The sequence below is a fragment of the Neobacillus cucumis genome (assembly GCF_016908975.1).
Classification (GTDB): domain Bacteria; phylum Bacillota; class Bacilli; order Bacillales; family Cytobacillaceae; genus Neobacillus; species Neobacillus cucumis.
Genome location: NZ_JAFBEX010000029.1, coordinates 1 through 51,809 on the forward strand (window position 1 = coordinate 1; position 51,809 = coordinate 51,809).

52 protein-coding genes and 1 rRNA gene are annotated in these 51,809 nt (G+C 39.5%); 52 read left to right on the forward strand and 1 reads right to left on the reverse strand.

Annotation, left to right across the window (positions count from 1 at the left end):
* From rrf to rsmI, 11 genes are all read left to right on the forward strand, one after another.
* Positions 1-93: ribosomal RNA gene (rrf, locus tag JOC76_RS25495) — 5S ribosomal RNA — on the forward strand; the annotation flags it as partial.
* 208 nt (positions 94-301) lie between these two features.
* The gene (locus JOC76_RS25500) at positions 302-520 is read left to right on the forward strand and encodes a sigma factor G inhibitor Gin (protein WP_205181622.1); all 219 of its coding nucleotides are present in this window, start codon (positions 302-304) and stop codon (positions 518-520) included.
* 113 nt (positions 521-633) lie between these two features.
* Entirely contained in the window at positions 634-2,076 is a 1,443-nt protein-coding gene (locus JOC76_RS25505) for an aminotransferase class I/II-fold pyridoxal phosphate-dependent enzyme (protein ID WP_205181623.1), read from the forward strand.
* A 21-nt stretch (positions 2,077-2,097) separates the two neighbouring features.
* Positions 2,098-2,724 (forward strand): dTMP kinase, encoded by a 627-nt coding sequence (tmk, locus tag JOC76_RS25510; protein WP_205181624.1) that lies wholly within the window; start codon positions 2,098-2,100, stop codon positions 2,722-2,724.
* A 118-nt stretch (positions 2,725-2,842) separates the two neighbouring features.
* Complete coding sequence (darA, locus tag JOC76_RS25515) at positions 2,843-3,172, forward strand: cyclic di-AMP receptor DarA (RefSeq protein ID WP_205181625.1); 330 nt, start codon at positions 2,843-2,845, stop codon at positions 3,170-3,172.
* Positions 3,173-3,194: 22 nt separating this feature from the next.
* Positions 3,195-4,202, forward strand: coding sequence for a DNA polymerase III subunit delta' (gene holB / locus JOC76_RS25520; protein ID WP_205181626.1), 1,008 nt, complete (start codon positions 3,195-3,197; stop codon positions 4,200-4,202).
* The gene (locus JOC76_RS25525; RefSeq protein WP_205181627.1) at positions 4,195-5,022 is read left to right on the forward strand and encodes a PSP1 domain-containing protein; all 828 of its coding nucleotides are present in this window, start codon (positions 4,195-4,197) and stop codon (positions 5,020-5,022) included. Before holB ends, JOC76_RS25525 begins: the two co-directional genes overlap by 8 nt.
* Positions 5,023-5,034: 12 nt before the next feature.
* On the forward strand, positions 5,035-5,409 hold the full coding sequence (yabA, locus tag JOC76_RS25530) for a DNA replication initiation control protein YabA (RefSeq protein WP_205181628.1): 375 nt from the start codon (positions 5,035-5,037) through the stop codon (positions 5,407-5,409).
* Between the two features lie 62 nt (positions 5,410-5,471).
* Entirely contained in the window at positions 5,472-6,212 is a 741-nt protein-coding gene (locus tag JOC76_RS25535) for a tRNA1(Val) (adenine(37)-N6)-methyltransferase (RefSeq protein ID WP_205181629.1), read from the forward strand.
* Positions 6,202-6,486: a GIY-YIG nuclease family protein gene (locus tag JOC76_RS25540; protein ID WP_205181630.1), complete on the forward strand. Its 285-nt coding sequence runs from the start codon at positions 6,202-6,204 to the stop codon at positions 6,484-6,486. The genes JOC76_RS25535 and JOC76_RS25540 overlap by 11 nt, the downstream gene beginning before the upstream one ends.
* Positions 6,464-7,348: a 16S rRNA (cytidine(1402)-2'-O)-methyltransferase gene (rsmI, locus tag JOC76_RS25545; RefSeq protein ID WP_205181631.1), complete on the forward strand. Its 885-nt coding sequence runs from the start codon at positions 6,464-6,466 to the stop codon at positions 7,346-7,348. The genes JOC76_RS25540 and rsmI overlap by 23 nt, the downstream gene beginning before the upstream one ends.
* Positions 7,349-7,386: 38 nt before the next feature.
* On the opposite strand, the gene abrB is transcribed toward rsmI, so the two are convergent.
* On the reverse strand, positions 7,387-7,677 hold the full coding sequence (abrB, locus tag JOC76_RS25550) for a transition state genes transcriptional regulator AbrB (RefSeq protein ID WP_205181672.1): 291 nt from the start codon (positions 7,675-7,677) through the stop codon (positions 7,387-7,389).
* Positions 7,678-8,145: 468 nt separating this feature from the next.
* Here abrB and metG point away from each other — a divergent pair, with 468 nt between their 5' ends.
* The 41 genes from metG to lysS all read left to right on the forward strand — a co-directional run bounded on the left by metG (position 8,146) and on the right by lysS (position 51,375).
* Positions 8,146-10,104: a methionine--tRNA ligase gene (metG, locus tag JOC76_RS25555; RefSeq protein WP_205181632.1), complete on the forward strand. Its 1,959-nt coding sequence runs from the start codon at positions 8,146-8,148 to the stop codon at positions 10,102-10,104.
* A gap of 160 nt (positions 10,105-10,264) precedes the next feature.
* Positions 10,265-11,035: a TatD family hydrolase gene (locus JOC76_RS25560; protein WP_205181633.1), complete on the forward strand. Its 771-nt coding sequence runs from the start codon at positions 10,265-10,267 to the stop codon at positions 11,033-11,035.
* A 235-nt stretch (positions 11,036-11,270) separates the two neighbouring features.
* Entirely contained in the window at positions 11,271-12,452 is a 1,182-nt protein-coding gene (locus JOC76_RS25565) for a G5 and 3D domain-containing protein (protein ID WP_205181634.1), read from the forward strand.
* 420 nt (positions 12,453-12,872) lie between these two features.
* Positions 12,873-13,433 carry a ribonuclease M5 gene (gene rnmV, locus JOC76_RS25570; protein WP_205181635.1) on the forward strand — a complete coding sequence of 187 codons (561 nt, stop codon included), beginning with the start codon at positions 12,873-12,875 and terminating at the stop codon, positions 13,431-13,433.
* Positions 13,426-14,304 carry a 16S rRNA (adenine(1518)-N(6)/adenine(1519)-N(6))-dimethyltransferase RsmA gene (gene rsmA / locus JOC76_RS25575; protein WP_205181636.1) on the forward strand — a complete coding sequence of 293 codons (879 nt, stop codon included), beginning with the start codon at positions 13,426-13,428 and terminating at the stop codon, positions 14,302-14,304. Before rnmV ends, rsmA begins: the two co-directional genes overlap by 8 nt.
* A 264-nt stretch (positions 14,305-14,568) precedes the next feature.
* Entirely contained in the window at positions 14,569-15,453 is an 885-nt protein-coding gene (gene yabG / locus JOC76_RS25580; protein ID WP_205181637.1) for a sporulation peptidase YabG, read from the forward strand.
* 244 nt (positions 15,454-15,697) lie between these two features.
* Positions 15,698-15,961, forward strand: coding sequence for a biofilm formation stimulator Veg (veg, locus tag JOC76_RS25585; protein ID WP_205181638.1), 264 nt, complete (start codon positions 15,698-15,700; stop codon positions 15,959-15,961).
* A gap of 276 nt (positions 15,962-16,237) precedes the next feature.
* Positions 16,238-16,423: a small, acid-soluble spore protein, alpha/beta type gene (locus JOC76_RS25590; protein ID WP_205181639.1), complete on the forward strand. Its 186-nt coding sequence runs from the start codon at positions 16,238-16,240 to the stop codon at positions 16,421-16,423.
* Between the two features lie 557 nt (positions 16,424-16,980).
* Positions 16,981-17,850, forward strand: a complete 870-nt coding sequence (gene ispE / locus JOC76_RS25595) for a 4-(cytidine 5'-diphospho)-2-C-methyl-D-erythritol kinase (protein ID WP_205181640.1) — start codon at positions 16,981-16,983, stop codon at positions 17,848-17,850.
* A 55-nt stretch (positions 17,851-17,905) separates the two neighbouring features.
* A complete protein-coding gene (purR, locus tag JOC76_RS25600; protein ID WP_205181641.1) occupies positions 17,906-18,733 on the forward strand; it encodes a pur operon repressor in 828 nt (275 codons plus the stop codon).
* A gap of 1 nt (position 18,734) precedes the next feature.
* Positions 18,735-19,109, forward strand: a complete 375-nt coding sequence (gene ridA, locus JOC76_RS25605) for a 2-iminobutanoate/2-iminopropanoate deaminase (protein ID WP_205181642.1) — start codon at positions 18,735-18,737, stop codon at positions 19,107-19,109.
* Positions 19,110-19,588: 479 nt separating this feature from the next.
* Positions 19,589-19,879, forward strand: a complete 291-nt coding sequence (gene spoVG / locus JOC76_RS25610) for a septation regulator SpoVG (RefSeq protein ID WP_003347151.1) — start codon at positions 19,589-19,591, stop codon at positions 19,877-19,879.
* Positions 19,880-20,088: 209 nt separating this feature from the next.
* Positions 20,089-21,462 carry a bifunctional UDP-N-acetylglucosamine diphosphorylase/glucosamine-1-phosphate N-acetyltransferase GlmU gene (gene glmU, locus JOC76_RS25615; RefSeq protein ID WP_205181643.1) on the forward strand — a complete coding sequence of 458 codons (1,374 nt, stop codon included), beginning with the start codon at positions 20,089-20,091 and terminating at the stop codon, positions 21,460-21,462.
* 25 nt (positions 21,463-21,487) lie between these two features.
* Positions 21,488-22,444 (forward strand): ribose-phosphate diphosphokinase, encoded by a 957-nt coding sequence (locus JOC76_RS25620; protein WP_205181644.1) that lies wholly within the window; start codon positions 21,488-21,490, stop codon positions 22,442-22,444.
* A 233-nt stretch (positions 22,445-22,677) separates the two neighbouring features.
* Positions 22,678-23,316 carry a 50S ribosomal protein L25/general stress protein Ctc gene (locus JOC76_RS25625; protein WP_205181645.1) on the forward strand — a complete coding sequence of 213 codons (639 nt, stop codon included), beginning with the start codon at positions 22,678-22,680 and terminating at the stop codon, positions 23,314-23,316.
* 130 nt (positions 23,317-23,446) lie between these two features.
* Positions 23,447-24,007 (forward strand): aminoacyl-tRNA hydrolase, encoded by a 561-nt coding sequence (pth, locus tag JOC76_RS25630; protein WP_205181646.1) that lies wholly within the window; start codon positions 23,447-23,449, stop codon positions 24,005-24,007.
* Positions 24,008-24,143: 136 nt separating this feature from the next.
* Positions 24,144-24,374: an anti-sigma-F factor Fin gene (fin, locus tag JOC76_RS25635; protein ID WP_205181647.1), complete on the forward strand. Its 231-nt coding sequence runs from the start codon at positions 24,144-24,146 to the stop codon at positions 24,372-24,374.
* Positions 24,375-24,553: 179 nt separating this feature from the next.
* Positions 24,554-28,090, forward strand: coding sequence for a transcription-repair coupling factor (gene mfd, locus JOC76_RS25640; RefSeq protein WP_205181648.1), 3,537 nt, complete (start codon positions 24,554-24,556; stop codon positions 28,088-28,090).
* Positions 28,091-28,285: 195 nt separating this feature from the next.
* Positions 28,286-28,822 (forward strand): stage V sporulation protein T, encoded by a 537-nt coding sequence (gene spoVT / locus JOC76_RS25645; protein ID WP_205181649.1) that lies wholly within the window; start codon positions 28,286-28,288, stop codon positions 28,820-28,822.
* A gap of 317 nt (positions 28,823-29,139) precedes the next feature.
* Complete coding sequence (locus JOC76_RS25650) at positions 29,140-30,765, forward strand: putative polysaccharide biosynthesis protein (protein ID WP_205181650.1); 1,626 nt, start codon at positions 29,140-29,142, stop codon at positions 30,763-30,765.
* A gap of 1 nt (position 30,766) precedes the next feature.
* Positions 30,767-32,236, forward strand: coding sequence for a bifunctional methyltransferase/pyrophosphohydrolase YabN (gene yabN / locus JOC76_RS25655; RefSeq protein WP_205181651.1), 1,470 nt, complete (start codon positions 30,767-30,769; stop codon positions 32,234-32,236).
* 17 nt (positions 32,237-32,253) lie between these two features.
* On the forward strand, positions 32,254-32,526 hold the full coding sequence (locus JOC76_RS25660) for an RNA-binding S4 domain-containing protein (protein ID WP_205181652.1): 273 nt from the start codon (positions 32,254-32,256) through the stop codon (positions 32,524-32,526).
* Between the two features lie 356 nt (positions 32,527-32,882).
* Positions 32,883-33,185 (forward strand): sporulation protein YabP, encoded by a 303-nt coding sequence (gene yabP, locus JOC76_RS25665; RefSeq protein ID WP_205181653.1) that lies wholly within the window; start codon positions 32,883-32,885, stop codon positions 33,183-33,185.
* The gene (gene yabQ / locus JOC76_RS25670; protein ID WP_205181654.1) at positions 33,182-33,814 is read left to right on the forward strand and encodes a spore cortex biosynthesis protein YabQ; all 633 of its coding nucleotides are present in this window, start codon (positions 33,182-33,184) and stop codon (positions 33,812-33,814) included. The genes yabP and yabQ overlap by 4 nt, the downstream gene beginning before the upstream one ends.
* A gap of 16 nt (positions 33,815-33,830) precedes the next feature.
* On the forward strand, positions 33,831-34,214 hold the full coding sequence (locus JOC76_RS25675) for an FtsB family cell division protein (protein WP_205181655.1): 384 nt from the start codon (positions 33,831-33,833) through the stop codon (positions 34,212-34,214).
* Between the two features lie 95 nt (positions 34,215-34,309).
* The gene (locus JOC76_RS25680; protein WP_205181656.1) at positions 34,310-34,738 is read left to right on the forward strand and encodes a S1 domain-containing RNA-binding protein; all 429 of its coding nucleotides are present in this window, start codon (positions 34,310-34,312) and stop codon (positions 34,736-34,738) included.
* Positions 34,739-35,026: 288 nt separating this feature from the next.
* Positions 35,027-37,501 carry a stage II sporulation protein E gene (gene spoIIE / locus JOC76_RS25685; protein WP_205181657.1) on the forward strand — a complete coding sequence of 825 codons (2,475 nt, stop codon included), beginning with the start codon at positions 35,027-35,029 and terminating at the stop codon, positions 37,499-37,501.
* Positions 37,502-37,595: 94 nt separating this feature from the next.
* Positions 37,596-38,336 carry a vWA domain-containing protein gene (locus JOC76_RS25690; RefSeq protein ID WP_205181658.1) on the forward strand — a complete coding sequence of 247 codons (741 nt, stop codon included), beginning with the start codon at positions 37,596-37,598 and terminating at the stop codon, positions 38,334-38,336.
* On the forward strand, positions 38,305-39,327 hold the full coding sequence (gene prkT, locus JOC76_RS25695; protein WP_205181659.1) for a serine/threonine protein kinase PrkT: 1,023 nt from the start codon (positions 38,305-38,307) through the stop codon (positions 39,325-39,327). The genes JOC76_RS25690 and prkT overlap by 32 nt, the downstream gene beginning before the upstream one ends.
* 285 nt (positions 39,328-39,612) lie before the next feature.
* Positions 39,613-41,001 (forward strand): tRNA lysidine(34) synthetase TilS, encoded by a 1,389-nt coding sequence (tilS, locus tag JOC76_RS25700; protein WP_205181660.1) that lies wholly within the window; start codon positions 39,613-39,615, stop codon positions 40,999-41,001.
* 24 nt (positions 41,002-41,025) lie between these two features.
* Positions 41,026-41,571 carry a hypoxanthine phosphoribosyltransferase gene (hpt, locus tag JOC76_RS25705; protein ID WP_443677862.1) on the forward strand — a complete coding sequence of 182 codons (546 nt, stop codon included), beginning with the start codon at positions 41,026-41,028 and terminating at the stop codon, positions 41,569-41,571.
* 96 nt (positions 41,572-41,667) lie between these two features.
* Complete coding sequence (ftsH, locus tag JOC76_RS25710; protein ID WP_205181662.1) at positions 41,668-43,626, forward strand: ATP-dependent zinc metalloprotease FtsH; 1,959 nt, start codon at positions 41,668-41,670, stop codon at positions 43,624-43,626.
* A 111-nt stretch (positions 43,627-43,737) separates the two neighbouring features.
* Positions 43,738-44,505, forward strand: coding sequence for a type III pantothenate kinase (locus JOC76_RS25715; protein WP_205181663.1), 768 nt, complete (start codon positions 43,738-43,740; stop codon positions 44,503-44,505).
* Positions 44,506-44,545: 40 nt separating this feature from the next.
* Positions 44,546-45,424: an Hsp33 family molecular chaperone HslO gene (gene hslO / locus JOC76_RS25720; protein WP_205181664.1), complete on the forward strand. Its 879-nt coding sequence runs from the start codon at positions 44,546-44,548 to the stop codon at positions 45,422-45,424.
* A 160-nt stretch (positions 45,425-45,584) separates the two neighbouring features.
* On the forward strand, positions 45,585-46,511 hold the full coding sequence (gene cysK / locus JOC76_RS25725; RefSeq protein ID WP_205181665.1) for a cysteine synthase A: 927 nt from the start codon (positions 45,585-45,587) through the stop codon (positions 46,509-46,511).
* A 217-nt stretch (positions 46,512-46,728) separates the two neighbouring features.
* The gene (gene folP / locus JOC76_RS25730) at positions 46,729-47,571 is read left to right on the forward strand and encodes a dihydropteroate synthase (protein ID WP_205181666.1); all 843 of its coding nucleotides are present in this window, start codon (positions 46,729-46,731) and stop codon (positions 47,569-47,571) included.
* Positions 47,564-47,923, forward strand: a complete 360-nt coding sequence (gene folB, locus JOC76_RS25735) for a dihydroneopterin aldolase (protein WP_205181667.1) — start codon at positions 47,564-47,566, stop codon at positions 47,921-47,923. The genes folP and folB overlap by 8 nt, the downstream gene beginning before the upstream one ends.
* A gap of 2 nt (positions 47,924-47,925) precedes the next feature.
* A complete protein-coding gene (gene folK / locus JOC76_RS25740) occupies positions 47,926-48,453 on the forward strand; it encodes a 2-amino-4-hydroxy-6-hydroxymethyldihydropteridine diphosphokinase (protein ID WP_205181668.1) in 528 nt (175 codons plus the stop codon).
* Positions 48,405-48,611 (forward strand): helix-turn-helix domain-containing protein, encoded by a 207-nt coding sequence (locus tag JOC76_RS25745; RefSeq protein ID WP_205181669.1) that lies wholly within the window; start codon positions 48,405-48,407, stop codon positions 48,609-48,611. The genes folK and JOC76_RS25745 overlap by 49 nt, the downstream gene beginning before the upstream one ends.
* Before the next feature lie 16 nt (positions 48,612-48,627).
* Positions 48,628-49,629, forward strand: coding sequence for a tRNA dihydrouridine synthase DusB (gene dusB / locus JOC76_RS25750; protein ID WP_205181670.1), 1,002 nt, complete (start codon positions 48,628-48,630; stop codon positions 49,627-49,629).
* A 261-nt stretch (positions 49,630-49,890) separates the two neighbouring features.
* Complete coding sequence (lysS, locus tag JOC76_RS25755; RefSeq protein WP_205181671.1) at positions 49,891-51,375, forward strand: lysine--tRNA ligase; 1,485 nt, start codon at positions 49,891-49,893, stop codon at positions 51,373-51,375.
* Positions 51,376-51,809: the final 434 nt, after the last annotated feature.

Here is a 51,809-nt window from a genome sequence, read left to right on the forward strand (position 1 = left end):
CACACCCGTTCCCATACCGAACACGGAAGTTAAGCTTCTCAGCGCCGATGGTAGTTGGGACCTTGTCCCTGTGAGAGTAGGACGTTGCCAGGCACTTTAAGGACAATCCGGAAGGATTGTCCTTTTTTGTATTTTTTGATTAAAAGTTTGGAAAAAGCAAAAAAGTACGAAGTGTTTTCAAAGAAAACGCAGATAGACATACACCCAAGAAGCGGCAATAACATAAGATAATACAGGAGCCATCTGAAAAGAGTATTCAAAAAATTGTATACAAATATCAATTTACGGACAGAATGGATGTATGGAGGTGGAGGGATTGAGTTCATTGGTAACACATCATTATTATGAAGAAACATGCGTTATTTGTGAGAGTCTAAAACCAAAAGGCATACATCTATATTCTTCTTTTATTTGCACAGATTGTGAAAATGATTTAATTCATACCGATACAAATGACCCGAGATATAAATATTTTTTAAAACAGCTAAGAAAAATCACCACTCCAGAAATATTTTCATAACAAGTCCTCTAAAGGGCTTTATTTTTTTTGAGAGAAATGGGAAATCAAACTCTTTTTTGCTAAAATAAAGAGATGTTACGTTAGTACGGATTAAAAAGCAAGGAAGATAAAGAATGAGAAATCAACTGCAAACACCCTTATACAATGCTTTAAGGGAACATAATGGTAAGAACCCTGTTTCATTTCATGTACCCGGCCATAAATATGGTTTATTGACCCCATATAATCAGGATGTGTTTTTTTCAGGGGTATTGAAAATAGATGCTACAGAATTAGAAGGATTAGATGATCTTCATTCACCAGAAGGACCTATCAAAGAAGCAGAAGAGCTATTATCCCAGTTATATCAGACTAATAAAAGTTTTTTTCTAGTGAATGGTTCTACTGTAGGCAACCTTGCTATGATTATGGCAGCCTGCAGAGAGGATGCAACCATCCTCGTTCAAAGAAACTGCCATAAATCGGTGTTAAATGCGCTTAAATTAGCAAAAGCAGTGCCAGTATTCCTTGAACCGGAAGTAAATCAGGAATGGAAAGTTGCAGCAGGTATCAGTATGGACACCATTCAACAGGCCATATACCGTTATCCGGATGCAAAAGCTATCATCTTAACTTATCCGAATTATTACGGCATGGTTTATGAATTAAAAAAAATAATTGATTTTGCCCATCATAAACAAATTCCTGTGTTAGTTGATGAGGCACATGGGGCGCATTTTACCATTGGAGACCCTTTTCCGGTATCAGCACTGCAATTAGGTGCCGATGTTGTTGTTCATTCTGCACATAAGACTTTGCCGGCTATGACAATGGGTTCCTTTATCCATATAAATAGTAACCTTGTAAACTGGGAAATGATAAAAGACTATCTAGGGATTTTTCAATCCAGTAGCCCATCTTATCCCATTATGGCCTCACTCGATGTAGCCAGACATTATTTAGCAGCCTATGAAAATAACGACTTAAAATATCTCTTATCAGAGATTAATTCCTTTAAAGAAGCATTAACACAAATTGAAACGATAAAAGTTTTAACCTTTCCGGGAAATCAGGGAGATGTACTTAAAATTACGATACAATCAAAGTGCGGTTTAAGTGGATTTGAACTACAAAAAAAATTCGAGTCGTACGGCATTTATACAGAATTAGCAGATCCACTTAATGTTTTATTGATTTTACCACTATTAAAAAAGGGCCAATTCTATCCACTGGGTGAGACGGCAGAAAAAATAAAAAGAGCCCTCAATGGATTGCCAATATGTGAAATGAAAAAAACATTTCTGACCGGGGATGAAAGAATTTCAGAATTAGCAGTCCGTTTTAGTGAAATGGACAAACTACGATTAATGGAGGTTGAGATAGAGCAGGCATCAGGATTGGTTTCTGGGGAAACGATCACTCCGTATCCACCTGGAATTCCTTTGCTCTTTAAAGGTGAAAAAATAACAGATGAAAAGCTCTACCGGCTAAAAACTTTATTACAAACAGGTGCAAGATTTCAGGGAACAAGCTCTCGTTTAAGAGGGGGCTATATAATGGTATTCTGTACAACGTAGATACATACTGGAGGTTTTATTTTGAAAGAGAATGGGATTTTTATAACATTTGAAGGTCCGGACGGGGCTGGAAAGACGACGATTATTAATTTAATAGCGAAAGAACTAAACGATGTTCTACTGACAAGGGAACCTGGGGGCATCGAAATAGCAGAGCAAATTAGAAGAGTGATTTTAGATAAAGAAAATACTGCTATGGACCCTCGAACCGAAGCACTCCTCTATGCGGCGGCAAGAAGACAGCATTTAATTGAAAAGGTAAAACCTGCACTTGAGGAGGGAAAAATTGTTTTATGTGATCGCTTTGTTGATAGTTCATTGGCGTATCAAGGATACGCGCGTGGGTTAGGAATAGATGAGGTATATGCAATTAATGAATTTGCCATCGAGAACCTTAGCCCAGAGTTGACGATTTACTTTGATATTAAACCAGAATTAGGGTTGACCCGGATTAGTAAAAGTAAAGACAGAGAAGTAAACCGCCTTGATTTAGAAAATCTCGATTTTCACCATAAAGTCAGAGAAGGTTATCATCTCTTAATGCAACGTTTTCCCAATCGAATAGTACAGATAGATGCTTCAGGTACAGTAGATCAGGTATATCAAAAAACCTTAAGTATTATTAAAGAAAGAATAGCAAAGAAATAGCCTTTACCATAAGGCTTTTTTTCATAAAAAATAGTTCTAGTTTATATCTATAAAAAGGTATGTCAGAAGATAACCTGTTATAATAAAAATAAAGGAAATAGAGGAGAGGGTGTTCCATATGAAAATGATCATAGCCGTCGTTCAAGACCAAGATAGCAATCGTTTATCTAAAGCATTAGTAGATAATAATTTTAGAGCAACCAAATTAGCTAGTACCGGAGGTTTCTTGAAGTCGGGGAACACGACCTTTATGATTGGTACCGAGGATATTCGAGTAGACCGGGCTCTCCAAATTATTAAAGACAATTGCAGGTCTAGGGATCAGCTTGTAGCCCCTGTTTCCCCTATGGGTGGAAATGCAGATTCTTATGTACCTTATCCTGTAGAGGTTGAGGTAGGGGGAGCCACCATATTTGTCCTGCCAATTGAACAATATATGCATTTTTAAAAAAGAAACGTGAGTGATTAATTTGGTAAAAACATGGGATCAACTAGTAGAGCTGCAACCAACTGTACTAAGAATGTTAAAAAACAGCTTGTTAAAAAATCGAGTGGCCCATGCGTACCTTTTTGAAGGAATGAGAGGGACAGGAAAAAAGGAAATCGGCTTATTGCTGACAAAATCGCTATTTTGTGAACAGCTAGTTGAAGGTTACAAACCTTGCGAGTCTTGTAATAACTGTCTTAGAATTAATAATGGTAACCATCCTGATGTACATATGGTGGAACCAGACGGCTTATCAATTAAAGTCGAACAAATTCGAAACCTGCAAGCGGAGTTTGCTAAAAAGGGAGTAGAATCTACCAATAAAGTTTACTTAATTTCACATGCTGATAAAATGAGCGTAAGTGCTTCCAATAGTTTATTGAAGTTTTTGGAGGAACCAAATCCAGGTACAGTAGCTTTTCTTTTAACTGAGCAGGTCCAACAGCTGTTACCGACCATTTTATCGAGGTGTCAGACTTTGGTGTTCCAGCCATTAGCACCTCAGATGATGATGAAGCAGTTGGTGGACAATGGGGTGAATCCTGCAAAGGCGAGCGTTTTAGCGCAATTAACCAATAATTTGGAAGAAGCTCTCAAATTAAATGTTGATGAATGGTTTGCACAAGCCCAAAAAATAGTGGTAAAATTGTATGAGGTGTTAAAAAAGAATCCACTCGAGGCCATGGTTACACTTCAGAGTGATTGGTTTTCACACTTTAGAGAGAAAGAACAGATTCAACGTGGTTTAGATCTTTTACTTCTTATATTTAAGGATTTACTATATATACAATTAGATAGGCAGGAGCAGCTTGTTTTTATAGAGGAGAAGGAACGTTTAAAACAATATGCCCTGCAAACATCTGGACGACGCTTATCGGATCAAATGGCAGCTATTCTTGATGCCAAAAGGAAGCTGCAGGCAAATATGAATCCTCAGCTGATGATGGAACAGCTTGTGTTAAAATTGCAGGAGGGATCTTCATTTGTATGATGTTGTAGGAGTACGCTTTAAAAAGGCGGGGAAAATCTATTATTTTGATCCGGGAGACCTCTCAATTGAAAAGGATGACTTTGTCATTGTCGAAACAGTTCGCGGCGTTGAATATGGGAGGGCAGTGATTGCCCGTAAACAGGTTGAGGAAAATGATGTTGTCCTTCCATTAAAAAAGGTGGTCAGAATTGCTGACCAAAAGGATCGAATGATTGTTGATGAAAATAAGCAAGCAGCCCAAGAAGCTTATGAGGTTTGTAATAGCAAAGTTCATGAACATCAGCTGGATATGAAACTAGTGGATGTTGAATATACGTTTGACCGAAACAAGGTCATCTTCTACTTTACAGCAGATGGAAGAGTTGATTTCCGAGAGCTAGTAAAAGATTTGGCAGCTATTTTTCGGACACGTATTGAGCTCCGCCAAATTGGTGTTCGAGATGAAGCTAAAATGCTTGGTGGAATTGGACCTTGTGGAAGAATGCTATGCTGTTCCACATTTTTAGGTGATTTTGATCCTGTCTCGATTAAGATGGCGAAGGATCAAAACCTTTCATTGAATCCAACCAAGATTTCTGGTCTGTGCGGAAGACTTATGTGCTGTTTAAAATATGAAAATGATGAATATGAATCCGCTAAAGAAGCTCTGCCTGATTTAGGGGAAATTATTGAAACACCACAGGGTAAAGGAAAAGTGGTAGGATTAAATATATTAGAGCGGGTACTTCAGGTGGAACTAAAGGAACAAGAACGGGTTCTGGAGTATACTTTGGATGAAATCATTAAAGAAGGTGCCTTTTCTATACAATCCACAGATTAAGAGGTGGAAGCCGTGGATAAAAAGGAAATATTTGAATCAGTAAGTAATATGGAAACACAAATTGGCCATCTTTACCAGCAATTAGGGGAATTAAAGCAGCATTTAGCCGAGATACTAGAAGAGAATCATTATTTGAAACTTGAAAATGAGCATCTAAGGCGTCGTCTAGATGTAACCACGGAAGAAGAAAAGAAAGCAGCGGAAACAAAACAGGGTACTGCTGTAGCTGCGGAATCCCCAAGAGGAAAGCATTTCGATGTGGGAGAAGGATATGATAACCTTGCGAGACTTTATCAAGAGGGGTTTCATATTTGTAATCTTCATTTTGGCAGCTTACGTAAGGAAGGCGATTGTTTATTTTGTCTTTCTTTTCTTAATAAGAAATAACCTAAAGAGGCTGATACATGCAGCCTCTATTTTCATATCTAAAGTAGTTAGGATGGTTTGTTGTGGTGTACTTAAAGGAAGATGAACGGCTTGATTATTTACTAGCTGAAAAGCTGCGAATTATTCAAAGCCCTTCTGTATTTGCTTTTTCCCTTGATGCCGTTTTACTGGCTCGCTTTGTTTATGTACCGATTCAAAAGGGAAATCTACTTGATCTCTGCAGTGGTAACGGGGTCATTCCATTATTTTTAAGTGTACGGACAAAGGGAAAGATTACAGGTGTCGAAATACAAGAACGCTTATACGATATGGCTGTTCGAAGTATCGAATACAATGGTCTTGAGGACCGTTTAAACATGATACATGGTGATATTAAAGAAATGCCTAAAGCATTAGGGTATGGGAATTTTGATGTGGTGACCTGTAATCCCCCTTACTTTATTACCCCATCAAAGGATGAAATCAATCCGAATGAGCATTTAGCGATTGCCCGTCATGAGATTCTTTGTACGCTAGAAGATGCTATAAAAGCTTCCAGTCAGTTAGTACGGCAGGGAGGGAAGGTTGCTTTTGTTCATCGTCCTGGAAGGCTGATTGATATTTTAACATTAATGCGCCAGTATAGGCTTGAACCCAAACGGATTCAATTTGTCTACCCAAAGCAAGGAAAGGAAGCAAATATCTTATTAGTAGAAGCAATCAAGGATGGAAGTCCGGATTTAAAAATATTGCCTCCACTCATTGTGTATAATGAAGTAGACGAATATACTCCAGAAATTAGAGGGATTTTATATGGAGAGTAGCGGTCATTACTTTTATGTCTTAACGTGCAGAGATGGAAGTTTATATGGCGGCTATACGAATGATCTTAAACGCCGAACCCGACAGCATAATGAAGGCAAAGGGGCAAAATATACACGTGGCAGAGGACCTGTTAAGCTCACCTATTATCAAGCATACGATAGTAAAAGTGAGGCCTTAAAGGCGGAATATTGGTTTAAACAATTAACAAGGAAGAAGAAATTGGAGTATTTAATGAGAGCGGGTGAGCTGGATGTGGCAACAGAAAAGCTTTGAAAATGAAGCGAATAAGGGAATTCTCTATCTTGTTCCTACTCCGATAGGAAATCTGGAAGATATGAGCTTTCGAGCCATACGAATTTTAAAAGAAGCAGATTTGATTGCGGCTGAGGATACAAGAAATACCAAAAAATTGTGTAATTATTTTGAAATTGATACACAGATTGTCAGCTATCATGAACATAATAAAGAAGCGAGCGGCGAAAAGCTGATGGAAAAAATCAAACAAGGCTTTAAGGTAGCGCTCGTAAGTGATGCAGGAATGCCAGCCATTTCGGACCCTGGCTATGAGCTTGTCCAGGCAGCGATTCATGAACAATTGACTGTAGTCCCGTTGCCAGGGGCAAATGCAGCACTCACATCCTTGATTGCATCAGGAATAGCGTGCCAGCCTTTTTACTTTTTTGGATTTTTGCATCGCAATAAGAAGGAGAAGCGGGCGGAATTAGAGAAATTGAGGAAACAACGAGCTACTTTAATCTTTTATGAATCTCCCCATCGTTTGAAAGAAACCTTAGCCCTCATGCTTGATGTCCTTGGTAATCGGAAGATTGTTATTTGCCGGGAATTAACCAAAAAGTACGAGGAATTCATTCGCGGAAATCTTGAAGAAACGATCGAGTGGGCTAATATAGATGAAATTCGAGGTGAATTCTGTCTGATTGTAGAAGAATCACCATTACAGGAAGAAGAAGAGCAAGAGGCACACTGGTGGCAGGAATTATCAATTGAAGAACATGTTAATCATTACATAACTGTGAACAGTCTTTCTTCGAAGGATGCAATTAAACAAACAGCGAAGGATCGGACTATTCATAAGCGCGAGGTTTATCAGGCTTATCATATTGATGAGCATTAAAAAACTCCAGCACGTTTATGTGCTGGAGACTTTATTTTTTACTTTACAAGTTCAAAGTTTTTTTGAATTTCTTCTAATAATTGTTCTGCACCTTCACGGCTAAGGATTAGCTTGCCGCCAGCAAGAGCTAAATTATCATCAGAAACTTCACCAGTTACTTGGCAAGTCATATTTGGCTTATATTTTTTCAAGATAATGCGCTCATCGTCCACATAAATTTCAAGAGCATCCTTTTCTGCGATACCAAGTGTACGTCTTAATTCAATCGGAATAACCACACGGCCTAACTCATCAACTTTACGAACAATACCTGTAGATTTCATTTTAATTGTCTCCTCTCGTAATCAATCATATTATTTATCTGTCTTTCTCATTATCGTAATTCGCCATAATTCGACAAAGTTCTTATATTTTCATAATACCAGTACTTCCAATATCCGTCAATTATTTATTTTATAAAGTGGCAGTGAAAATTTTTCCATTCACAGAATTGTTGATATATCAGGGTTCTGTATATACAAGCTAGTTCATAATGCTATTGAATTAAAAACATCTTTTGATGCTCCTATATATAATAACACTTCGACATACTTCTACAAAAATCCTTTTTTTTCTTAATAAATTTCGCAGTATTTGTAGTTTTTATGGGTGTAATAGGAAGAAATTTTAAAAATCTGGAAATCTAGTAATAGGCATTCTTGCACAAAAGTTAATTTTTCGGTATATTTTGATGATAGAAGCGCTAAAAAGAGGCAATAATGGTTTAATGGGTTTTGTATTGTATAGGAGGGAAAATGATGGAGGACAAATCAAAGACGTTTTACTTAACCACACCTATTTATTATCCAAGTGGAAATTTACATATAGGACATGCTTATACAACTGTAGCTGGTGATGCGATGGCGCGTTACAAACGGTTGCGTGGGTTTGATGTCATGTATTTAACAGGTACGGATGAGCATGGGCAAAAAATCCAGCGCAAGGCTGAAGAAAAAGGGATTACACCACAACAGTATGTGGATGAGATTGTCGGAGGGATTAAAGACCTTTGGAACAAGCTTGATATTTCTTATGATGATTTTATCCGGACTACTGAAGATAGACATAAACAGGTAGTTGAAAAAATCTTTGCTAAGCTCTTAGAACAAGGTGATATTTATCTTGATCAATATGAAGGCTGGTATTGTACACCCTGTGAATCCTTTTTTACCGACCGTCAGTTAGTAGAGGGGAATTGTCCTGATTGCGGACGGCCAGTAGAAAAAGTTAAGGAAGAATCATACTTTTTTAGAATGAGTAAGTATGTGGACAGACTTTTACAATATTACGAGGAAAATCCAGAGTTCATTCAACCGGAGTCCCGTAAAAATGAAATGATTAATAATTTTATTAAGCCTGGTCTAGAGGATTTAGCAGTGTCAAGGACAACCTTTGATTGGGGAGTTAAGGTCCCCGGCAATCCGAAACATGTAATCTATGTATGGATTGATGCACTTTCCAATTATATTACAGCGTTAGGGTATGGTACGGAAGACGAAGCTAAATATAAAAAGTATTGGCCGGCAGATGTTCACCTTGTTGGGAAGGAAATTGTCCGATTCCACACGATTTATTGGCCGATTATGTTAATGGCCTTAGATTTACCTCTTCCAAAGAAGGTATTTGCCCATGGCTGGTTACTAATGAAGGATGGGAAAATGTCAAAATCAAAGGGTAATGTAGTCGATCCGGTTACCCTAATTGACCGTTACGGACTAGATGCTCTTCGCTATTATTTATTACGCGAAGTTCCATTTGGTGCAGACGGCGTTTTTACACCAGAGGGATTTGTTGAGAGAATTAATTTTGATTTGGCTAATGATCTTGGAAACCTATTAAACCGTACCGTAGCCATGATTGAAAAGTATTTTGCAGGTGTGATTCCCGATTATGCTGGTACAGTAAGTGAATATGATGAATCATTACTACAAGTTAATCGTGAAACCGTCGCTAAATATGAAGAGGCCATGGAAAAAATGGAGTTCTCTGTAGCATTAACCTCCATTTGGCAGTTAGTCAGCCGGACGAATAAATATATTGATGAAACACAACCTTGGACATTGGCCAAAAATGAGGAGCAAAAGGGAGAGCTTGCTAGTGTAATGGTCCATTTAGCAGAATCCTTGCGCAGAATTGCCATTCTATTACAGCCGTTTTTAACACGTACGCCTAATGGAATCTTTGCCCAATTAGGTATACAAGAACAGGAATTAAAAACATGGGACAGCCTTGAAGATTTCGGCTTAATCCCAAGCGGCACAAAGGTAGAAAAAGCTGCTCCATTGTTCCCAAGACTTGAAATTGCTGAAGAGGTAGAATTTATTAAAACAAAAATGCAGGGCAGTGCACCGGTTGTGGAAGAAAAGAAAGAAGAAGAGAAGCCGGAGGAGCTTGCAGAAATTTCAATTGATGATTTTATGAAGGTAGATTTACGTGTAGCCGAAGTAATTCAGGCTGAACCGGTTAAAAAGGCCGATAAACTTCTAAAACTTCAGCTGGATTTAGGTTATGAAAAACGGCAGGTCGTTTCCGGAATTGCTCAATACTATAAACCTGAGGAGTTAGTTGGGCAGAAAGTTATTTGTATTACCAACTTAAAGCCTGTGAAACTTCGCGGCGAATTATCACAAGGGATGATTTTGGCTGGTTCTAAGGATGGCCAACTTTCAATCGCTACGGTTGATCAATCACTGCCGAATGGCTCTAAGGTAAAATAATTATACAAAAAGCGCCCAAATAGGGCGCTTTTTACTTCGAAAAATGTCAAGCTTTGCCCTTTAATGTTTCACGTGGAACATTTATATGTGTTTTTTGACATTATCATATGGGAAGTACAAAATGGAGAGAAAAAAATAGAAAAGAGGGATTAGATTTATTATGTTATTCGACACACACGCCCATTTAAATGATACGCAATATAACGAAGACCTTGAGGAGGTTATTGGGAGGGCTCAAACTGAAGGGGTTTCCCAAATGGTGATCGTTGGTTTTGACCGCCCTACGATTGAAAGGGCTATGGAGTTAGTTGAAAGATATGACTTTATGTATGCCTGCGTTGGCTGGCATCCAGTTGATGCGATTGACATGACTGATGAGGACCTATCTTGGATTGAGGAATTAGCCTCACATCCTAAAGTGGTGGCTTTAGGTGAAATGGGCTTAGACTATCATTGGGACAAATCGCCAAAGGATATCCAGAAAGAGGTTTTTCGCAGACAAATTCGTTTGGCTAAAAAGGTGAATTTGCCAATCGTCATTCATAATCGGGAAGCAACGGCTGATATCGTTGAAATCTTAAAAGAAGAGGAAGCGGAAGAAGTAGGAGGAATCATGCATTGCTTTAGCGGCAGTCCAGAAGTAGCAAAAGAATGTGTGAAAATGAACTTCTATATTTCCTTGGGAGGTCCTGTCACCTTTAAAAATGCAAAAAAACCAAAGGAAGTGGCGGCTGAAATTCCCCTTGATAAATTATTAATTGAAACTGACTGCCCGTATTTGGCTCCACATCCTTACCGCGGGAAACGGAATGAACCCGGATATGTGAAGCTTGTTGCGGAACAAATTGCCGAAATAAAGGGCTTGACATTTGAAGAAGTAGCTCAAGCCACGACACAAAATGCTAAAAAATTATTCGCCATAAATTGCTAAGGAATGTTGTCGAAATGACAAGAAGCTTGTCCTAATTTTTTCTGATAACAAAAAGTTCTACATGTCTCCTTTTCAACATAGGATGACCGTGTCGATAAGTTTTTCTTTGCAAGGCTGTGAAGGTTGTGCATAATAGGAGATAACTTAACAGGATTAGCAAGGATTGGAAGCTTATCGCATGGTTCTCTATAATCTCTCCAAAGAAAAGGAGGCGTTTTTCATCGTATTCGAAAACATGAAAAACCTGTTTCCAATGTCTTTGAGCGGGAGGTCATGGACCATCATATTTGCTAGTTTTGCAGTTTTGCTTACAACTCTGGGGATTCTTTCTTTTGAAAGCTCAAAGAATACTGTAGCAATGACACTCGATGGCAAGAAGATGGTTGTGAAAACACATGCAGATACCATCAAGGAATTATTCGATGAACTGGATGTACCCCTCGCATCAAAAGACTATCTGTATCCAAAGGCAAGTACAAAGGTTAGAGATGACCTAAACGTCGTTTGGAAGCAGGCGAACATGGTTCACATTGTCAAAGACAACGAGAAGAAAACGATCTGGACTACAGCCGATACTGTGGCTGAACTCCTAAAAGAGCAGAAGATTGTACTAAAGGAACACGATCAAATGTCAGCAAATCCACAAACAGCAATTAAAGATAAGATGAATTTAAAGATTAATTTAGCTCTTCATCTTACATACGTGGACGGCGGAAAGGCGCAAAAGGTTTGGACCACTTCGACTACGGTCGCTGACTTTTTAACACAACAGGGCATAAAACTAAATAAATTAGACCGAGTTGAACCACCATTAACAAATCATATTCCAGACAATGGTGTGGTGAACGTTATTCGGGTAGAAAAAGTCACCGATGTAGTGGAAGAACCCGTTCAATTTGCCGTGGTTACGAAAAAGGATGAGAATTTGCACAAAGGGCAAGAAAAAGTGATTGCACCTGGAAGGCACGGGCGTGTTTCAAGACAGTATGAGGTCGTGCTGGAAAATGGCAAAGAAGTTAGCAGAAAATTAATCAACGAACAGAATATCTTACCGAAACAGGATCGAATTGTGGCAGTCGGTACAAAAGATTTGGCTTTACAGGTTTCCCGCGGTGCCGAACCTAAGGGGAAAGAGTTCTATGTAATGTCAACTGCCTATACCGCCTATTGTAATGGCTGCTCCGGACAGACTGCTACAGGTCTTAATGTCCGCGCTAATCCAAATATGAAAGTAATAGCTGTCGACCCGAGAATTATCCCACTTGGTTCTAAAGTCTATGTAGAGGGCTACGGGTATGCTGTGGCGGCTGATACAGGCGGAGCCATAAGAGGGTATATTATTGATTTATTAATGCCTTCGCAAGCGGATTGCTATCGCTGGGGGCGTAAGAAAGTTAAGATTACAGTCTTAAATTAATTTCACGAGTGCAGAGGATTTTATTCCTCTGCATTTTGCTTTTTTGTTAAAATTCTTTATACTAACAACGAATAGGATTGAATTTTGAAAACTGTCCAGCTGTAGGGGGCCAAGTTCGTGCAGAATTTGCTCGGGCAGGGTGGATGTGTTTTTCTTTAAATTATAGGTAAGCATAAATTTCGACTTCGAGAATTGTCCAGCTCCAGCGCCTAGTCCCTCGAGGTCTTAAGCCACTCCCAAAATGAAGGCAAAAAGCACCTTCCTTTTGGGAGCGTCTTAAGCTTGTCGGGACTGACCAAGGCGCTTGCGCTTTTCTTATATCTAATTTTATGAAATCTATCAATAATATAGACGAAGATATTACAAAAATGTTTCAATTTTTTCAATTTAATTTTATGATTCGGAGGCATTTATTTTTACATGAAAATTAAAGAAATCATTGTCGTTGAGGGGAAAGATGATACGACGACTATCAAGCGGGCTGTTGATGCTGATACCATCGAGACAAACGGTTCGGCAGTCAATCAAATGACTATTGAAAAAATAAAGCGGGCTCAAAGTTCACGTGGTGTTATCATCTTTACCGATCCTGACTTTCCTGGTGAAAAAATTAGAAAGACGATTGCTGCAGCTGTTCCCGGCTGTAAGCATGCCTTTTTACCAAAGGAAGCAGCCATTGCTAAAGGCGGCAAGGGTCTGGGGGTAGAACATGCCAGCCCAGAGGATATAAGAGAGGCATTAAAGGATGCACAAATGATGCATGAGGTCATTTTGGAGGAAATTACTCAAGATGACTTGGTTACCGCTGGTCTGATTGGCGGGGAGGGCTCGAAGGAGCGGAGAATCCTGCTTGGTAAGCTCTTAAAAATAGGCTACACGAACGGAAAACAACTTCATAAGCGTTTGATGATGTTCCGGATCAGCAGACAGGAATTTGCAGAAGCATTAATGGTTATACGTCAGGAGGAACAGAATGGATAAGGATATAGCAACACCAGTCAGAACGAGAGCGATACTTGAAAAATATGGTTTTTCTTTTAAAAAGAGCCTGGGGCAAAACTTTTTAATTGATACCAATATCTTAAAAAAAATTGTCAGCTTTGCTGATTTAACTGAGAACTCAGGAGCGATTGAAATCGGACCTGGGATTGGGGCACTAACGGAACAGCTGGCAAGGTCAAGCAAAAAGGTGATTGCGTTTGAAATTGATCAAAGATTGCTTCCTATTTTGCGGGATACGTTGTCACCATATGAAAATGTGAAGGTTATACATAAAGATGTTTTAGAGGCTGATGTGAAGACGGTGATGGAGGAGGAGTTTCAAGGGCTTGCTGATGTTATGGTGGTTGCCAATCTGCCTTATTATGTGACAACCCCGATTATCATGAAGCTGCTTGAGGAGCGTCTGCCGATTCGCGGGATTGTTTGTATGCTGCAAAAAGAGGTAGCAGACCGTATTGCGGCGAAACCCGGAACGAAGGAATATGGCTCGCTATCGATTGCTGTTCAGTATTATACTGAGGCAGAGACTGTGATGATTGTACCAAAAACAGTGTTTGTTCCACAGCCAAATGTAGATTCTGCTGTGATTCGATTAACGAAACGGAAGCAGCCGGCTGTAGTGGTGAAGGATGAGGGTTTCTTTTTCCAGGTGACCAAGGCAAGTTTTGCTCAAAGAAGGAAAACGCTACTAAACAATTTAACTAGTCAGCTGCCGGATGGAAAACAGAAGAAGGAGGAGATTCTATCAGCATTAAATGCCAGTGGAATCGACCCAACCCGCAGAGGAGAGACGCTTTCCTTAGAAGAATTTGGCCGGTTAGCAGATGAACTGTATTCCTATTATCATTAAACTTTTATGTCTTCATGACTACTAGTCATGGGGACCTTTTTTTTTGCTCACTTGTTATTGATGAAGGACACTATCAAGGAAACCGAGAGGGAACTTGTCCTTCATCACAATCATTTCATATAACGTGGCTTTGATATTTCCACGAATATCCCCCTCCTAAAGTATTATTTTTCTAAAAGATTTAACAAGGACAACATTCCCTGCATAGCCTATTGATGAACCCATAATTAAAAGGCCTAAATTGGTCTTATTGGAGTGACAGCAGTGGAAATACAGGTAATGGATATTGTCGGAAGAAAATCGTATCATTGTGACCTCATGTTCCGTGTGATCGATATTCAACATATAAACGGCCAGAAGGTTGCTATTCTCTATGGGGAGGATTTCCGTCTGGTAGCAGATGCGCCTTACACTGATTTGGTCATCCTTAATCAAAATGAACGGGTAAAACTGCAGCAAGAATATAGAACACTGGAAGAACAGTCTCTAAGGCTGTTTAGGCAGGACGTTGATCTGATAAAGCATCAGCAGGAATACGCAGCGACAGGCGGTTATGTGAAACCTAGCAATTATTTTCAAATCCCTGGCAAAGTACTTCACCTAGATGGTGATCCCTCCTACTTAAAAAAATGCATGGCAGTGTACGAAAAAATCGGCATACCAGTGGTAGGGTTACATTGTAATGAAAAGGAAATGCCTGAAAGAATAGGCCCCTTAATGGACCAATACCGTCCAGATATTCTAGTCGTTACAGGGCACGATGCATACTCAAAGGCAAAGGGGAAAATGTCAGATATCAATGCTTACCGACATTCTTGGCATTTCGCCCAAACCGTCAAAGAGGCCCGCAAAAAGGTCCCTCACTTAGATCAACTCGTAATCTTTGCAGGAGCCTGTCAATCCCATTTTGAATCCCTCATTCATGCAGGCGCAAACTTTGCCAGTTCGCCATCACGAATTAATATTCATGCACTTGATCCTGTCTATATCGTGGCCAAAATTAGCTTTACCCCGTTTATGGAACGCATCAATGTCTGGGATGTATTAAGGAACACATTAACAGGTGATAAAGGACTCGGAGGAATAGAAACAAAAGGAGTACTCCGGACGGGCATGCCATATCGGCCAATCATTGAAGAAGAGGAATAAGCCTATTAAGAAGTGGAGCTGAGAAATAATAAATTAGCTCCCCTTTCATCTATAGGCGCGCATTTATTTTAAAAAATTATATACATATTAACCCTCTAATAAGGCAAGGATAACATTGTTGAAAATTAGTGGAAAAAGTAGAACAAAAAATATTGACAATCATTTTGTTGGACTGATATAATTTATTATTTTGTTTGACAGAACTATGTCAGTGTGTTATACTTTACACAGTGAGGTGGACCGAATGCCAAAAACCTTAGCCGATATTAAAAAGGCTCTTGACACGAATTTGGGAAAAAGATTATTGCTAAAAGCCAATGGCGGACGAAGGAAAACGATTGAGCGTTCCGGAGTTTTAGCAGAAACTTACCCGTCTGTTTTTGTAATTGAGTTAGATCAAGATGAAAACTCGTTTGAGCGTGTTTCATACAGCTATGCAGATGTTTTAACAGAAACCGTTCAAATTACTTTCTATGATGAAGCAGCAGGACACGTAGCTTTAAGTTAGTATATAAGCAATCATTGGCAGTAAACCAAAGGGTTTACTGCTTTTTGCTGTTTATAAGGAATAAGAAAATATAAATTTTCGGCTTCGAGAATTGTCCAGCTTCAGCGCCTAGCCCCTCGAGGTCTTAAGCCACTCCCAAAAGGAAGGCAAAAAGCGCCTTCATTTTGGGACCGTCTTAAGCTTGTCGTGGCTGACCAAGGCGCTTGCGCTTTTCTTAATGAAAATGCATATTCTTTTACATACTAAAAATGCTGTGGTATGAAAGGGGTTGTTTAGATGGGTCGAAGAAGAGGAGTCATGTCTCATCGCTTTAAAGAGGAGCTTGCGAAAGAACTTGGTTTTTATGATGTTGTCCAAAGAGAAGGCTGGGGCGGCATCCGTGCTAAAGATGCGGGAAATATGGTAAAACGGGCTATTGAATTAGCACAGCAGCAGCTAATTAACCAGAATCGTCAATCTTAACAGTCATCATACTACACCGCAAAGCTTAAACAAATCTTGACCACAGCAGGGCCAGTGCAGGGTACCATAAAGGGACCAGTTGCACTGGCCTCTTTTTTTAAAGAGATAAGCGTTTAACTTTGAGAAATGTCCAGCTCCAGGCGCCATCGGCTCGAGGTCACAAGCATATCCAGTTGAGGCTCCTTGGGACTCAAGTCATAAGCCACCCCCTGAAGAAGGCAAAAAACGCCTTCTTACAGGGTGCGTCTTATGCCTCCGTCCCAAAGCAGTCGCCTCCACATTTAGATCAATCCGTCCAAAAGGTTAAAGAACAACCTTTCGGCCGGCTCGTCTTGTGCTTGTCGCCGAAAGCTAAGCGCCTTGCACTTTTCTTATGAAATTATGGCTTTTTTCGACGGAAATCGACTGTTATAATAATAAAATTAGATAGATATATCATATCGGACGTCTTACTTTAATCAATTTGTGGTAAAATAGGACAAAATGTAGAATTTTGGATGTGTTACAAAAACGCCCATAGGGTGTTTGGCAGACAAAACAAAAGGAGGTGGATGTATTTGAAGCTTTTAGTCAAAGCACCGGCCAAAATAAATTTAGCACTAGATGTTTTACATAAACGACCCGATGGCTACCATGAAGTTGAAATGATTATGACTACCATTGATTTGGCCGACCGGGTTGAATTAACCTTACTAGAACAAGATAAAATACATATTCTTTCTCATAATCGCTATGTTCCAGATGACCAGCGTAACTTGGCTTATCAAGCAGCACAGCTGTTAAAGGACCGTTTTGAGGTTAAGAAGGGTGTATTGATTTCGATTGAAAAAACGATTCCGGTGGCAGCTGGCTTAGCTGGAGGAAGCAGTGATGCAGCAGCAACCTTACGTGGGTTAAATAAATTGTGGGATCTCGGCTTAAGTTTAGATGAGTTGGCAAAGCTCGGCAGTGAAATCGGCTCAGATGTTTCTTTTTGTGTCTATGGTGGCACTGCTTTGGCAACGGGCAGAGGGGAAATGATTACAGAACTTCCGCCTCCGCCAACATGTTGGGTTATTTTAGCAAAGCCGTTTATTGGAGTTTCAACTGCTGAAGTTTATCGACGGTTGGATTTGAAGGGTACTAAGCATCCGGATATTTTTGGAATGGTCCAGGCCATTAAAGAACATGACTATCCACGAGTGTGCGAAAATGTGGGAAATGTTCTTGAAGATGTCACGTTGAATCTCCATCCAGAAGTTGCTCAAATTAAAGACCAAATGAAGCGTTTTGGCGCAGATGCGGTGTTAATGAGCGGCAGCGGACCAACTGTGTTTGGAATTGTTCAGCATGATTCGAGAATGCATCGGATTTATAATGGCTTAAGAGGTTTTTGCGATCAAGTTTTTGCAGTTCGGATGCTGGGAGAACGACATACGCTTGATTAGAGGCGTACAATAATGATATTCTTTAATTAGAATATTCGGGTTGTGGGGGTAAGTTATGAAATTTCGCCGCAGTGAACGTTTGATTGATATGACAAATTATTTACTGGACCATCCACGCCAGCTTGTTCCGCTCACTTTTTTTGCAGAGCGGTATGAATCAGCAAAGTCTTCAATTAGCGAAGATTTAGCGATTGTAAAAGAGACCTTTGAGCAACGGGGAATTGGCACATTGCAGACAGTACCTGGGGCTAGTGGTGGTGTGAAATTTTTTGTAAAAGTAAGCCAAGAAAAAGCAGAACCATTCGTAAATGAACTTTGTCAGTTAATTGCAAATCCTGAACGACTGTTACCAGGCGGCTATTTATACTTAACCGATATACTTGGAGACCCGCAAATTGTTCAGAAGGCTGGACGAATTATTGCATCCGCCTATGCCAACACGAAGATTGATGTAGTCATGACGGTCGCAACAAAAGGTATTCCATTAGCGTATGCGGTTGCAAGCCAGTTGAATGTACCGGTTGTCATTGTTCGAAGAGACAGTAAGGTAACAGAAGGTCCCACTGTTAGTATAAATTATGTTTCTGGTTCTGCTAAAAGGATTCAAACAATGGTCCTTTCCAAAAAAAGTATGAGACAGGATTCACGTGTCCTCATTGTCGATGATTTTATGAAAGCGGGCGGAACGGTAATGGGAATGATCAGCATGCTGGAGGAGTTTAATTCAGAGCTTGCTGGGATTGCCGTTTTAGTGGAAGATGAAAAAATACAAGAACGGTTAGTTGATGAATATTTATCCCTAGTACAATTATCTGATGTGGATGTAAAAGATAAAAAGATTAGTGTACAAGCGGGTAATTATTTTAATATCTGGAGGGATTAACATGAAAATTGTTCAAACGAATCAAGCACCAGCTGCAATCGGTCCATATTCTCAAGGGATTGTCGTCAATAATTTATTCTATAGCTCTGGGCAGATCCCATTAACGGCTGAAGGGGTTATGGTAACTGGAGATGTGAAAGAACAGACCCATCAAGTATTTAAAAATTTGCAGGCTGTACTGGCTGAAGCAGGTGCATCACTTGAAACAGTGGTTAAAGCAACGGTCTTTATCAAAAATATGGATGAATTTGCTGCAGTAAATGAAGTATATGGCGAATATTTTTCAACGCATAAACCGGCACGTTCTTGCGTTGAGGTCGCTCGTTTACCAAAAGATGCACTAGTTGAGATTGAAGTTATCGCGCTCGTGAAGTAATCCGAGCGCTTTTTTATTTAAAGGCTGTGTTATAACTTAATGTTGATTTCACTATGTTTGAAAAATAAACGGTAAAATTCCGTTTAAATTGGGAAATGGCCATATTTCCTTATAAATAACGGAAGTTTTTCCGTTTATAGTATCCAAACCTCTGGATTTCGTCTTATTTAGAACAGTTAAGCGGAATATCTCCGCTTATATTTGCCTTTTAAGATGCCTCTATATACATTAGACGGAAATTCTCCGCCTATGAATTCTCATACCTACACGAACTTAATTTTGTCGGGGCTGACCAAGGCGCTTGCGCTTTTCTTATCGACTATTTTCTACTACGAACGTGTGAGAAAACATTTTTTTTACAAATGTTCACGATTTCGCCCTACTTTTTCAAAATTTTTTTAAAAATTAAGAAGGATATTAGATTTAATTGTTGAATTTAATTAACTAGCATTTTATAACACAAAAAAGGGTGTGAGCATATGGAAGTAACTGACGTAAGATTACGCCGGGTTAATACGGACGGCCGAATGAGAGCGATTGCATCTATCACATTGGATAATGAATTTGTCGTTCATGACATCCGTGTTATTGACGGAAACAACGGTTTATTTGTAGCTATGCCGAGTAAACGTACTCCAGATGGAGAATTTCGTGACATTGCGCATCCAATCAATTCAGGAACACGCGGTAAAATCCAAGAAGCTGTTTTGGCTGAGTATCACCGTTTAGGTGAATTGGAAGTAGAATTTGAAGAAGCCGGAGCTTCCTAAGGATTTTAACAACTAGGGCCTTTCTTCTAAGTAAGGCTCTTTTTCTACTTTTTAATCCCACCTATTCATCTCCCCGAACGATTCCCTTTCCTTTCTATATATTCTACATATTATGACAAAATTCGGCATTTTCCCATCATTCCTTGAAATACGGCTTCATTTACGTTAATATTTTTAATGGATAAAAAGGTAAATTGGAGGACTTGAACATGCCTAATCGTTATGCTGTGATTTTAGCTGCAGGGCAAGGGACGCGGATGAAATCAAAGCTATATAAAGTATTACACCCAGTATGCGGAAAACCCATGGTACAACATGTAGTAGATCACATAAGTAAGCTTAATATTCAGGAAATCGTCACTATTATTGGACACGGAGCGGAAATGGTTCAAGCACAATTAGGTGATAAGAGTCTGTATGCTCTGCAAAATGAACAGCTAGGTACGGCACATGCTGTTATGCAGGCTCAAAAGATGCTTGAGGGAAAAGACGGCATTACCATTGTTGTATGTGGTGATACTCCATTAATTAAAGCTGAAACAATGGAAGCTCTTTTCAAACATCATGAAAATCTATCTGCAAAAGCTACGATTCTCACAGCTACAATAGATAATCCAACAGGTTACGGCAGAATTATTCGCTCAGCGGAAGGTCTAGTGGAGAAAATAGTTGAGCACAAAGATGCTTCTGAAGCAGAACGGAAAATAAATGAAATCAATACCGGCACTTATTGTTTTGATAACCAGGCATTATTTGAGGCCTTAAAAAGGGTTTCCAATGACAATGTTCAAGGGGAGTACTATTTACCAGATGTTATCGAGATTTTGAAGAAACAGGGTGAAGTGGTTACAGCCTATCAAACGGATGAATTTGAAGAAACACTTGGTGTAAATGATCGTGTAGCCTTAGCAGAAGCGGAACGGATTATGCGCTTGCGGATAAATGAAGCTCATATGCGTAATGGAGTAACCATTATTGACCCTGCAAATACATACATAGAGGCAGATGTCGAAATTGGGCAAGATACAGTTATTTACCCTGGCACTATGATTAAAGGTCAAACGACGATTGGTACAGAGTGTGTGATTGGACCTAACTCCGAGATTGATACATGTGAAGTCGGCAATGAAACGGTTATCCGTCAATCAGCGGCTTTTAACAGTTCAATTGGATCACATGTCAATATTGGCCCATTTGCGCACATTCGTCCTGATTCTACGATCTTAGATGATGTCAAAATAGGGAACTTTGTTGAAATTAAAAAGGCGGTATTTGGTAAGGGAAGTAAGGCATCTCATTTGAGCTATATTGGTGATGCAGAAGTTGGCAGTGATGTAAACATTGGCTGTGGTTCTATTACGGTTAATTACGATGGGAAAAATAAGTATTTAACGAAGATCGAAGATGGTGTATTTATTGGCTGCAATTCTAATTTAGTTGCCCCAGTAACAATTAAAAAAGGATCATATGTAGCTGCAGGTTCAACTATCACAAAGAATGTTCCTGAAGATGCTCTAGCGATAGCACGTGCAAAACAAATGAATAAAGAAGGTTATGTTCAGAAGCTTAATCTTAAGAAATAAAGCTATTTATAATTGGAGGGCAATCATGTCAAATCAATATTTAGATCCGAATTTAAAGGTATTTAGTTTAAACTCAAATAAGTCCTTGGCCGGAGAAATTGCCAAATTTATTGGAGTCGAACTTGGAAAATGCTCTGTAACAAGATTTAGTGACGGTGAGATTCAAATCAATATTGAGGAAAGTATCCGAGGCTGTGATGTCTATGTCATTCAATCAACTAGCCAGCCAGTTAATGACCATATCATGGAACTACTAATTATGATTGATGCTTTAAAGAGAGCTTCTGCTAAAACGATTAACATTGTTATGCCTTATTATGGTTATGCGCGTCAAGATCGTAAAGCACGTGCACGTGAGCCGATTACGGCTAAGTTAGTAGCAAACTTACTTGAAACGGCTGGAGCAACACGAGTAATCTGTCTTGATCTTCATGCACCACAAATTCAAGGCTTCTTTGAAATACCAACGGACCATCTGATGGGTGTACCGATTTTGGCAGAGTATTTTAAAAATCGCCAATTTAATGGTGATGTAGTCATTGTTTCCCCAGACCATGGCGGTGTAACACGGGCACGGAAATTGGCTGAACGTCTGAAGGCTCCAATTGCAATCATTGACAAACGCCGCCCTAGACCAAATGTAGCCGAAGTAATGAATATTGTTGGTAATATTGAAGGAAAGATTGCCATCCTGATCGATGACATTATTGATACAGCTGGTACCATTACCCTAGCAGCTAATGCTTTAGTGGAAAATGGAGCATCAGAAGTATACGCCTGCTGTACACACCCAGTATTGTCAGGACCTGCGATTGAAAGAATCCAAAATTCGAAAATAAAAGAATTAGTCATCACAAATTCAATTGAGCTGCCTGAAGAGAAAAATATTGATAAAATTGTTCACCTTTCTGTCGCTCCATTACTAGGTGAAGCGATTATCCGCGTTCACGAAGAAATGTCTGTAAGTACACTTTTTGATTAATCGAAAAGCGGAAGTGCCTTGATTAGGGGCGACAGGCATAAGACAAGCTGGCGAGAAGGCTGCTTTTTAGCCTTCTTGACGGATCGGCTGTAGACCTCTGAGCCCCTAGGCACTGGAGCTGGACAATTTTCAAAGTAGATCCAAATATAACTTTAATAATTTTTGTTTAGACCTTCCTTTTTTAGGGCATTTTTATAAAGACAGTGTTAAAAAATAGGAGGGTATCTAAACATATGAGTACTGTATTACAGGCAAAGGAGCGGACGGAACTTCGTCACTCCTCATTGAAACAACTCCGAAACGAGGGAAACATCCCAGCGGTCGTGTATGGGGCTAAAGTGGAAAGCAAACCAGTGTTTGTTAGTTCGGCAGACTTAACCAAAACCATCCGTTCTGTTGGCAGAAATGGTGTAATCTCTCTTGATGTCGATGGCAGCAAGCACGATGTGATTCTTTCTGATTATCAGCAGGATGCCATCAAAAATGAAATCGTTCATGTTGATTTTCTAGCAGTAGACAAGTCCTCAAAGATCAATGTGGAGGTTCGGCTTGTACTTGTTGGAGAGGCAATCGGAGTGAAGGATGGCGGTGTCTTACAGCAGCCAATCCATCAATTATCGATTACTTCTACACCAGATAATATTCCACAGCAAATTGAAGTGGATATTACAAACCTTCAAGTCGGTGAAACGGTCGTAGCAGGAGATATTCCTTCCGGTGGTGGCTTTACCATTAATCATGAGGATGATGAGGTGGTAGCTTCTATCTTACCTCCAAAAGTAGAAGAAGAAATTAATTCCGGTGAACAGCAGCAGGAAGGTCATCCTGACCATGAAGAAGGCAGAGAGACTGAGCCGGTTGGTGGAGAATAATAATGAGACGTAACCTATGAGGGTTACGTCTTTTAACGCATAATTAAGGAAATCATGTTATTATGGGAGAATGGGGATGTTCCGAAATATATTTAGAAGGATAACTAAACCGGAAGAGGTGAGAACACAGATGAAATTAATCGTTGGTTTAGGTAACCCTGGAAAACAATATGATCAAACCAGACATAATATTGGCTTTGAGGTCATTGACCTACTTTCTGACCAATTATCTATCCCGTTAAATCAGTCGAAATTTAAGGGGGTTTATGGGATTGGCCATCAAAATGGGGAAAAAGTATTACTATTAAAGCCATTGACTTATATGAACTTATCAGGGGAATCCATTAGAGCAGTGATGGATTATTATCAAATAGAGTTAGAGGATGTTATAGTGATTTATGATGACCTCGACTTGCCTGTTGGGAAAATAAGACTTCGCCAAAAAGGGAGCCCGGGCGGTCATAATGGCATAAAGTCCACTGTTGCCCATCTAGGGACGCAGGAGTTTAATCGGATTCGAATTGGAATTGATCGGCCAACTCCAGGAATGAACGTACCAGATTATGTCCTGGGACGTTTTCGACCGGAAGAAAGACCTTTTACTGAGGATGCAGTAAAGAGAAGTGCAGAGGCCTGTGCTGCTTGGCTAAAGAAGCCTTTTTTGCAAGTAATGAACGAATTTAATCAATAATTGTTCATGATACAAGGCGGATTTTCATACATTGAAGAATACAGTTTTACAAGGCACCTGCCGAAACCCTAGTTGAATAAGTTCCTTTTATTAGGTTAATACTAGTAGAGGAATCCTAGATTAGGGAGGGACAGGCATGGCTATTCATTATCATTGTCGACATTGTGGTACGAAACTTGGTACAATTGAACAAACATCGATACATTCTGAAACAATTGGCCTTCATAAATTAACGGACCAAGAAAGGCAAGAAATGGTTTCATATGAACCCTCTGGTGATATTCATATTACAGCCATCTGTGAGGATTGTCAGGAAGCATTGGAGCGAAACCCTGACTACCATCAATATGACTTTCTAATTCATTAAATATATTTTATTTAGATAATAGCTTCGCTAGTTGGATAGCAGCTAGCATGCGCCGCTAAAGGGGCGCTTTAGCTATTATACTCAGCTTTGGAAGCTCTCCAAAGCATTTTTCTGTTTAAAAATTTTCTTCTATAAATATTGTTTTAATATAATTATTTTTTAGGAAGGGAGGAGAAACCTTGAACGGTTTAACATCATTATTTTTAAAACAAGAGGACATTCACTCTGTTATTGCAGGTATTGAAGAAGGATTAAGGGAACAGCTGATTGCAGGGCTTTCCGGCTCATCACGCACAGTCTTAACGGCGGCTGTATATGAGCAAATGAATCGACCTATCATGCTTGTTACCCACAATCTATTACAAGCTCAAAAACTCTATGATGATTTAGTTAATCTAGTAAGTGAAAAGGAAGTCTTTCTTTTTCCAGCGAATGAATTAATAGCTGCCGAGCTTAGTATTGCAAGCCCGGAATTAAAAGCTCAACGGATAGAGGCATTAAACTACTGGAGCAGGAAAAGGAAAGGGATATTAATTGTTCCGATTGCCGGTTTAAAGAAAATTGTTCCTTCTCCATCATTATGGAGACAGTATCAGCTTTCATTAAAACTTGGAGAAGATATTGATATTGATAAAATGTTAACTACTTTGGTTAGCATGGGGTATATCCGCTCAGAAATGGTAACGACCCCAGGGGAGTTTAGTGTAAGGGGAGGTATCATTGATATTTATCCACTTACAGAACCTGATCCAATAAGGATCGAATTGTTTGACACCGAAATTGATTCCATTCGTTATTTCTCACTAGATGATCAGCGATCTAAAGAAAAGATAAAAGAGGTTTTAATTGGACCTGCGACGGAGATTCTCCTCGCTGCTGAGGATTATAGTCGAATGATCAGCAGGCTTGAAGAAGGATTAGCACTGTCCTTAAGAAAATTAAAAGATGACAAAGCGAAAATGCAGCTTAGTCAAAACATTAGCTATGAACTAGAACAGTTAAAAAATGGTCAAAAGCCAGACCAAATCTATAAATACTTATCCCTAGCCTACGACAGACCTAATAGTTTACTAGACTATCTGCCGAGTAATGGACTCGTATTTGTAGACGAAATTAGCAGAGTTCAAGAGATGAATGAGTCACTCATAAAGGAAGAGGCTGAATGGTATACAGGTCTCCTTGCAGAGGGAGAAATTATTCATGATTTACAAATTTCTCATGACCTGTCAGCCATGCTGCAAAGAAAAGAATTTCCGCTTCTTTATATGTCTTTATTTTTGCGCCATGTCGCCAATACGAGTCCGCAGAACATTATTAATATAACGTGTAAGCAAATGCAAAACTTCCATGGTCAGATGCACTTATTAAAAGCAGAAATCGACAGATGGAAAAAAGGAAACTATAGTATTGTATTTTTGGGTCCAGATGATGAACGGGTAAAGAAATTAGAACGAGTTTTAGAGGATTACGAGGTTAGTGCCAGTACGATAAAGGAAAATCAACAGCCATTACCGGGAAAAGTACAACTCATGAGAGGTAACCTTCATGCCGGTTTTGAACTTTCCATTCAAAAAATAGCCGTCATTACCGAGGAAGAATTATTTAATAAACGAGTCAAAAAATCGGCCAGCCGTCAGAAACTATCGAATGCTGAACGAATTAAGAGTTATTCTGAGTTAAAGATTGGCGACTATGTTGTCCATGTTAACCATGGAATTGGGAAGTACCTAGGAATTGAAACACTTGTTATTAATGGTATTCATAAAGATTACCTACATATCCGTTATCAAGGGTCAGATAAACTATATGTCCCGGTGGAACAAATTGATCTTGTTCAGAAGTATGTGGGGTCTGAGGGAAAAGAGCCGAAGGTTTATAAACTGGGCGGTAGTGATTGGAAGAAGGTTAAGAAGAAAGTTGAGTCATCTGTACAAGATATAGCTGACGATCTCATTAAACTCTATGCAGAGCGGGAAGCAGCAGTAGGGTATGCGTTCTCACCTGATGGCGACCTGCAACGTGAATTTGAGACTTCTTTCGCTTACCAAGAGACGGATGACCAAATCCGCTCTATCCATGAAATTAAGAAGGATATGGAAAGACCGCGGCCAATGGATCGCCTTCTATGCGGGGATGTTGGTTATGGTAAAACAGAAGTGGCTATTCGTGCGGCATTTAAAGCGATTGCAGATGGTAAACAAGTGGCCCTTTTAGTGCCAACCACGATTTTGGCACAGCAGCATTTTGAAACACTCAGAGAACGCTTTCAGGATTATCCAATTAATATTGGTTTACTTAGCCGGTTCCGAACTAAAAAACAGCAAACAGAAACAATTAAGGGCTTAAAAGCCGGTACTGTGGATATAGTTGTTGGAACCCATCGTTTACTATCAAAGGATATTGTGTATCGTGATTTAGGGCTCTTGATTGTCGATGAAGAACAAAGGTTCGGTGTTACCCATAAAGAAAAAATCAAGAAGCTTAAAACCAATGTCGATGTATTAACATTAACGGCAACACCAATCCCAAGGACACTCCATATGTCCATGCTTGGCGTGAGGGACTTATCGGTCATCGAAACACCGCCAGAAAACCGTTTTCCTGTGCAAACCTATGTCATGGAATACAATGGTTCATTGGTAAGAGAAGCAATTGAACGGGAGCTTGCCAGGGACGGACAAGTATTCTTTTTATATAACCGAGTGGAGGACATTGAACGGAAGGCTGAGGAAATTTCGATGCTTGTTCCTGATGCCCGTGTGACCTATGCCCATGGACAAATGACAGAAAATGAATTGGAATCAGTCATGCTTGGTTTCTTAGCTGGCGAATTTGATGTTCTCGTAAGTACTACGATTATCGAAACCGGTGTGGATATCCCGAATGTGAATACATTAATCGTTTTCGATGCAGACCGAATGGGTCTTTCCACGCTTTATCAGCTGCGCGGTCGGGTTGGCCGGTCCAATCGGGTTGCCTATGCTTATTTTACGTATCGGAAGGATAAAGTTCTTACAGAAGTTGCTGAAAAGCGCCTTCAAGCGATCAAAGAATTTACCGAATTAGGTTCAGGATTTAAAATTGCGATGCGAGATTTATCGATACGAGGAGCAGGGAATTTATTAGGTGCCCAGCAGCATGGCTTTATCGATTCCGTTGGATTTGACCTGTATTCGCAAATGCTGAAAGAAGCAATCGAAGAGCGCAAGGGCGACCTTACCGGTGAAGTGAAAAAGTCGGTTGAAATTGATTTGGAAATAGACGCCTATATTCCTGATACCTATATTAAGGATGGACACCAAAAGATTGAAATGTATAAGCGATTTAGAGGTGCCGAGAGTCTGGAGGAAATCGAAGAGCTACAATCAGAAATGATTGATCGGTTTGGAGAATATCCAGAAGAAGTTGATTACCTTTTCCAAATTGCCGAAATCAAGGTGTACGCCTTGTTAAATGGTGTTGAACAAATTAAACAGATAAAGCAAGAAGTCACCATCCTAATAAATGAACAAGTGACGAATAATATTGATGGTAGTAAAATCTTCCATATTGGCAGTCAGTTTGGCAGAAATGTGAACCCTGGAATGGAAGGCTCTATGTTGAAAATTATGATTAAGACAAAGGAGTACGACACAGCCCAGTGGCTTCATGTAGTAAGGGAAATGGTGAAAGGAATTCCATTGGCTAAAAAGGACCAAGGCAATCCGGTGAATTAATTTACCAATGCAAATTTAGGTTGTTCCATGTGCCCGCTAACATGTTCCATTCATGTGATATTTTTCTTGAATGTGAAAAAATATTATGTTTGTGAATAGAACTTGACAGATGAAAGATACTAAATTCAAAGCTGGTGATGATTAACATCATTACCAAGTTAGTAAAATCATCAGATGAAAGTGAGGCAACATTGGATGAAAGCAACTGGAATTGTTCGTCGAATCGATGATTTGGGTCGTGTTGTTATTCCTAAAGAAATACGCAGAACATTGCGTATTCGTGAAGGGGATCCGTTGGAGATTTTTGTGGATCGAGACGGAGAAGTCATTTTGAAAAAATATTCACCAATCAGCGAGTTAAGCGATTTTGCCAAAGAATATGCAGAAGCCCTATTTGATAGCCTCGGTAATCCTGTTTTAATTTGTGATAGAGATACGTATATTGCTGTTGCTGGTGGATCAAAAAAGGATTATTTAAATAAGAACATCAGCGAAATGGTTGAAAAAACGATGGAAGAACGAAACTCCGTTCTACATACCCAACAAGGTGAAATAGCGTTAATAGAAGGAAATAATGAAACGGTCTCATCGTACACCATTGGGCCAATCATTGCAAATGGTGATCCAATTGGTGGCGTGATTATCTTTTCGAAAGAAGGAACCCTTGGTGAAGTAGAACAAAAAGCAGTAGAAACTGCAGCAGGGTTCCTAGCAAGACAAATGGAATCATAGAAAAGCGGAAGCGCCTTGACCAGGGGCGACAGGCATAAGACGAGTTTTTTAGCCTTCTTGACGGATTGGCTGTAGACCTCTGAGCCCCTAGGCGCTGAAGCTAGACAATTATCAAGTTAAAATGTAAAGACAGCGGCTGCTGTCTTTTTTATGTGTCTGGCTCCAGCGCCTAGCCCCTCGAGGTCTTAAGCCACTCCCAAAATGAAGGCAAAAAGCGCCTTCTTTTTGGGAGCGTCTTAAGCTTGTCGGGGCTGACCAAGGCGCTTGAGCTTTTCTTATGCTATAATACCAAGCAGTATTAATAAGCAGGTGAAGTAATGCAAAAGTTGATTAACCAACCGAAAGCTGTATTGAATGGGGCCTTAATTTTAACCATTTCAGCGATTGTAACGAAAATCTTAAGTGCTTTTTACCGAATCCCGTTTCAAAACATTGTCGGTGATGTAGGTTTTTACATCTATCAGCAAGTATACCCGTTCTATGGAATGGCCGTGGTTTTGTCTACTACTGGCTTTCCAGTGGTTATTTCAAAGTTATATGCAGAACAGAAGGAAAGAGGAGACGATGTAAAACCGCGCTTGCTCCTACTTGCCTCCTATCTCTTTTTGCAAGTATTTGGGGTGATCTGTTTTTTTATACTTTATGTGGGAGCTGACGGAATTGCCGATTGGATGAATGATCCACATTTGGCCATGCTCCTAAGGGTTGTCGCATTCGTTTTTCTAGCCTTTCCATTCAGTTCTTTGTTAAGAGGATACTATCAGGCTGTGGGCGAAATGCTCCCAACTGCTTTATCGCAAGTCGGGGAACAGTCCATTAGGGTGTTGACGATTATCATCTTGTCCTCTCTTTTTATGGCGAAAGGCTATTCGCTGTATTTAGTTGGGAGCGGAGCCATGTTTGGTTCGATTACGGGAACTATCATTTCCGCTATCATCCTGTTTATGTTTTTATGGATTCGTAAAGAATGGAAAATAATCATGCCAAGTCAAGGAATGTTTAAACAACATATCAGAGAAGTTGGGTTAATCTGGAAGGCCCTTTTCTTTCAGGGATTGATGATTTGTATAAGTGGGATGCTGATGATCTTTATGCAGTTAGTGGATTCCTTGAATCTTTATTCGCTGCTTACCGCAGGAGGTATGAAGGCTGATTTAGCCAAAACACTAAAAGGGGTTTTTGACCGCGGCCAGCCATTAATTCAATTAGGGACTGTTGCGGCCACTTCGATGTCGTTAACCCTTGTACCGTTAATAACAAGAGCACGCATAGCAGCGAAACCAAGAGAGCTTCTTGACAAAATTCAATTAGCCATAAAAGTTAGTATCGCGGTGGGTGTGGGTGCTTCTGCAGGTCTCTGGGCGATTATTGAGCCAACTAACACGATGCTGTTTGAGAATAATTCTGGTTCATCTGTATTAGGTGTTTTAAGTTTTGTAATCCTTTTTACATCGATTATTTCAACTATTATTGCGATTATGCAGGGAATGGGTAAGGTTTTGTTTCCTGCCATAGCTGTCATGCTGGTTTTACCCATAAAATATTTATTAAATATGATGATGATTCCGGCTTTTGGAATCATGGGGGCTGCAATTTCCTCGCTTATTTCATTAGCTGCCGTTACACTAATATTAGCGATTAAATTTAAAAAAATGTCGGAAGGTCCTTTGTTAGTACCTGGATTTATAAAGACGATTTTAATGGCTACGATTGGAATGATTTTACTTTTAAAGGGCTATTTATACATAACAGATGATTTCTTTCATTACTTTGCAATCGGTCGGCTTGGGGCTGCCTTACAATCGATAAGTGCTGTTTTATGTGGAGGACTTCTCTTTTTATGGGTAATAATCCGCGGTGGAGTTTTTCTCGAGGAAGAGTTGGCGCTTTTTCCGCTTGGAAGCAAACTAATCCATCTATTAGCGCGAAAGGATAGGAGTTAACATGGTAAAACAAATTGAAGTTCTTGGGCTTGGTGCTGGTGACTTAGAACAACTGCCAGTTGGTGTTTATAAAAAAATAAAGCAGACAAACCGTCTTTTTTTGCGTACAAAAGAGCATCCTGTCGTCTCTGAGTTGGAAAACGAAGGCTTAACCTATGAATCGTTTGATGCTGTCTATGAAAAACATGATCGGTTTGATGCTGTTTATGAAGAAATTGCCCAAACCCTATTAAAAGAGGCACAAACTGAATCCATCATTTATGCTGTTCCTGGACACCCGCTTGTGGCGGAGCGGACCGTACAGCTTCTTTTAGAATATGGTCCTAAAGAGGGTATTCAGATAACAATTGGCGGAGGACAAAGCTTTTTGGATGCGATTTTTGCAGCCTTAAAGATTGACCCAGTTGAGGGGTTTCAGCTACTTGATGGCACGGATATCTCTGCAAGCCAATTGCAGCTGGGTCAGCATATTTTTATAAGCCAGGTATATGACCAATTTATCGCCTCAGAGGTTAAACTAACCTTAATGGAGAAATTACCGGATGATTATGAGGTTTATATTGTAACGGCAGCCGGAAGCAGTCAGGAATCAGTTGAAAAGGTCGCCTTATATGAATTGGACCGAAATGTATCCTTGAACAATTTAACATCTGTTTATGTTCCACCCGTCAAGGATGAACAAATCTTATTGAAAAATTTTACTAAGCTTCGTGAAATCATTGCGATTTTAAGAGGACCAAATGGATGCCCATGGGATAAAGAACAAACCCATGAAACATTAAAAAGGTATTTAATTGAAGAAACCTATGAAGTCATTGATGCAATTGACAGAGAAGATATTGACCATTTGGTTGAAGAGCTCGGAGATGTGTTGCTGCAGGTAATGCTTCATGCTCAAATTGGTGAGGATGATGGCTATTTTTCTATTGATGATGTAATCGAGGGTCTGTCAGAGAAAATGATTCGCAGGCACCCGCATGTGTTTGGAAATCAAACAGCAGATAATGCTGAGCAAGTGGTCCAGAACTGGCAGGAAATCAAGCAGCAAGAAAAAGGAGAGTTGTCGTCTGCCTCGTTATTAGAAGGCGTCTCGAAGTCACAGCCTAACTTGCTGCGGGCCTATGAGTTGCAAAAGAAGGCAGCAAAGGTTGGTTTTGATTGGAAGGAAATAACTCCGGCGCTGGATAAAGTGAAAGAGGAATTAGATGAATTTGTGACTGAACTTAATGGAACAGAGGAAGGCATGATCCTCGCTAAAAAGGAATTTGGTGATTTGCTGTTTGCCTTTGTGAATGTAGCGAGGTTTTTAAAGATTCATCCTGAAGAAGCCTTATTTGAAACGAATGAAAAGTTCATCCGCCGGTTTCAATATGTCGAAGATAGGGTAAAAGAAAGCGGTCGTTCCTTTGAGGAGCATACACTTGAACAGCTTGACCTGTATTGGGATAAAGCAAAGGAAAAGGGATTATAACTTAGGGGGAAAGGCAAATGCGTTTAGATAAGTTTTTAAAAGTGTCTAGAATCATTAAGAGAAGGACCTTGGCGAAGGAAGTATCAGATCAAGGCAGAATTGAGGTCAATGGAAAGGAAGCCAAGGCAAGCACCACTGTAAAAGTCGGTGATGAACTAAAAATCCGCCTTGGACAACGAGTCATAACTGCAAGAATCGATCGGATTCAGGAAACCTCACGCAAGGAAGAAGCAGCTGAGATGTATACCATCTTGAATGAAGAGAAGCTTGGCTCACAAGACCCTTTTTAAAAGAATAAGTATAGACTTTGACCTCGAGAATTGTCTAGCTCCAGGCGCCATCGGCTCGAGGTCACAAGTTTATCCAGTTGCGGCTCCTTGGGACTCAAGTCTTAAGCCACCCCCTGAAGAAGGCAAAAAACGCCTTCTTACAGGGTGCGTCTTAGCCTGGAGTCCCAGAACAGTCGCCTCCACATTTAGATCAATCCGTCCAAAAGGTTAAAGAACAACCTTTCGGCCGGCTCGTCTTGTGCTTATTGCCGATTGGCGGGCGCCTTGCGCTTTTCTTGATTACTCTGTTCTAATAATGGCTTTCATCACATAAAAATGTACAAAAGGGTTGTACAAATGATTGTGAGGGATGAAAGATGAGCCAATACTATGATAACAATCCATCAAAGAGCAGTGTTCCGGATCATGATGTGATCATGAGGGGCAGAAAACTGCTGGAAATTACCGGAGTTAAACAAGTCGAAAGCTTTGATAATGAAGAATTCTTATTAGAAACCGTCATGGGGTTTTTAGCTATCAAAGGACAAAACCTGCAAATGAAAAACTTGGATGTTGAAAAAGGGATTGTCTCGATTAAAGGGAAAATTTTCGACTTAGTCTATCTAGATGAACAGCATGGGGAGAAAGCTAAAGGATTCTTTAGCAAGTTATTCAAATGACCCTTTCCACGCAATTCCTTACTATGCTCTCCATGATTGGAATGGGGTCGTTATTCGGCGCCATGTTTGATACGTATCAAAGGTTTTTAAATCGACCGAAACAAAAAGCTTGGATTGTCTTTATTAATGATATTTTATTTTGGGTAATTCAAGCTTTAATTATTTTTTACACCTTGTTTATGGTGAATAGCGGTGAATTGCGGTTTTATATCTTTATCGCACTGCTTTGCGGATTTGCTGCCTACCAGGCTTTATTGAAAGGCATTTATCTCCGTATACTAGAAGCAGGGATTCACACTATTATTTCCATTTATAAATTTATCACCAAAATGGTCCAACTCCTGATTTATAAACCAATTGTTGGTCTTATACAACTATTACTGATGATTATTCTCACCTTGGGCAGGGGCCTAATAACCCTTGTCAAATTTGTTTATAAGGTCTTACTATTCATACTGAAAATAATCATGTTTCCATTGCATAAGTTTATATTATTATTTTGGAAACTTTTGCCGAAAAGTCTTAAAAAAACCGTCGAGAAGTTATATAATAAAACGGCAGGATTTTTCAAGGGATTACGGAATTATATAAATAAATGGCTGGATAAATGGAAGCGGAAAAAAGAGTAAGGAGGTTTTAGGGGAAATGAGTACAGAATTAAACCGAAATGTATCAAAAATGCAGACAACCTATGTAGAGCAGCAAGAATATGCCGAGATTGCTTCAGCTCGTAAAAGAAAATTAGTGCTTAGGCGTTTATCGGTGTTCTTTGTTTTTGCTAGCTTGCTAACTTATTTGATGATTTCAAGTTACATTTCCCAAACCACTAAACTCGAGTCTACACTTGCTCAGAAGCAAAAGCTTAATCATCAGCTTGCTGATATAAAGAAGCAGCAAACGATTCTTAAAGAAGACATTGTTAAACTAAATGATGATGATTATATTGCGAAGTTGGCAAGGAAAGAGTATTTTTTCTCTAAGAAGGGTGAAATCATTTTTAATATACCGGATGAAAGCAAAGAAAATTGAACCAGCTGTGCGAGTTATTGACACTGATTTTTTAGTTTCTGTATAATATATAGAAACATTGATTTTGAATATTATTAGGGAGGAACATTCTTTTTATGTCAATTGAAGTAGGCAGCAAGTTACAAGGAAAGGTAACAGGGATAACAAATTTCGGAGCGTTTGTGGAACTGCCGGGTGGATCAACAGGACTTGTTCACATCAGTGAGGTTGCTGACAATTATGTCAAGGATATCAATGATCATTTAAAGGTTGGCGACCAAGTTGAAGTTAAAGTCCTTAATGTTGAGAATGGGAAAATTGGCTTATCGATTAAAAAGGCAAAGGATCGGCCAGAGCCGGAAAAAAAGCAGTATTCACAATCGCAACGCCCTCGTCAAAGCCGTTCAAACGATCGTAATAACAATAAACCGGAAACCTTTGAGTCTAAAATGGCCAAATTCCTAAAGGATAGTGAAGATCGTTTATCTTCCCTAAAGCGCAACACGGAATCTAAGCGTGGAGGAAGAGGAGCTAGACGGGGTTAACTTGCTGCACACTTATAATGAGATAAGGCAGGTTTCACTTTAATCGATAAAAGACAAGTCAGCGGAGACTTGTCTTTTTGTATATTCTTAAAGGTGCCTGTCACCATGTGAATTCTTCACATGGTGACAGGCACCTTTTCTACTTTTAACGACATAAATATATTATTTGAAAAGAATATAGTGAAAACCGTCGAACGATTATTTGAGCTTGTTCACTATTTTGACAAAATTTTGAATCTATTAAATTTATAATAGTTTGCAACGATGAAAGAATAGGGAGTGTGATTTATGGAAAAGACTCACGTAAGTTTCATAGAACCAGTCGGTGAAGTCAACCTTCATTCATCTAAATGGGATTTTGGAAAAGGATTACGCAAAATTCAATTAATGGTTGAGTCCTTTTTTATAAAAAAGGGTTACCTATTAGTATTAGTTGGATTCTTACTTGGCCGCGCATTAATATTAGCAAAGTTAACTCCGTTCTGTCTGCCATTCTTTGCTTCCGTCTATTTAATTAAACGAGATCGAGCACCGCTTGCTTTGATCGGACTAATTGTCGGGGCAGCAACTATTTCATTGGGGAATGCTGTCTTTACCTTTGCCGTTACTGTTTTATTCTTAACCATTTACCGCTTGAGTGAAAAGTGGCTGACAAATGAAGTAAGGTCCCTGCCTGTTTTTGTCGGGATTATCCTAGGTGTTGGAAAACTAGCAGAGTCGTTTATTGTATCAAGACAATTATCGACCTACGATCTCATGATGGTAGGAGTTCAGGCGAGCTTAGCCTTTATTCTAACGCTAATTTTTTTACAAAGCATCCCGCTATTAACCATAAATAAACGAAGACAGCTTTTAAAGACAGAAGAGATTGTCTGTTTAATCATTATGCTGGCTTCTATTTTATCCGGAACAATTGGCTGGAAGGTTTACGATATGTCAGTAGAACATATCATGTCAAGATATCTAGTCCTAGTCTTTTCCTTTATTGCCGGAGCTACAGTAGGTTCTACAGTTGGGGTTGTGACGGGATTAATTTTTAGCCTGGCGAGTGTTTCTAGCTTCTATCATATGAGTCTATTAGCGTTTTCAGGTGTTCTTGGTGGTCTGTTAAAAGAAGGGAAAAAAGTGGGGGTTTCCATTGGGTTATTTATTGCAACCCTACTAATTGGTATGTATGGAGAAGGCAACGGGTCCATTCTACAAACGGTATTGGAGACATTAGCGGCTATTCTTTTATTCCTGTTAACACCACAAGCCTTAACATCGAGACTAGCAAAATATATCCCGGGGACACCTGAACACACGGCTGAACAGCAAAAATACATGCGCAAGATGCGAGATGTTACCGCACAGAGAGTTTCTCAATTTTCAAGTGTCTTTCATGCCCTTTCACATAGTTTCTCTCAAATGGAAGTCATGCAGGAGGACGAGGAACAAGAACGTGAAATGGACTACTTTATGAGCAATGTTACCGAACGTACCTGCCAAACATGCTTTAAAAAGGAACAATGCTGGGCAAAGAATTTTAATACAACCTATGCATCAATGGAAGAGATTATTCGTGAGATGGATCAAAATGACGGCAATGTGTCACCTAGATTAACGAGAGAATGGGATAAGATTTGTTCGCGTCCCAAAAAAGTTTATGAAACCATTGGTCAGCAGTTAACCTTCTTCCAAGCCAATTTGAAATTGAAAAAGCAGGTGCGGGAAAGTCGGAAACTGGTAGCCGAGCAATTGTTGGGTGTATCGGAAGTAATGGACAACTTCGCAAAAGAAATTCAACGTGAACGAGAGAATCACCATAAGCAGGAAGAACAAATCATGGAGGCTATCCAGGATTTTGGCATTCAAATCGAACAAGTAGAAATCTACAGTCTTGAACAAGGCAATGTCGATATCGAGATGACTATCCCATTTTGTAATGGTCATGGAGAGTGTGAAAAATTAGTGGCCCCGATGCTGTCCGATATTCTTGGGGAAACAATTATCGTAAACAAAGAGGAATGTGCAACCATTCCCCATGGAGTTTGTCATGTAAACTTCAGGTCATCAAAGGCTTATACGGTAGAGACTGGTGTTGCGCATGCCGCAAAAGATGGGGGGCTAGTTTCAGGGGACAGCTATTCAACAATTGAGCTGGGCTTAGGGAAATTTGCGATTGCCATTAGCGATGGCATGGGTAATGGAGAAAGAGCTCACTATGAAAGTAGTGAGACATTGCAGCTGCTGCAAAAGATTTTACAATCTGGTATTGAAGAAAAAGTGGCAATCAAATCTGTAAATAGCATCCTTTCATTGCGAACTACGGATGAAATCTTTTCTACTTTAGACTTAGCCATGATTGATTTGAAAAATGCTTCAGCCAATTTCCTTAAAGTTGGCTCAACACCGAGTTTTATAAAAAGAGGGAATAAAGTCATTAAAATCCAGGCAAGTAATTTGCCAATGGGCATCCTGCAAGAATTTGAGGTAGATGTTGTCAGTGAACAATTAAAAGCTGGAGATCTGCTGATTATGATGAGTGATGGTGTATTTGAAGGACCAAAACATGTTGAAAATTATGACCTTTGGATGAAACGGAAGGTACAAGAATTAGAGACGGATGACCCGCAAGAGGTTGCTGATTTAATAATGGAAGAAGTAATTCGCTCTCGCTCTGGATTTATTGATGATGATATGACTGTGACCGTAGCAAAAATTAAACACAATACACCAAAGTGGGCAACCATTCCGATGCAAAAAGTAAAGCGACATGCTTAACTAACTAATTTATCCATCCATTCAGTAAAATATGTATAAATCAACCTGATCTCGTCGAAAATGGTAGCAATACTGAATGTGGAGGGAGAAGGTTATGTACACAGGAAAGATTCGCCAAGTTTTATTGATAACGGATGGATGCTCCAACCAAGGTGATGATCCGATTGCCATGGCAGCACTTGCAAATGAACAAGGAATAACAGTCAATGTTATTGGGGTCATGGAACAGGATGTCATTGATGAAAAGGGAATCTCGGAAATTGAAGGCATTGCTATGTCAGGCGGGGGAGTCAGTCAGATTGTTTACGCCGAGCGACTTTCGCAGACCGTCCAAATGGTCACGCGGAAGGCAATGAACCAAACGATTCAAGGAGTGGTTAATCGTCAACTTCAGGAAATTTTAGGGAGCTCTCAAACCATGGAGGATCTGCCGCCGGAAAAACGTGGAGAAGTCATGGAGGTCGTCGATGAATTAGGGGAAACTGTCGAATTAGAAGTGTTGATTCTTGTCGATACCAGCGCAAGTATGAAACACAAGCTTCCCACAGTAAAAGAGGCACTTCTTGACCTCTCTCTAAGCTTGAACGCACGGACCGGTGATAATCTATTTTCAGTGTATGTATTTCCCGGGAAAAAGAATGATGTCGAAAAGCTGCTTGATTGGACACCAAAGCTACAAGTTTTGACAAGTGTCTTCTCGCAATTGTCGACAGGTGGCACTACTCCAACCGGGCCTGCTCTAAGAACCGCACTCTCTGCCTTCTCAGAAAAAAAACAATCATTAAGGAGCCTGCTGTCTCGTGATGATGAATCATTCTTTGAAGAATCTATGTAAGGTAAGCCCAGGGACCATCATTACGGGAAAATGGCACTCACAAAGTTATACCATTATAAAGGAACTAGGATTTGGTGCAAATGGTGTGGTCTACCTTGCCAAACATAAGGACACTCAGGTTGCTCTAAAAATGAGTGATAATGGTATGTCCATCACCTCTGAGGTGAATGTGTTAAAATCCTTTGCAAAGGTCCAGGGACACTCCCTCGGACCTTGTTTGCTTGATGTCGATGATTGGGATCAAAATAATAGCCGGATTTCCTTTTATGTAATGGAATATATTCAAGGACCAGATTTTCTATCTTTTTTACAAACAAGAGGGCCATCTTGGACAAGTGTTTTATTTTTACAGCTGTTAAAGGATTTAGAAGAGCTGCACCAAAACGGCTGGGTTTTTGGAGATCTTAAGCCAGAAAATTTAATTGTGACGGGACCACCACCGAAAATTAGATGCATTGATGTAGGTGGTACAACCATTAAAGGTCGGGCCATTAAAGAGTTCACCGAGTTTTATGATCGGGGGTATTGGGGATTAGGGTCCAGAAAGGCAGAGTCTTCCTACGACTTATTTGCAGTGGCAATGATCATGGTGAATACTGCTTATCCCAAACGATTTACAAAAACAACAGGCGGGTTTTCGCAGTTGAAAGAAGCCATTCGACAAAAACAAGAGTTAAAAAATTTCGAACCTGTTATTCTAAAGGCTCTTCAAGGACAATATAGTGGGGCTAAAGAAATGAGGGCAGATTTATTAGATTTGATGGTTGTAAAAAAGAATGCAGCTGAGCAAATCAAACCAAGAGAAATGACACCTGACCCGACTCAATTGAAAAATACTGATGTAAAAAATACAAAAGGAAATCAATCTGTTCCACTCTCAAGGCAAAGCTATCGACGAAAAAAGAAAAAAAGCGGCTGGATGGAATTTTTATTTATCATAATCGTTCTAGGTGTCCTATATGCTTGGTATACTTTTAATAATTTACCATAATAAAATGAAACCAAAACTTTTTTCATTCGTATAAGTAGAAAAACATATTTTCGATACCTTAATTTTTGATAGTTCATCCTCAAAAGTGGTAAGCTAAAAAGAAAAGCGAAAGCGCCTTGATTAGGGAAAAAAGTAGTTCATTTTTTCCTAGGGGCGACCGGCTAAAGACGAGCCTTCTTGACGGATTGGCTTAAGATCGGAGCCCCTAGGCGCTGTAGCTAGACAAAAGAAAAGCGGAAGCGCGTTAGCGACTCCCAAATTTGCTTTAGAAAGTGTGCAATTGATATGTTGGAATCAAAAGTAGACGCCTTTCTTGACCGCCATTCTTTTTCACTTGAAAATAAAAGGATTGTCGTTGGGGTGTCAGGGGGACCGGATTCATTAGCACTGCTTCATTATTTATTAACTGAAAGAGAAAAAAGAAACCTTTTCCTTGTAGTTGCCCACGTTGACCATATGTTTCGTGGAGAAGAATCCTTTCAGGATGCCATGTTTGTCAAAGATTTTTGCAAACAGCACAATGTCACCTTTGAAATGGTTCAAGTTAACGTGAAGAAAATGATCGAGGAAACAGGTAAGAATTCTCAAATGGCAGCAAGAGAAGTAAGATATGATTTTTATCATAAAATAATGAAGCAGTATCAATGCCTGTATTTAGCACTGGGGCATCATGGCGATGACCAAATGGAAACCATGCTTATGCGGCTAACAAGGGGCAGTACTGGTAAAGCCAGAGCGGGTATTCCATTCTCGCGTTCGTTTTTTGAGGGGATTATTTTTCGCCCATTCTTGTGCCTAACAAAAGATGAACTACAACACTATTGTGAAAGGCAAAATCTGATCCCAAGGATAGACCCGAGCAATGCAAAAGGAATTTACAGCAGGAATCGGTTTCGCAAGCAGGTCCTGCCTTTTCTAAAAACAGAAAATAGCCATGCACATGAACATTTTCAGCGTTTTAGTGAAGAGCTGCAGAGTGATGAGGATTATTTACTAGAATTGACAGTGGAGCGCTTAAATACAGTATTGACAAAAAGAGAAGATGACAAAATAACTATTGACATGCATCGTTTTCTTGAAATGCCTTTACCTTTACAAAGGAGAGGGATTCAACTAATATTAAAATATCTTTATAAGGAAAAACCTGCATCTCTTTCTGCAATACATATTGATCAAATTTTTTCTTTAATTCAACATCACGATCCTTCGGGTACACTTGATCTTCCTAGTGGGTTACGGGTTATTCGCTCTTATTTTCAACTCTCATTCCAATATGAGCAAATAAAAATTGAACCATATTATTATGAAATCAATGAACCGGGAACGATTATCCTGCCAAATGGGGGCAGGATAACAATTGATTATATTGCAGGGGGAAGTCCCGATGGGAACCCAAACACTGCTATATTTAATGCAGAGAAACTTCATTTTCCATTGATCATTCGAACTAGGAAAAAAGGCGACCGAATGACTATAAAAGGTATATCGGGATCGAAAAAGTTAAAGGATATTTTTATTGATCAAAAAATTCCGCGGCAAGAACGGGAATGCTGGCCTGTCATTACGGATAGTGAGGGGTTCATAATGTGGCTTCCAAATGTAAAAAGGTCTTCTTTTGAAGGAGTCGATCCAGCCGCAAAACAATATATACAACTAACATACAATAAGCAATGATCTTCTAGGGGGCACAGTCATATGATGAAAGATGATATTGAAAAGGTATTAGTTTCAGAAGAAGAAATTCAAAAGAAGATTAAGGAATTAGGATCACAATTAACAGAAGAATATCAAGATCGTTTCCCGCTCGCAATTGGGGTTTTAAAAGGTGCAATGCCATTTATGTCTGATCTTTTAAAGCACATGGATTGTTATCTTGAAATGGATTTTATGGACGTTTCAAGCTATGGAACAGCGCTTGTATCTTCCGGAGAGGTTAAAATTTTAAAGGACCTTGATACATCTGTTGAAGGAAGGGACATATTAATTATTGAAGATATTATTGATAGTGGTTTAACACTAAGTTATTTAGTTGATTTATTCCATTATCGTAAAGCAAAATCAATTAAGATTGTTACCTTGCTTGATAAACCTACAGGCAGGAAAAGTGATATTCAAGCAGATTATGTAGGCTTTATTGTTCCAGACGAATTTGTTGTAGGATATGGTTTGGATTATATAGAAAAATATCGGAACCTTCCATATATTGGTGTATTGAAACCAGAAGTTTATAGCAATAATCAATAAAAAAGGCAAGCTTAAAATTGACAGCAATTCCGTGAATTAGTAAGATTTTCTATAATACTACTTAATATAGTTATTATCCGCGGGAGGAGGTAAGAGATGAATCGGATTTTCCGTAATACCATCTTTTATTTATTAATATTTTTAGTCATTATTGGTGTGGTAAGTTTCTTTAATGGAAGCAATGAAACAACTGATCAAATCTCTTATGATAAATTTGTAACGCAATTAGAAAGCGGTAAAGTTGAATCCTTTTCCATGCAGCCTGACCGTGGTGTTTATGAGGTTCGGGGCGTATTAAGATCAAATAGTAAGAAATTTGTTACTTATATTCCAAACAGTGAAAAGATTCTCGACCGTATTGACAAGGCAGATTCAAAAGTGGAAGTTATGCCGGCAAAAGAAACAAGTGGCTGGGTTACCTTCTTTACTTCCATTATTCCGTTCGTGATTATCTTTATTTTATTTTTCTTCTTATTAAACCAGGCTCAAGGCGGCGGAAGCCGTGTTATGAACTTTGGTAAATCTAAGGCAAAGCTTTATAACGATGATAAGAAGAAAGTCCGTTTTAGAGATGTTGCCGGTGCAGATGAAGAGAAGGCAGAATTGGTCGAAGTGGTGGAGTTTTTAAAAGACCCTCGCAAATTTGCTGAACTTGGTGCCCGGATTCCAAAAGGGGTTTTACTTGTAGGACCTCCTGGTACTGGTAAAACATTGCTTGCCCGTGCTGTAGCTGGTGAAGCAGGCGTACCGTTCTTTTCTATCAGCGGATCAGACTTCGTTGAAATGTTTGTCGGTGTCGGTGCCTCCCGTGTTCGTGACTTATTTGAAAATGCTAAGAAAAATGCTCCATGTATTATCTTTATTGATGAAATTGATGCAGTTGGGCGCCAGCGTGGTGCAGGTTTAGGAGGCGGACATGATGAACGCGAACAAACCTTAAACCAATTACTTGTTGAAATGGATGGTTTTGGTGCGAATGAAGGAATTATTATCGTAGCTGCGACCAACCGCCCTGATATACTTGATCCTGCATTACTTCGTCCGGGACGTTTTGACCGTCAAATTACCGTTGACCGTCCAGATGTTACAGGGCGTGAAGCAGTTCTTCGAGTTCATGCAAGGAATAAACCATTAGATGAATCCATCAACTTAAAAAATGTCGCTATGCGTACCCCAGGATTTTCTGGTGCAGACCTTGAAAACTTATTAAATGAAGCAGCCCTAGTGGCAGCACGTCAAAATAAGAAGAAAATCGATATGGTTGATATTGATGAAGCTACAGACCGTGTTATTGCAGGTCCTGCGAAAAAAAGCCGTGTTATTTCAGAAAAAGAACGCCGTATTGTTGCCTTCCATGAGGGCGGTCATACCGTCATCGGGTTAGTACTCGATGAAGCAGACATGGTTCACAAAGTAACGATTGTCCCACGTGGTCAGGCTGGCGGATATGCCGTTATGCTTCCAAGAGAAGACCGTTACTTTATGACAAAACCTGAGTTGCTTGATAAAATTGTCGGCTTATTAGGCGGCCGTGTGGCAGAAGAAATTGTGTTTGGTGAAGTAAGTACTGGTGCTCATAACGACTTCCAGCGTGCTACAGGCATCGCACGTAAGATGGTAACTGAATATGGTATGAGTGATAAGTTAGGACCATTGCAATTCGGTCAAGCATCTGGTGGTCAAGTGTTCCTAGGTCGTGACATTCATAACGAACAAAACTATTCTGATGCGATTGCTTATGAAATCGACCTTGAAATTCAACGTATCATTAAAGATTCATACGAAAGAGCGAAACAGATTCTTACTGAAAATCGTGAGAAGCTCGATCTTATTGCTAAAACCCTTCTTGAAGTGGAGACCCTTAACGCTGAACAAATTCGTTATTTAGTGGATCATGGGCATATGCCAGACCCTTCATTAACGTTAGAATCAGTAAGAGTTGAACCGAAAAGGGTAGACGATGTAAAGGTTAATATCAATAAAAAGAAGGATGAAGCTAGTGAGGACGGAAGATCCGTCCTAGACAGTTCTCCTGATGATACTGATTTTAAGTAATAAAATGTAGAAGAGTGCTTCAATGAGGCACTCTTTTTTTTTACTCATAAACTATTTATGATATGATGTTGCGTATGAGGAAAAGAAATTTAATAAAAGCGAGTGATAGATTTGATTTTCGTATTTGATGTGGGAAATACCAATATCGTCTTAGGTGTTTATGATGGAGATGAACTAAAGTATCATTGGCGAATTGAAACAAGCCGTAATCGTACTGAAGATGAATTTGGAATGAATATAAAATCTTTATTTGACTTTTCGGGTTTATCATTTTCTGATATTGATGGCATCATCATTTCTTCTGTTGTGCCGCCAATCATGTTTGCCTTAGAAAGAATGTGTCAAAAGTATTTTCACTTGAAGCCGCTTGTCGTAGGTCCTGGGATAAAGACTGGACTCAATATTAAATACGAAAATCCTAGAGAAGTTGGCGCAGATAGAATTGTGAATGCGGTTGCTGCAATCCATGAGTATGGCAGTCCACTCATTATTGTAGACTTTGGAACAGCCACCACCTATTGTTACGTCAATGAGGACCGTCAATATATGGGTGGAGCCATTGCACCTGGAATTGGAATCTCAACTGAGGCACTCTATTCAAGAGCAGCAAAATTACCACGGATTGAAATTGCTAGACCTGAAGGCGTTATTGGTAAAAATACAGTATCTGCTATGCAGGCTGGTATAGTCTATGGTTATGTAGGACAGGTTGAGGGAATTGTAAAAAGAATGATGGCTCAAAGCTCCAAAAAGCCTACCGTGATTGCTACTGGTGGATTGGCTAATTTAATTTCACAGGAATCAACGATTATTGATATTATTGACCCATTTTTAACTTTAAAAGGTCTTGCGCTTATCTATAAGCGTAACATGGGATAACCTAAAGATATATGCTATTCAGCTAGAAGGGAGTTACACAATGAACGATTATCTTGTAAAGGCACTAGCCTTTGATGGAAATATACGCGCATATGCCGTCCGCACAACAGAAACAATTAGTGAGGCGCAGCACCGTCATCAAACATGGCGCACAGCGTCAGCTGCACTTGGACGCACGATGACCGCAGCACTTATGATGGGTGCTATGCTTAAAGGTGAGGATAAACTTACCGTAAAAATCAATGGTGGCGGTCCTCTTGGTCCGATTGTGGTTGACAGTAACGCGAAGGGTGAAGTCCGAGGTTATGTCACGAATCCAGAAGTTGACTTTGAATCTAATGAACATGGCAAGCTTGATGTCCGCCGCGCGGTTGGTACAGATGGTCTGCTTGCGGTTGTAAAGGATATTGGATTGCGTGACTTCTTCTCAGGGCAGGTACCTCTTGTTTCCGGAGAGCTTGGTGAGGATTTTACCTATTACTTTGCAACCTCTGAACAAGTACCTTCCTCCGTTGGGGTTGGTGTCTTAGTGAACCCAGATGATTCCATACTCGCAGCAGGAGGATTTATTTTTCAATTAATGCCAGGTACGCCTGATGCTTTGATTTCAAAATTAGAAGAACGTTTGAAAACGATTGAGCCCATTTCAAAGTTAATTGAGCGGGGATTAACACCTGAACAAATCCTTGAAGAGTTGTTTGGAGCAGAGAATGTAAAAATATTAGAAACGATGCCTGTCCGCTTTCAATGCACTTGTTCTAAAGAACGATTTGCCAATGCTATTATTGGATTAGGGGCAGCGGAAATTCATGCAATGATCGAAGAAGATGGAAAGGCTGAAGCTCATTGTCATTTCTGTAATGAGAAGTATCAGTTTTCCAAAGAAGAGTTAGAAGCGCTAAGGGATGAAGCAAAATAGTTCTTTATACATTAAAAGGTATTAACTATTAGTTCTTTACTACTATAATAATTTCAATTTATTTCAAACTTTTCAGTCAAAACAATTGACAAAATACCTTAAAAACTGGTAAATTTATTAGTATAAATCCAATAAAAATACTCGGAATAGAGGTGCCCTAATGGTTCGTGTTGCAAATTCAGTGGCTGAATTAGTTGGCCAAACACCGATTGTTAAATTAAACAGATTAGTAGACGAGAATAGTGCAGAAGTTTATTTAAAGCTTGAGTACTTTAACCCAGGCAGCAGTGTTAAAGACCGTATTGGTCTAGCGATGATTGAAGCTGCAGAAGAGCAAGGTTTGATTAAACCAGGTGATACCATCATTGAACCAACAAGTGGTAATACAGGTATCGGGCTTGCCATGATTGCAGCAGCTAAAGGTTACAAAGCAATCTTCGTTATGCCTGAAACCATGAGCTTAGAAAGAAGAAACCTTCTTCGTGCATATGGTGCAGAGCTTGTGTTAACACCTGGACCAGCAGGTATGAAGGGTGCTATTGCTAAGGCAGAAGAGCTAGTAAAAGAACATGGTTATTTCTTACCACAACAATTTAAAAACCAAGCAAACCCTGAAGTACATAAAAGAACGACAGGTAAAGAAATTGTTGAACAAATGGATCAACTAGATGCGTTTGTATCTGGTATCGGAACAGGTGGAACTATCTCAGGAGCAGGTAGTGTGATTCGTGAGAAATTCCCAGAAGTGAAGATTGTTGCTGTTGAGCCTAAAGACTCACCTGTCCTTTCAGGCGGTAACCCTGGTCCACACAAACTTCAAGGACTTGGTGCAGGCTTTGTTCCTGATACATTAAACACAGAAATCTATGATGAAGTAATTCAAATTAATACAGAAGAAGCATTTGAAGCATCCCGCCGTGCTGCTAGAGAAGAAGGAATCCTAGGAGGAATTTCTTCTGGAGCTGCGATTTCTGCAGCCCTAAAGGTAGCAAAGCAACTTGGAAAAGGTAAAAAAGTACTTGCGATTATCCCTGATAACGGTGAACGTTACTTAAGTACTCCACTTTACCAATATGATGCTGAGTAAAAAGAGATGAGGCGTCGGCATTTTTGCCGATGCTTCTTTTTTTTTCGTCCAGCTTCAGCGCCTAGCCCCTCGAGGGTCTACAGGCACTCAGGGAATGAAGGCAAAGAACGCCTTCTTTCCCTGAGCGTCTTATGCCTGTCGCCGATAGGCAGGCGCCCTGCGCTTTTCTTATAAAAATATGTTAAAATGTGAAAAACAGGCTGTGGGGGGAATATGGATGAATACAACTAATGATCAAATCAAATGCGGACCATATACCTTGGATTATGGTAAAAAGACCATTGTAATGGGAATCTTAAATGTGACCCCTGACTCTTTTTCTGATGGCGGGAAATTTAATCAAATTGAGCGTGCAGTAGAGAGAGCGAAGGAAATGGTTGCTAATGGTGCTGATATTATTGATATTGGCGGTGAATCAACTAGACCGGGGTATGAAAGAATTTCAGATGAGGATGAAATTGAACGGGTTGTCCCAGTGATAAAAGCCATCTCAGAACATGTGCCAGTTCCAATTTCAATTGATACTTATAAAGCAGAGGTAGCAAAGCAGGCAATCGAAGCAGGTGCCCACATTATTAACGATATATGGGGTGCGAAAGCAGACAATAGAATGGCAGAAGTTGCAGCTGACTATCAAGTTCCAATCATCCTTATGCACAATCGTCAAGAGCGGAATTATCATTCTTTTATTAGAGATGTATTAAATGACCTTTATGAAAGTATTGCTATCGTAAAAAAAGCGGGAGTCAAGGATGAAAATATTATCTTAGACCCTGGGATAGGTTTTGCGAGGGATTATCAAGAAAATCTTTTAACCATGCAAAACTTAGAGCGGTTTGTCATGTTCGGCTATCCTGTATTATTAGGAACATCGAGAAAGTCAATGATTGGCCATGCTTTAGATCTGCCTGTTCATGAAAGAATGGAAGGCACAGGAGCGACGATTTGTTACGGCATCCAAAAAGGCTGTCATATGATTCGCGTCCATGATGTGAAAGAAATGAGCAGAATGGCGAGAATGATGGATATATTAATGGGGAAGGATGTCGTCCTTGGATAAAATATATGTAAACAAGATGGAGTTCTATGGTTATCATGGTGTATTTCCGGAAGAGAATCGATTAGGTCAGCGATTTATAGTGGATTTAGCGGTATCAGTGGATTTAAGTATGGCTGGGAAAACGGATGAACTTGAGTTTTCAGTTAATTATGGGGAGCTGTATCAAGTTTGTCGGGAAGTGGTTGAGGGGAAACCGTACAAGCTTGTTGAAGCTGTTGCGGAAAAAATTGCCGTTAGCATCCTCAGCTCATTTCCGCTTGTTAATGATGTGACCGTAAAAGTAGTTAAACCAGATCCTCCAATCCCTGGTCATTATAAGTCTGTAGCCGTAGAAATTACGAGGGGAAGATAAAATTGGAAAACACAGCATTTATTTCCCTTGGCTCAAACATTGGAAACCGGTATGATAATATGGTTAATGCCATTAACAAGTTAATTCAATATCCGTCAATCCAGCTGGTGAATTTTTCATCCATATATGAAACAGACCCTGTTGGATATGAGGATCAAGATTTATTTTTAAACATGGTTATCATGGTAAAGACAAGTTTAAAAGCAATTGAGTTGTTAGATATTTGTTTGAAAATTGAAATTGAACTTGGGAGAAAAAGGGACATTGTGTGGGGGCCGAGGACGATTGACCTTGACATTCTGACTTATAACCAAGAAAATATTGTATCGGAGAAACTAAATGTTCCGCACCCAAGAATGTTGGAGCGGGCATTTGTGATGATTCCATTACTAGAAATTGACCCAAACCTTTGTATACCCGAGGTGGAAAAACCTCTTAACATACTTTTGAATGAACTACCAGATAAAGAAGGAGTCCGAATATGGAAGCGGAAAAATGGGGAAGACGTATTCGTGCCTATCGGAAGCTGAAGGGATATACGCAAGAAGGCTTTTCGAGACAACTAGGTGTATCAGTATCTATATTAGGTGAAATTGAAAGAGGAAATCGCATGCCTGCGGAAGATTTAATTGCGAGAATTGCACATTCCTTAAAAATTAGTATAGAAGACTTAAAACCGAAAGAATAGAAAAGGAGGTTACCGAATGTTAAAAATAGGTGATATTGAAATTAAGAATCCTGTTGTATTAGCGCCAATGGCGGGTGTATGTAATTCTGCATTCCGTCTGACTGTTAAAGAATTTGGTGCAGGTTTAGTTTGTGCAGAAATGGTCAGCGACAAGGGGATTATACTTAAAAATGAAAAGACTATGAACATGCTCTATATTGATGAACGTGAAAAACCACTTAGCCTGCAAATTTTCGGTGGTGAAAAAGAAACGCTTGTTGAAGCAGCAAAATTTGTTGATCAAAACACAAACGCCGACATTATTGATATCAATATGGGCTGCCCTGTTCCGAAAATTACGAAGTGTGATGCCGGGGCAAGATGGCTATTAGACCCTGATAAAATTTATGAAATGGTTTCAGCGGTTGTGGATGCGGTAGAAAAGCCTGTAACCGTAAAAATGCGTATGGGCTGGGATGATGAACATATCTTTGCTGTCAAAAATGCGCAAATGGTTGAACTTGCTGGTGGAAAAGCTATTGCCCTGCATGGACGTACTCGTGTACAAATGTATGAGGGAAAGGCAAACTGGGATATCATTCGGGAAGTAAAACAGGCTGTTACCATCCCAGTCATCGGTAATGGGGATGTGCAAACACCACAAGATGCCAAAAGGATGCTGGAGGAAACGGGTGTTGATGGTGTAATGATCGGACGAGCAGCACTAGGGAATCCATGGATGATCTACCGTACGGTTCAATATTTAGAAACCGGCAAACTACTAGGTGAGCCATCTGTAAGAGAAAAAATCGACGTCTGTATCCTTCACTTGGACCGTTTAATCGCATTGAAAAGTGAGTATATTGCGGTACGTGAAATGCGTAAGCATGCGGCATGGTACTTAAAAGGTGTCCCTGGTAATGGTAGAGTGCGTAATGCGATTAATGAGTGTAATACAAGAGAAGATTTAGTGACAATATTACATGGTTTAGTAGCAGAGGTAGAAGAGTTAGAAAAGAGCGAGTTAATCGTAGGTTAATTTGACAGTCACTCGTCTATTTTCTATAATGATTTTTGTTAACTGATTGAACTGCCGGTAGCATTACTGGCAGTTTTTATGTATTTAAAAACTTTTTTGATGTCTGAATTGTCGAGTTTGTGTAAAATAATATAGTATGTAAAAAAGCGGAAGGTCCTTGACAGCCCTTTAATAGACCAAGGTGCTAGAGTTGGACAAGAAAATCAGCCCAGTATTCATGAGTTTTACATAAATTAAGAAAGTTATGGAGTTGAAGTACACATGAGTCAGGAAGAATTAAATGACCAATTTTTGGTCAGACGTGAAAAAATGAATACAATGCGTGAAAATGGATTAGATCCATTTGGCAAGCGTTTTGATCGTTCACACAATACAAAAGAAATTATTGATCAATACGCAGAATTGGAAAAAGAGGATCTTGAGGCAAAAGAGGTTTCTGTTTCTCTCGCTGGACGGATTATGACAAAGCGCGGCAAAGGTAAGGCTGGATTTGCTCATATTCAAGATTTAACAGGTCAAATTCAGGTGTATGTTCGTCAAGATGCAGTAGGTGAAGAATCATACGAAGTCTTTAATTCAGCTGACCTTGGAGACATCATTGGGGTAACAGGTACCTTATTTAAAACAAAAGTAGGCGAATTATCTGTAAAGGTTAAGGATTTTGTATTCTTAACAAAAGCACTTCGTCCGCTGCCAGATAAGTTTCATGGTTTAAAGGATGTAGAGCAACGATACCGTCAACGTTATTTAGATTTAATTATGAGTCAGGAAAGTAAGGAAACGTTCATTGCTAGAAGCCGAATTATCCAATCGATGCGCCGTTATTTGGATGACCACGGTTATTTAGAAGTCGAAACACCTATGATGCATGCGATTGCTGGGGGTGCTTCGGCAAGACCGTTTATTACCCACCACAATGCTCTTGATATGCCTTTATTTATGAGGATTGCTATTGAGCTTCACTTAAAGAGATTAATCGTAGGTGGTCTTGAGAAGGTTTATGAAATTGGTCGAGTATTTAGGAACGAAGGTGTGTCTACTCGCCATAATCCGGAATTTACTATGATTGAACTGTATGAAGCCTATGCTGACTATCGCGATATTATGAGCTTAACAGAAAACCTTATTGCTCATATTGCCCAAGAAGTATTAGGTACTACAACTGTTCAATATGGTGAGTATGAAGTAGACCTTAAACCTGAATGGAAAAGACTCCATATGGTTGATGCGATTAAAGAATATACGGGTGTAGATTTCTGGAAAGAAACAAGTGTAGAAGAAGCTCGTTCCCTTGCAAAAGAGCATGGAGTCGAAATTAATGATAATATGCTTTATGGTCATATTGTTAATGAATTCTTCGAACAAAAGGTTGAGGAAAAATTAATTCAGCCAACCTTTATCTATGGTCATCCAGTGGAAATTTCTCCACTTGCTAAGAAAAATGACGAGGACCCACGATTCACCGATCGTTTTGAGTTGTTTATTGTCGCTCGTGAGCATGCAAATGCTTTTACCGAACTGAATGACCCAATCGATCAAAGAGAGCGTTTTGAAGCCCAGTTAAAAGAACGTGAACAGGGTAATGATGAAGCCCATATGATGGATGACGACTTTGTAGAAGCATTAGAATACGGTATGCCGCCAACAGGTGGACTAGGAATTGGAATCGACCGTCTAGTCATGTTATTAACGAACGCTCCTTCCATCCGTGACGTACTATTATTCCCGTTAATGCGTCATAAATAAGAAACTAAGAGTTTTGATTCATTACTACATTAAAAAACACACGGTATGTTAAAATATCGTGTGTTTTTTGTTGTCTATAGTATGTTCTTGTATGGTGTTTATTGTAAAGGGCGGCTAGGAAAAAGCGGGAGAGGTGTCAGAAACCTCACAACAATATATTAAAAGTAGAGTGAATATTTTTTCTTTTAAAAAAGGTATTGCGCTCAAGGTTTAATGGTGGTATATTATTATTCGTTGCTGCAAAACAGCAACTCGAAAGAAAAAAGAAATTATAAAAAGTTGTTGACATTGTGTTGATAACTTGATATGATAAGAAAGTCGCTTTTGAGCGATAAAGAAATTGTTCTTTGAAAACTAAACAAACAAAAACGTCAACAAACAATAATATTCATTTCTTATGAAATGAAGCCAACGTAACAAATGAGCTAATCAAC

Excerpts from the sequence above, each read along its gene's own strand:
- ridA (WP_205181642.1), top strand. The coding sequence starts at position 18,735 with ATGAAAATTGTTCAAACGAATCAAGCACCAGCTGCAATCGGTCCATAT.
- metG (WP_205181632.1), top strand. The coding sequence starts at position 8,146 with ATGGAGGACAAATCAAAGACGTTTTACTTAACCACACCTATTTATTAT.
- rsmI (WP_205181631.1), top strand. The coding sequence starts at position 6,464 with ATGTGGCAACAGAAAAGCTTTGAAAATGAAGCGAATAAGGGAATTCTC.
- JOC76_RS25505 (WP_205181623.1), top strand. The coding sequence starts at position 634 with ATGAGAAATCAACTGCAAACACCCTTATACAATGCTTTAAGGGAACAT.
- spoVT (WP_205181649.1), top strand. The coding sequence starts at position 28,286 with ATGAAAGCAACTGGAATTGTTCGTCGAATCGATGATTTGGGTCGTGTT.
- fin (WP_205181647.1), top strand. The coding sequence starts at position 24,144 with ATGGCTATTCATTATCATTGTCGACATTGTGGTACGAAACTTGGTACA.
- JOC76_RS25620 (WP_205181644.1), top strand. The coding sequence starts at position 21,488 with ATGTCAAATCAATATTTAGATCCGAATTTAAAGGTATTTAGTTTAAAC.
- hslO (WP_205181664.1), top strand. The coding sequence starts at position 44,546 with ATGAACGATTATCTTGTAAAGGCACTAGCCTTTGATGGAAATATACGC.
- yabN (WP_205181651.1), top strand. The coding sequence starts at position 30,767 with ATGGTAAAACAAATTGAAGTTCTTGGGCTTGGTGCTGGTGACTTAGAA.
- JOC76_RS25680 (WP_205181656.1), top strand. The coding sequence starts at position 34,310 with ATGTCAATTGAAGTAGGCAGCAAGTTACAAGGAAAGGTAACAGGGATA.
- JOC76_RS25675 (WP_205181655.1), top strand. The coding sequence starts at position 33,831 with ATGAGTACAGAATTAAACCGAAATGTATCAAAAATGCAGACAACCTAT.
- prkT (WP_205181659.1), top strand. The coding sequence starts at position 38,305 with ATGATGAATCATTCTTTGAAGAATCTATGTAAGGTAAGCCCAGGGACC.
- dusB (WP_205181670.1), top strand. The coding sequence starts at position 48,628 with ATGTTAAAAATAGGTGATATTGAAATTAAGAATCCTGTTGTATTAGCG.
- JOC76_RS25540 (WP_205181630.1), top strand. The coding sequence starts at position 6,202 with ATGGAGAGTAGCGGTCATTACTTTTATGTCTTAACGTGCAGAGATGGA.
- veg (WP_205181638.1), top strand. The coding sequence starts at position 15,698 with ATGCCAAAAACCTTAGCCGATATTAAAAAGGCTCTTGACACGAATTTG.
- rnmV (WP_205181635.1), top strand. The coding sequence starts at position 12,873 with ATGAAAATTAAAGAAATCATTGTCGTTGAGGGGAAAGATGATACGACG.
- yabQ (WP_205181654.1), top strand. The coding sequence starts at position 33,182 with ATGACCCTTTCCACGCAATTCCTTACTATGCTCTCCATGATTGGAATG.
- JOC76_RS25565 (WP_205181634.1), top strand. The coding sequence starts at position 11,271 with ATGAAAAACCTGTTTCCAATGTCTTTGAGCGGGAGGTCATGGACCATC.
- spoVG (WP_003347151.1), top strand. The coding sequence starts at position 19,589 with ATGGAAGTAACTGACGTAAGATTACGCCGGGTTAATACGGACGGCCGA.
- purR (WP_205181641.1), top strand. The coding sequence starts at position 17,906 with ATGAAATTTCGCCGCAGTGAACGTTTGATTGATATGACAAATTATTTA.
- lysS (WP_205181671.1), top strand. The coding sequence starts at position 49,891 with ATGAGTCAGGAAGAATTAAATGACCAATTTTTGGTCAGACGTGAAAAA.
- folP (WP_205181666.1), top strand. The coding sequence starts at position 46,729 with ATGAATACAACTAATGATCAAATCAAATGCGGACCATATACCTTGGAT.
- rsmA (WP_205181636.1), top strand. The coding sequence starts at position 13,426 with ATGGATAAGGATATAGCAACACCAGTCAGAACGAGAGCGATACTTGAA.
- glmU (WP_205181643.1), top strand. The coding sequence starts at position 20,089 with ATGCCTAATCGTTATGCTGTGATTTTAGCTGCAGGGCAAGGGACGCGG.
- JOC76_RS25500 (WP_205181622.1), top strand. The coding sequence starts at position 302 with ATGGAGGTGGAGGGATTGAGTTCATTGGTAACACATCATTATTATGAA.
- hpt (WP_443677862.1), top strand. The coding sequence starts at position 41,026 with ATGAAAGATGATATTGAAAAGGTATTAGTTTCAGAAGAAGAAATTCAA.
- JOC76_RS25625 (WP_205181645.1), top strand. The coding sequence starts at position 22,678 with ATGAGTACTGTATTACAGGCAAAGGAGCGGACGGAACTTCGTCACTCC.
- yabP (WP_205181653.1), top strand. The coding sequence starts at position 32,883 with ATGAGCCAATACTATGATAACAATCCATCAAAGAGCAGTGTTCCGGAT.
- tilS (WP_205181660.1), top strand. The coding sequence starts at position 39,613 with ATGTTGGAATCAAAAGTAGACGCCTTTCTTGACCGCCATTCTTTTTCA.
- JOC76_RS25690 (WP_205181658.1), top strand. The coding sequence starts at position 37,596 with ATGTACACAGGAAAGATTCGCCAAGTTTTATTGATAACGGATGGATGC.
- darA (WP_205181625.1), top strand. The coding sequence starts at position 2,843 with ATGAAAATGATCATAGCCGTCGTTCAAGACCAAGATAGCAATCGTTTA.
- JOC76_RS25650 (WP_205181650.1), top strand. The coding sequence starts at position 29,140 with ATGCAAAAGTTGATTAACCAACCGAAAGCTGTATTGAATGGGGCCTTA.
- spoIIE (WP_205181657.1), top strand. The coding sequence starts at position 35,027 with ATGGAAAAGACTCACGTAAGTTTCATAGAACCAGTCGGTGAAGTCAAC.
- JOC76_RS25590 (WP_205181639.1), top strand. The coding sequence starts at position 16,238 with ATGGGTCGAAGAAGAGGAGTCATGTCTCATCGCTTTAAAGAGGAGCTT.
- JOC76_RS25660 (WP_205181652.1), top strand. The coding sequence starts at position 32,254 with ATGCGTTTAGATAAGTTTTTAAAAGTGTCTAGAATCATTAAGAGAAGG.
- JOC76_RS25745 (WP_205181669.1), top strand. The coding sequence starts at position 48,405 with ATGGAAGCGGAAAAATGGGGAAGACGTATTCGTGCCTATCGGAAGCTG.
- ftsH (WP_205181662.1), top strand. The coding sequence starts at position 41,668 with ATGAATCGGATTTTCCGTAATACCATCTTTTATTTATTAATATTTTTA.
- cysK (WP_205181665.1), top strand. The coding sequence starts at position 45,585 with ATGGTTCGTGTTGCAAATTCAGTGGCTGAATTAGTTGGCCAAACACCG.
- pth (WP_205181646.1), top strand. The coding sequence starts at position 23,447 with ATGAAATTAATCGTTGGTTTAGGTAACCCTGGAAAACAATATGATCAA.
- JOC76_RS25560 (WP_205181633.1), top strand. The coding sequence starts at position 10,265 with ATGTTATTCGACACACACGCCCATTTAAATGATACGCAATATAACGAA.